The sequence below is a fragment of the Pantoea sp. MT58 genome (assembly GCF_014495885.1).
GTDB lineage: Bacteria > Pseudomonadota > Gammaproteobacteria > Enterobacterales > Enterobacteriaceae > Pantoea > Pantoea eucalypti.
The window spans coordinates 342,813-399,226 of record NZ_CP061084.1 but is presented as its reverse complement, the minus strand read 5'-3'; the positions used below and the strand labels follow the sequence as shown (position 1 = coordinate 399,226).

Genomic DNA, 56,414 nt, shown 5'->3' with positions numbered 1-56,414 from the left:
AGCTGTCGGGCTACCATAAAACGACGGTTTATCGCCTGATGAACTCACTTGAGCGCATGAACTATGTGATTCGCCGCGACAATGGCGTTTACACTCTGGGGCCCAGACTGCTTTATCTGGGCAAGCTCTATGAGCAGTCCTTCCATCTGGCGAGTATTGTTCAGCCTGAACTGCATGCACTGGCGACCGCGACGGGCGAAAGTGCCTCATGGTATGTGATGGAAAATGAGCAACGACTCTGCCTTTTCAGAGCCGAGCCGTCGGAAGGATTACGCGAAACGCGTCTGCCGGGCACCTTTCTGCCGCTGGATAATTCTGCTATCGGACAGGTGCTTCGCTACTGGGGTCTGAATGAACCTCTGTTTGACACTGCGCCTATGCTTCCCCTGTTCACGTCAGGTATACGCGATCCGCATATCGCGGCGTTCTCAGTACCGGTGTTTGGCGAAGGTGACAAACTGATTGCGGCGCTGGCACTGACCGGGCCCGCATCACGCCTGACGCAGACAACGTGTGACGGTGGGTTGGGTAAACTGATGAAAGAGGTGGCCAGCAGGCTTTCGATTAAATCAGGCGCGCACAAAGTGATGTGCGATAACTTTTATAAAATTTAGCGGTCAGCTTAACCCGCCTGCAGCGAGGCTTTTATGCACGGATTTAACCCGCCGGCGTTTAAAACCTCGCTCTTGTCATGAAAAAATCCCCACTTCCCGACCTCAACATGAATTTCCTTCATGTTCGTTGAAATTTAATCACTTTTTTTCAACCCGGCGTTGAGGCATAAAGTAAGAATTGTTAATAACTTTGAGTCATATGAATGCTTGTAAAGGGATAGTAACGCTGGAAAAACCCTTAAAACAACCATTCATCTCAGCGACCAGGATACCCGATAGCGATGAACAATTTAGCCTTTACCCTCAAGCGCATTCGTTTCGACGAAAACTATAATCCTTCGAAAAATACGCGGGCGACGACTAACTTCGCTAATTTAGCGCGCGGCGAAAAACGTCAGGAAAATCTGCATAACGCCCTGGCGATGATCGACAATCGTTTCAACGCGCTGGCGCACTGGGACAATCCTAAAAGCGATCGCTATTCTGTTGAACTTGAGATTATTTCTGCTGAGCTGAATCTTCGCCCGGAAAGTTCCGACGAGCTGTTCCCGGCGATTGAAATTCTTAAAACGCACATCATGGATCATCAAACCGGTCAGCGCATTGAAGGGATTGTCGGCAATAACTTCTCATCCTATGTGCGTGATTATGATTTCAGTGTCGTGCTTGCAGAGCACAATAAAGGCCAGTCAGAATTCAGTCTGCCGGATGATTTTGGTCAGCTGCACGGCAATATTTTTAAAAGCTTTGTAAATTCAGCGGCCTATAAAGAGAGCTTCAGTAAATCGCCGGTTATCTGCCTGAGCGTGTCGAGCAAAAACACCTACGTGCGCACCGGTAACCATCATCCGGTACTGGGCATCGAATATCAGCAGGATGCGCCTTCCCTGACTGACGTTTACTTCGGAAAAATGGGTCTGAAAGTGCGTTTCTTTATGCCGCAGGGCAGTGTTGCGCCGCTGGCCTTCTACTTCCATGGCGACCTGCTCAGCGATTACACCAATCTTGAGCTGATCAGCACCATCAGTACGATGGAAACGTTCCAGAAAATCTATCGCCCGGAAATTTATAACGCCAATTCTGCAGCCGGACAGTGCTATCAGCCCACGCTGCAGCATCAGGATTATTCATTAACCCGTATTGTTTACGATCGCGAAGAGCGCAGCCGACTGGCCGTCGAGCAGGGCAGGTTTACTGAGGCGCATTTCATCAAGCCTAATCAGACACTTCTTGCACAATGGTCTGCTGAATTCGTTCTTTGATTAATTAAAACCAGAAGGTCACCTGCTATGAAAACCTTATTACCGACATCCACCGCGGGCAGCCTGCCTAAACCTTCATGGATTGCGCAGCCAGAGGTGCTCTGGTCACCCTGGAAATTGCAGGATGATGAGTTAGTTGACGGCAAAAGAGATGCGCTGCGTCTGTGTCTGGACGATCAGGTTCGTGCCGGTATTGATATCGTCAGTGATGGCGAGCAAACCCGTCAGCACTTCGTGACGACGTTTATTGAGCACCTCAGCGGTGTGGATTTTGAAAAGCGCGAAGTGGTCCGCATCCGTAATCGTTACGACGCGAGCGTTCCGACCGTGGTGGGTGAAGTCTCACGTCAGAAGCCTGTGTTTGTTGAAGATGCGAAAATCCTGCGCAAACTGACCGATCGTCCTATTAAGTGGGCGTTGCCGGGGCCAATGACGATGATCGATACCCTGTATGACAATCACTACAAAAGTCGTGAAAAGCTGGCCTGGGAATTCGCAAAAATCCTGAATCAGGAAGCCAAAGAGTTAGAAGCAGCAGGCGTGGATATCATTCAGTTTGATGAGCCTGCGTTTAACGTCTTCTTCGATGAGGTGAATGACTGGGGTATTGCTGCGTTAGAGCGTGCCATCGAAGGTCTGAAGTGCGAAACCGCCGTTCATATCTGTTATGGCTACGGCATTAAGGCGAATACCGACTGGAAGAAAACGCTGGGTACAGAGTGGCGTCAGTATGAAGAGGTATTCCCAAAACTTCAGCGTTCGGCTATCGATATCGTTTCACTGGAGTGTCAGAACTCGCGCGTTCCGATGGACCTGATCGAGCTGATTCGCGGTAAAAAAGTCATGGTCGGTGCTATCGACGTGGCAACCCATGAAATTGAGACACCTGAAGCAGTGGCAAACACGCTGCGCAAGGCGCTGCAGTTTGTGGATGCTGAAAATCTCTATCCTTCTACCAACTGCGGCATGATCCCGCTGCCGCGTCAGGTGGCCAATGGCAAACTGCATGCGTTGAGTGCCGGCGCAGAGATTGTCCGCAGAGAGATTCTGGGAAAATAAACTTTTCCTGAGCAGGCTCAGTCCGGCTGGCGATTCGCTAGTGAGAAACCAAAAGCCGGACTGAGTAGTATTCCCTGTGCTGGGAGTGGGTTTGCACAGGGATACGTGTCAGCATTAAAATTACGCTACTACCTATCTTCTGCACCTTCTCTTTTCCCGCCAGCCTCATCGTTAAAATATCTTCTTACCTGATCCCTTACTCATATCGTCATGTTATATCTGTTGTTAAAGCTGATATTTTCAGTCAATCATCAGGTAAAAGGATCGAAGATGAATACAATATTTGAGTGGCGCCATAACCATTATCTGATCAGTACCGACAAGAAAAAATCAGACCAAAAGGCTAACCGGGAGAACTATATCTGGACGATGACGCGGCCTGATATCTATGCCGGGAATAATCGTTAAATAACCACGGCTAAACAGCGATAATCCGTTCAGATACAGCGCGGTGTAAATACATCATCAAGCATGGATGTCTGCCAATAAACGGATCAGACTGGCCGCAGGACGATCACAGCGTATCGACACGCCTTGCTGGTGTTATTTCTGAAGACACAATCAGCCGGATCGCCCAGTTCCAGACAATCGCCAGCCGCCATTTCATACGTGCTGGAGCCCGCTTCGAAGGTCAATGACCCTTCCAGTACCCATATAAGCTGACGTCTCGAAATATACGAGATAGCGGGCATCGGCACAGCGGTATTGGCGGGCAGTTCGACACTGACCAGATCGACCGGCATCTCACCCGGTGAAACGTGCCGACGCAAATAGCCGGTTTCAGGATCCTGCCATACCGGCTGATTTTCGTGCCTGACCAGCGTTCCTGTCTGAACTTCGGTCTGGGCCAGAAGCTGCGAGATGCTCATGTCAAAAGAGCCCGAAAGCCGCGCTAACAGCACTGCCGTCGGGCTGCTCTCTCCACGCTCAATTTTGTGGATCATCGCCCGCGATACACCGGAGTGACCTGCAAGGTCAGTCAGTGACCAGCCGCGTCTTTCTCTTTCATCTTTAACCTTTAATCCGATCCGGATATTCAGGCTATCTTCTTTACTGGACATTTCATCTAACATAATGGATAACTATCATTGTGTACAATTCATCTACTTTAGTGAATGGGCAAAGGGGTGTCTACCATGATTATTCGTGCGGCTATTGAAAGTGATGCTGATGTGATTGCTGAGATTTATAACGATGCGGTGCTTAACACCACGGCTATCTGGAATGAAAGCAGGGTAGATGTCGCGAACCGCATCGCATGGATACACAGTCGTCAGCAGGCGGGTTTTCCTGTGATAGTGGCAACGGACAACGATGAAAGCGTGCTGGGATATGCCTCATTCGGTGACTGGCGGCCCTGGGATGGATATCGCCACACCGTTGAACACTCTGTTTATGTTCATAATCACGCGCGGGGACAAGGCATAGGTGATGCCCTGATGCGGACGTTAATTCAGCTTGCCTGTAAGAGCAAAAAGCACGTGATGGTGGCGGGCATTGAATCGGAAAATGTAGCGTCAATCACACTGCATAAAAAGCTGGGCTTCACGGAGGCGGGCACCATGAAAGAAGTCGGCAATAAATTCGGGCGCTGGCTGGATCTGACATTTATGCAGTTGCGTCTGGATGACCGCAAACATCCATGACTATCACTGCCTGAAAGTTAACGCGCGCATGTGATGGCGGACATCCTTTGGAGGCTGAACGACATCGTGTGAATGAATTGTAAATTCATACACCAGCCGATATAACAGACGGATAACCACGCATCACCGAGGCAATGATGGCGCTTTCACACGAGTTAGTCCTGATCTTCACCACCTATCTTGTCGCCACGGCCAGTCCCGGGCCGAGCAATATGGCCATAATGGGCACGGCAATGAAAAAGGGCAGAGGTGCCGCACTGGCGCTGGCGGCGGGTGTCGTGAGTGGTTCAATGATCTGGGCGCTGCTTGCCGCCTGCGGTGTGCTGACCGTGCTGGCAACCTTCGCCCAGTTACTGATTGCGTTAAAAATCGGCGGTGGCTTGTATCTGCTCTGGCTGGCCTTTAAAGCGGGCAAATCAGCATTACGTCGCACGGAAGCCAGTGACTTTACCGCCAGCGATGATCGTGTAGCTTATGGCAGACTTTTCCGGCAGGGAATACTGATGCATATCGGCAATCCTAAAGCGATTCTCACCTGGGTAGCCATCATGTCATTTGCACTGAAGCCGGAGGGGATGGCGTCAACGCTACCGATTATTATCTGCGGCTGTGCGGCCATTTGCATGTTTGTCTTCGGCGGATATGCTCTGCTGTTCTCAACTGCCGTCATGAGCGCCTTTTACCGTCGGATTCGTCGAGGACTCGATGCGCTGTTAGCCTGCTGCTTTGGTCTGGCAGGGTTAAAACTGATATTCAGCCGCAACTCGTGACCTTTAATGATGAGTGATAGAATTTTGCTTCTGGCTTAAAACCTGAAATGATCGGGCAATTTCAGAATCCCCACTTACAAGGCAAAAAAATGCAAGGCGCATGTCTCTGCGGAACCGTGACTTTTGAACTATCTGTTACACCCAGCCACTTTTATCGGTGCCACTGTTCACTCTGCAGAAAGCAAAGCGGAACCGGATACAATCTTGCAACGCTGGTGAATGAGACAGACTTTAGCTGGCTATCCGGTGAAAGCCAGCTCGCTTCCTGGCGTAAACCGACCGGTTATCGCAACGATTTTTGTTCCAGCTGTGGTTCGACCGTACCTAACGCGCTGGGTGACAGGCCCTATATCTGGATCCCGGTGGGTTTACTCAATGAACCTGCCGATATGCAGTGCATCGGAGACTACTGTACCGATGACGCGATGCCCTGGGATTCTACCCGTTCAGAGACAAATCATGCCGGGCCTGTTGAGTCGCTGAATGCACTATTGGCGAGCTTAACGTTACTGGATTAATAACAGCAGCCATGGTCAGTTATTCGTAAACGTTAAGCCCCAGTATTTCAGACAGGCATTCACATCAGTTGAAGAATGCAGCAGAAGCTTAGGCAGTCTGACATGGTCATAAAGTTTCTTATGGCGCTTTCTGTTCTTTGGGGCAGTAAGGATAATATATTTCAGCATATCCAGGGTTACATGCTCTTTGCGTATTCCGAGACCGCCAACTCGCGGCGTGAATGAGTAGCATCTGCGAATATACCGAAACAGCGCCACTGGCACTTTTACATCCAGAAGAATGAATCCGGTGGCGCGCGCGAGACGTTCTTCAATACATTTTGTGTAATTCCCATCCATAACCCATTTTTCCTGACTCACCGCGGCAGCGTGCAAGCGGAGAAATTCAGCCGGTGCTCTTGGAATCCATTGGCTTCCCGGAAGATGGTGAAGTTGATCCAGATGAATGGCAGGTAATGCTGTTTTGTGGGAGATAGCGTCCGCTAAAGTCGATTTTCCGCTGTTCGACGGGCCCATAATACAAATGCGCGGTCCGAGCGCGTCTAAAGAAAGTAGTGTGGTCACAATATTTTCCGGGAATTATCCTGTCAGGAAAAAGATAAATGAGTACAGCTCTGAAAGCCATCCGCATACCGCAATGATGAGATTCAACGGGTAAAAAGCGTGTAATAACGCCACCAATGGTAAAGGTTCGGGAACAAAAAGCACAGATTACACATTTACAAATTTAAATGTGTAAATATAATGGCGCCTCTTCACACATCAGAGGACTTTTTGTTATGCCGTCACTTTTTACCCCCCTGAACCTGGGCGATCTCAAACTTCGAAACCGCATTGTCCTGCCGCCGCTGACGCGTTGCCGCAGTGAACAGCCGGGCAATATTCCCGGCGATATGATGGTGGAATACTACCGTCAGCGTGCCGGTGCGGGACTGATGGTCACTGAAGGCACCCAGATTGAGCCTCGCGGGCAGGGCTATGCATGGACGCCGGGGATCCATAGCGACGCGCAAATCGCGGGCTGGAAAAAGGTTACAGAGGCGGTACATCAGGAAGGTGCCACCATTTTCTGCCAGCTCTGGCATGTTGGCCGCGTGTCACACAATGAACTTCAGCCAGGTAAACAGCCACCGGTAGCGCCTTCAGCCATCGCAGCCGATAACGTCCGGGTATTTATTGAAACCGGGCCAGGCGCGGGGATACTGACCGCACCCAGCGAGCCACGGGCACTGACCACAGAGGAAGTTAAAGAGATCGTTGCGCTTTACCGACAGGCAGCGGAGAACGCCAAAGCAGCCGGTTTCGACGGCGTGGAACTGCATTCCGCTAACGGCTATCTGATTAACCAGTTTATTTCAGAGCATACTAATCTGCGTACGGATGAATATGGTGGCTCAGCGGAGAATCGTCTGCGCTTCCTGCGTGAAGTCGTTGAGGCCGTCAGCTCGGTCTTTGGCAGCCATCGCGTGGGCGTCCGGTTTGCCCCTCTGTTTTCGAGTACTGACGAAGAGCGCGTTTATCTCGGTCTGGTTGAAAGCGATCCCCATGCCACCTACATCCGTGCCGCTAAACTGTTGAATGAACTTGAAGTCGGTTATCTCTCCATTGCCGAAGCGGACTGGGATAATAGCCCGGACATGCCTGAAAGTTTCCGCGTTGCGCTGCGGGAAACATTCCGCTCTCCGATCATCTATTCCGGTCGTTACACGGCTGAAAAAGCGCAGCATGTACTGGAAAAAGGCTGGGGCGATCTGTTTGGTTTTGGTCGTTCATTTATCGCTAATCCTGATTTGCCTGCACGCATTAAATCAGGTCATCCGCTGAATGAGGTCGACCACGCCTCTCTGTATGGCGGCACGGAGAAGGGTTATACTGACTATCCTGTTTTTCAATCCTGATACTCTGTGAGGCGGCATGTCCCCCGAAAATGCCCTGAAGTTACTGTCCAATCCAACCCGAGTGGCAGTGCTGAAGTGGCTTAAACATCCTGAAGAAGCGTTTGCGGGCTATACCCAGCTCTATCCCTTCGATCAGTATGGCGTCTGTGCCAGCCTCATACAGGACAAGGCGGGCTTATCACAGCCCGCCACGTCGTTATGCCTGAAAGCACTTCACAGTGCCGGGCTGGTCGAAGCCAGCAAAGTGGGCAAATGGACCTATTATCGTCGTGCTGAACCGCGTATTCGTGAAATCACCGACGTGCTGACACAATCACTGCAGGCGCTGTAAGGCGACTGCAGTTTAAACACCCTCTCATTGCCTACTGCTAACGCATTGCATTTGACTCTGGCGCAAAACCTTGCCTGTCCCCTAAAATTCTTAGCAGCCATCCTGTGCGCGCTTGACGAAGCTGCCCGCTTCACTTACAACTAAACCCGTCAGGGGAGTCTCGCCAGAGAGACTGAGAGGCTAATAGCGCATCGCGCGGCTTAGCGACCCTTAGAACCTGACCCAGTTGATACTGGCGTAGGAAGACGGGTATCGCATCAGATACTTGCCGCAGGGGCGCATGCACGACGCCTCTGCCTTTTCCCTCCGTATCACGGGTCTTCGTTAACGTATAACGAGGCCAAAGTGAAATATCTCATCCAGAATCTCTCTCTTCCTCGCCGGTGGACATCATGAGCCGCTGGTCGGTGCTTGGCAGTGGCGTGGCCGGGCTGTGCGTCGCCACACTGCTGATGGAGCGGGGAGAAACCGTCGAAATCATTACGCAGCCTGACTGTCGTGCCGCCTCACACTGGGCGGGTGGCATGCTCGCGCCCTGGTGCGAAGCGGAAAGCGCGCCTCAGCAGGTGATCGATTGGGGCCAGCACGCTGCAGGCTGGTGGTCGCAACGTGTTGATGGCGTGGAACAGCAGGGTACGCTGGTGGTTGCGCCGCCGCGTGATAGCCGCGAACTGACGCGCTTCGCCAGCATGACGGAAAAACATGAGTGGGTCGTACCGGGTGATATCGAACCGGCGCTGGAAAATCGCTTTGCCCGTGGTCTGTATTTTGCGGCGGAGGCGCATCTCGATCCCCGCCTGGCGTTGCAGCAACTGCGTGACAAATTACAACAGGCTGGCGTGCCCTTACACAGTGGTGAACCCACCGGCACCATCATTGACTGCCGTGGCATTCACGCCGCGGATCAGCAGCCCGCGCTGCGCGCCGTACGGGGTGAAATGCTGATCCTCCAGACGCATGACGTTCAGCTCTCCCGTCCTGTCCGGCTGCTGCATCCTCGCTTTCCCTGCTATCTGGTGCCCCGAGCAGAAGGGCACTTCATGCTGGGTGCCACCATGGTCGAAAGTCACGACAGCAGTCCGATTAGCGCCAGAGCCATGATGGAGTTGCTAAGCGCCGCTTACAGTCTGCATCCGGCGCTGGCTGAAGCGCGGATTGTGGAGAGCGGCACCGGCCTGCGCCCTGCCTATCAACAGAACCTGCCGGAGGTTCGTTTTGAGAATGGCCGTTTTTCGCTCAATGGGCTGTATCGCCATGGCTTTTTGCTGGCTCCGATCATGGCTGAAAACCTCATGCTGCAACTGACTCAGGAGATGACTCATGCGAGTTCAACTTAATGGACGCACGATTGAAACCGATGCAGGCACGCTGGCGGAACTGCTGCAGGAGCAGCAGATCGACCCGCGCTCCGTCGCCGCCGCGCTGAACGGTGAGTTTGTGCCGCGAAGCCGGTATGCCAGCCAGCAACTTGAGGCGGGTAATCAGCTGGAAATCCTGTCACCGATGCAGGGAGGTTAATGATGTTCTATCAATTTGCGCCGCAATCCCGCTTTCTTCTGGGTACTGCTGGCTATCCGTCTCCCGACATTCTGCAGCAGGCGATCGACGCCTCAGGTGCAGAAATCATTACTGTCAGCCTTCGACGGGAGGGCAGCGAAGGGGGTGCCTTCCGCACGCTACTGCAACAGCTCAACAAGCGCATTCTGCCGAATACAGCCGGTTGCCACACGGTAAAAGAAGCCGTGACAACGGCGCAAATGGCGCGTGAACTGTTCGACACGCCATGGATCAAACTGGAAGTGATCGGCCATGCTGACACGCTGCAACCCGATCCTTTTGCACTGGTTGAAGCCGCGCGCATCCTCTGTGCTGACGGTTTCCAGGTTTTTCCCTATACCACCGAAGATCTGATTGTCGGTGAAAAATTGCTGGAAGCGGGTTGCGAAGTGCTGATGCCCTGGGGCGCGCCAATTGGCTCCGGTCAGGGGCTGCGCAATATCGAAGGGCTGCGCACGATGCGTGCGTGGTTTAAAGATGTGCCGCTGATTATCGACGCAGGTATCGGCTCACCCGGTCAGGCGGCGCAGGCTATGGAGATGGGTTTCGACGGTGTGCTGCTCAACACAGCGGTGGCAAAAGCAGGCGATCCGGTGCGGATGGCCGGTGCGTTTGCTGCTGCGATTTATGGCGGACATCAGGGATTCCAGGCGGGCCTGATGGAGCAGCGTGATATGGCCTCTGCCTCTACGCCCATTTTTGGTCTGGCAGAGTTCTGAGGAGAGACAATGGCGCGTTATCAGCGACAGACCATGTTGCCTGAAATTGGCGAAGCGGGGCAGCAGCGGCTGGCCAGGGCAAGCGTGCTGGTGGTGGGCGCGGGCGGCCTCAGCGCCACCCTGCTGCCGTTACTGGCAGGTGCGGGCGTGGGATTTATTCGTCTTTACGATGGCGATCGTGTTGAACTGCACAATCTTCACCGGCAGACGTTGTTTGGTGTCGGCGATGTGGGCGAGCCTAAAGCACGCTGTGCGCAGCGTGCGCTGGCGCAGCGAAATCCTGACTGCCTTGTCGAGGCGCATTCACACCTGCTGAGCGCCAGTCAGCTACCGCAGGCGCTGGAGGGAATCGATCTGGTGGTGGATGCGGCGGATAACTTCGCCATTACTTATCAGCTTTCTGACGTCTGCTATCCGCGCGACCTGCCGCTGATCTGCGCCTCGGTGCTGGGGCGTAAAGGGTATGTCGGCGGATTCTGCGGCGGTGCGCCCGGCTATCGCGCAGTGTTCCCGCAGTTGCCCGTGGCCTCGGGTAACTGCAATACCGCTGGCGTAATGGGACCTGCGGTGGCGACGCTGGGTGCAATGCAGGCACAGATGGCACTGAGTGTATTACTCAGGCTGATGCCATCGCCGCTTGGCTGCATGATCCAGTGTGACTTTGTGGACTGGCACATCAGGCAGTTTCGCTTCGATGATGCACCTGAGCCGGACACGCCTGGCACGCCTTTTATCGATCGTCTGATGCTCAGGGATGATGACTGCGTTGTGGAGTTGCGTAGTCTGGAGGAGGCGTCTGAAAGTGTGGCTGATAGGGTGTTACGGATTCTGCCGCAGCAGATAGCAGCCTGGCAGCCGCCATCCGATCAGCGCGTGGTGCTGGTGTGCGCCAGTGGCATGCGCGCCGCCCAGGCGGCGGATAACCTTGCCGCGCGGGGCGTTACGCGGCTGGCGCTGATGGCAGCGAATACGCTGTAGGAGGCGGGTTTAAATCACCTCGACCAGCTGGAACGTCTCGAAGATCAGCTCCATTTCGCTGTGGAAATAGCCTTCACGTTCGAAATAGCGCTGATGTTCCTGTCGCCAGTAGTCGAGGCTGAGATCGCCTTCACCCTCCAGCATCGCCATCTCTGGCGTCACGCGGTCAAAGCGCGTCAGGAATAGTCCGGTGGTGCGGATAACACACACCGGCTGCTTTTCGCCGTTCAGAACAATGCTGTAACCGCCCGGCTGAGGCAAGGCATCCTGCTCCTGCCAGCTCCGCAATGAACCGCAGGTAGCCACCTTCTTTCCGGCAATAATCAGCGTTGCAAGCTCGCTGGCTAATTCCGGAGAATCACCAAATGCATCTGTAAATGCACCCGGATATTTGTCCTGTATCTGTTCAAGCGTCATTGTCATCTGCAAATCCTTAGTGAAATAAGCGCCTGACCAGCATAACTGCAGGCCAGCGGCGCCGTTTAGAGGATGTAGCAACGGCTCAAACGCTGCTAATAGCCGTACAGCTTACCCGGCCTGCTTACGGGAAAACAGGCATAATTATCAGGACATTGAAAGAGATGGCGTACTGGCTCTCTTAGCGGTGGTTTAAAGCCTGGCGCGGCAACGGCGGCCGCGCACGTAAAACTAACGCATCAGAAAGCTCGACCAATGTTCGATGTCGTCACCACTGCTGATTTCAGGTTGTACCAGACCATTGACCATAAAGGTCGGGGAAACGTGGATACCATTCTGACGAGCATACTTGCAGTGCCATTTAATCGCGTTCTGCAGGTCAGGCTGATCAAACGCGGCGCTGGCATCTACGCCACTGTACGCTTTAAGACGGTCCAGAATCTGGTTTGGCGTGGTATCGCGATTCGGGCCGGTGCAGTGGTCGGTGAATTCGAACTCTTCACGATGATCGGCCACCGCCTGCATCACCTTCTTCGCTGCGTCTTTACTTTCGCAGGCGGCGGCAAGGATATAGCGGACAATCAGCCCGGAATAAAGATGCCATGGCTGAGATTGCAGCCGGATCTTCACGGTGATTTTATCTTCACCTGCGTGCGCCAGTAATGCGTCTAATTTATTGAATGCACGCACCGAAAAAGGACAGGTAGGTTCCAGGAAAACTTCAAACACTTCGGGGCCATGGCCCCACACCAGGACATCAGCATGCTGATACATCGGTAACTCCTAAAAGATAAACAGGAAGGTAAGACATTTACTCTGGCAAATCCTCTTTATTTCAGCCAGTTGAGAATCAGCCGCAATTGTTACAAAAATCAGCAATCAATCACTGACTGGCGCGTAACAGGAGACAGGCAGGTCCATTGATCGCTAGAATTAAAGGCAATAGCATTCTCATTATCTGACTCTTTATCGTCAGCTGAACTGAAGAGCGCTATAGTTACCCGCAGAGTTTGCTATCTGCATGATGAAGCCATCTCTGCGACTTTCCTGCTGATCGCCTGCCCCGAGCCGATAAGCGTTAAAAGAGGTTAATTTTGCATACCGATCTCACCTGGAAAACTCTGCATCGCGTCATTAACCAGACGATCTCAGACATGCTGGACGAGCAGCAGAGTATCAATGTGTTGTCACTCCGCGCCCGATTGCATGAACTGGCAGAAAAAGAGGAGGATGAGGTCATGGTCTTATGTTACTGGCAGGCGAGTAAAATTTTAATGCGATTGCCCGCCACGGTAACCGCCAGTCAGTTAATGGTTGCTGCACGTCACGCGTTTCGCACACCAATGGATCACGATTTAACCTGAAAGATATTTCACGCACGAAGGTGCCCGCCCCGTTCCCGTTATCCTCTGTTTATCTCCTGAACGCGGTTTTCCCCAACTTCTGTTAAAATTGAACCTCTGCGCCACTTTGCAGGATGCATGCTCGGGAGAAACTATGTTGTGGATTTGGAATGCCCTGATTGTTCTGGTCACCGTTATCGGTATGGAGATAACGGCTGCACTGGCGCACAAATATATTATGCACGGCTGGGGTTGGGGCTGGCATTTGTCTCATCATGAACCCCATAAAGGCTGGTTTGAGGTTAACGACCTTTATGCAGTGGTATTCGCCTGCCTGTCGATTTTGCTCATTTATCTGGGCAGCACAGGTGTCTGGCCGTTGCAGTGGATTGGCGCGGGGATGACGCTTTACGGTTTGCTCTATTTTATCGTGCATGATGGCCTGGTTCATCAACGCTGGCCGTTCCGCTATGTTCCGCGCCGGGGTTATCTGCGCAGACTTTATATGGCGCACCGCATGCATCATGCTGTACGTGGCAAAGAGGACTGCGTCTCGTTTGGTTTCCTTTATGCGCCGCCGTTGTCAAAACTGCAGGCGACGCTGCGGGAACGTCACGGTGTTAAACGGGGCGCTGCCAGAGGTAAGCGGGACGTGGAGCAGGATACGCCATCCGGGAAGTAACCGCCTGACCTGATGCCGCCACCAGCATAGCCAGTTTCTCGGGTGTGCTGGTGGACTGGCGTTGATCCCACGCCTGTGAACCCGCCTGAACAACTTTCATCCCGATTTTACGATACACCTGTTTAGCAGTAGCAATCGCCCACGCTGAGCGCAGCGGCAAACCGGGCAGTCCGGCTAACGACGACTGGTAATAGGGCTCGGCCGTCTCTACCAGCCGACGGGCAACGCGACTCAGTGCCTGGCGATTATGCGGGTCAGCCAGCGTCTCTCGTGTCAGACCCGCTTCAGTCAGCCACTCGGCGGGCAAATAGCAGCGTCCCGCTTCAGCATCTTCAACGATATCGCGCGCAATATTGGTCAGCTGAAATGCCAGCCCGAGATCACAGGCACGATCCAGCGTGGCATTGTCTCGCACGCCCATAATCTGCGCCATCATCAGACCCACCACGCCCGCCACGTGATAACAGTAGCGCAGCGTATCATCCAGCGTCTGATAGCGTGTCTCGCGAACATCCATCGCAAAACCTGCGAGATGATCAAAGGCATAGGCAGGCAGAATGTCATGCGCCATCGCCACCTCCTGAAAGGCCGCAAAGGCAGGTTCATGCATCTGTGATCCGGCATAGGCCTGACGCGTTTTCATCTCCAGCTGCGCCAGGCGCTGTTCCGCAGATTGCAGCGACGGCGTATTGTTACTGAAGCCCAGCACCTGATCGTCAATCACGTCGTCACAGTGCCGACACCAGGCATAGAGCATCAGCACACTGCGTCGTGTTTTGGCATCAAAAAGCTTCGATGCCGTGGCGAAGCTTTTTGAACCCACTTCCATGGTTTCTACGGCATGGTCGAGCAGTGACGGACTGTTCAAGCCAAATCCTCCAGCATTAATCCTGCAGTGGCTTTGGCCGATCCAATGACGCCCGGAATACCCGCGCCAGGGTGCGTACCCGCCCCAACCAGATAGAGATTTTTGATCGTCTTATCGCGGTTGTGCGGCCGGAACCAGGCGCTCTGCGTCAGGATCGGCTCCACCGAGAACGCCGAGCCCTGATAGGCATTCAACTCATCGCGAAAATCAAACGGCGTGAAGATGCGGTGCGTCACGAGCTGACTGCGCAGGCCCGGCATATAGTGCTGCTCCAGATAGTCGAAGATGCGGTCGCGCAGGCGCGGACCTTCAACACTCCAGTCGATATCGGCGGTGCCGAGATGCGGCACGGGCGCCAGCACGTAATAGCTGCCGCAGCCTTCAGGTGCCAGTGACGGATCGGTCACGCAGGGCGCATGCAGATAGAGTGAGAAGTCCTCTGCCAGCGCGTCTTTGTTGAAGATCTCATCAATTAATTCGCGGTAGCGCGGACCAAAGCAAACGGTATGGTGCGCCAGCTGATCATGATGATGATTCAGGCCAAAATAGATGACAAACAGCGAGTTACTCATGCGCTTATTCTGCAGGGTTTTCCCCTGCGCCACCGATGCCGGATGCTGGCTCAGTAATTCGCTATACGTGTGAACCACATCCGCGTTAGAGGCGACCGCACGGGTCGGGAATACCCGCCCGTCATCCAGATGCACGGCGGTAATTCTATTTTCCAGCGTCTCCAGACGGGCAACGCTGGCATTCAGCTCTACTTCCCCACCCAGATCCTCAAACAGCTTCACCATGCCCTGAACCAGGGCGCCAGTGCCGCCGCGTGGGAACCAGACGCCCCATTCACGTTCCAGTGCATGAATCAGGGTGTAAATTGACGACGTGGCAAAGGGATTTCCGCCCACCAGTAGCGAGTGAAAAGAGAATGCCTGACGAAGATGTTCATCTTCAATGTAGCTTGCCACTTTGCTGTAAACACTGCGCCACGCCTGTAACTTTGCCAGCTGAGGTGCAGCACGCAACATGTCGCGGAAAGAGAGAAACGGCACAGTGCCGAGTTTCAGATAGCCTTCCGCAAACACCGCACGGGAATAGTCTAGAAAGCGCCGATAGCCTTCAACGTCACGCGGGTTAAACGCAGCAATCTGTGCTTCCAGCGCTGGCTGATCGTTGTCATAACTGAATACCTTGCCAGACTCCCAGCAGAGGCGATAAAACGGCTTGACTGGCATCAGCTCGACATAGTCAGAGAGCCTTTTGCCCGCCAGCGTGAACAGCTCTTCAATGGCGCTCGGATCGGTGATTACCGTTGGACCGGCATCAAAGGTGTAGCCCTGATCCTCATAGACATAAGCCCGGCCGCCAGGCTTGTCACGCTGTTCCAGCAGTCGGGTGGGAATACCGGACGCCTGAAGGCGAATGGCCAGAGCCAGACCACCAAAGCCTGCGCCAATTACTGTCGTTCTATTCATTGCATCGCCTGTTGACGGTGAGGAGTCATAATAGCCTGTAATGCCGCCAGTACGGGAACCGGTGGCTTGCCGCTTAGGATACGCAGCCGATCAGACAAAGTGAGTTTTCCCGCATAAAAACGGGCGATCAGATCTTCGGGAAGTCCATAAAAACGTTGCATAACCTGCCAGCGCTGGTCAGCCGGACCCGCGAGAAACAGCATCCGGTTTAGCATGCGGAAGAAGCGCTGCTGCTGCCAGGCCTGACTGGCGAAATGCGCAATGGTGGCGTGCAGGGTTTCAGAGGTAAACGTCTGCATCTGAGCCAGCCGGTCAGCCAGTGAGACCGCCAGTGGCAGAGAGTAGCCAGTGGTAGGATGAAATAACCCGGCACGCAGACCACTGCAGGGTAAATCGCGTTTCTGCCAGAAGGCAGCCACGTCGCCGGTCAGTGTAATCGGTAACGCGCCTTGCTCTTCTCGCAGTAGCTGGTTCAGTTTCCAGCCCTGCTGCGCGGCATAGTCACGGATATTCTCACGGGCGCGATCGCCTTCCAGCGTGGCGTGATCAATATAATGGGTATCTTCAATCAGCACTGTATCGGCAGAAAACGGCAGGCTGTAGACAAAACGATAGCCTGCCTGCTGATCCACCGTCGCATCCATGATGATCGGTTCAGTCAGTCCGTGTGGTTCACTGAGCTGCCACTCCTGCCCGACGAACGACTGGAAGCCCATACGCAACGCGGTATCGGACTGATAGCCACGACCATCGATCACCGCGTCAGTGTCCAGTACGCGGCCATCCTCCAGCGTGACCGAGCGTGAAGCGATGTTCGCCACTCTGGTGTTCAGCAGCAGTTCCGACGCAAATCTGTCACGAATGACCTGCGCAAAACGCTCTGCGGTCACGCAAAAATAGCCACTGTTCAGGGAACGATGTCGTTGAGGAAAGCGCACTTCATAACCGGGCCAGTGATGAACGACCAGTGGCGCAATCCAGTGATGCTGTGTTTCAGTCAGATCTTCCGCATGAAATGACCAGGTGTGATGCGCGCCTGGCTCACTTTCGGCATCAATTAAGAGAATGCGCAGGGACGGCCGCTGCTGACGCAGGCGCAAAGCAATCAGGCCGTTTGCCAGTCCCGCACCCACCAGAATAAGATCATACCGCGGCATAATCTCTCCTCTTAAGCACCGGTTTACGGGTCAGCATCGCCTGTTCGACAATGTCCGCTGCCAGTGTTGTCCCGCCCGCCTGACGAAGGGCGGTGCGCAGCGTTTTCATCTGCTCAACGTAACTCTCATCTGCCAGCAAGGTCTGGAGCTGGCGGGCCATTGAGTGGCTGGTGGTAAAGCGTGATGCGCGACGTCCGATACCGTGCCAGACCACTCTGGCCGCAACGCCTGGCTGATCAAAGGCCAGCGGGATCGCCAGAAGCGGCGTCAGGTGGTTAACTGCATCCAGCACCGTGTTCATCCCGCCGTGGGTGATGGCCAGATCGGCCTGCGCCAGAGCCGCTGCCTGATCGGCAAAATCGACCACCTGAACATGGCTGGCCTGCGCGAGTTTCTCCGCCTGAAACGGTGACAGGCGACCGCAATGCGCCAGCAATAACTGCGCGTCAATCTCCTGACAGGCACGGACGATGGTTTTAAACAGGCCGTAGCGATGACCCTGCAGGGTGCCGAGTGAAGCAAAAACCTTCGGTTTGTCGTCCTGCGTGAAATAGCGTGTCTTCGACGCAGCCGATGACGATTCCGCAGCGCGCAGAGGTCCAACCGCGTGGAAATGGTCGGGCAGGGTCTGGCGGGGAAAATCGAGTGCCGGGATAAGCTGGCTGATCTGTGCCAGCGGTGAAAAACAGTGATGCAGTTTTTCGCGCGGTGCTAATCCCATTGCATGAGCATTGCGGGCGATCACCCGATCGTGACGCCGCATCAGCCAGTCGTAGATTTTTTCACTGGTGCGATAGCGTTCGCGCGCCTGATCTGTCCCTGCATAGTCAAATGGCATCACGGCCAGCGGAAAATCTGCCTCACGGTTTAGCGGCAGCGCACAGGCAACCGAAACGAAAGGCAGATTCAGAAACTCTGCTGCTAATGCACCGGCAGGTTCCATCTGATCGACGATGACGCCATCGATCGCCAGCGTGTTCAGCACCACCGGCAATTCGCGACAGAGCATATCGGTGCTGCGCGCCATCTCATTGATCAGTTTCAGCATCGACGGGCCAAGAGGATGCGCCGCCAGCTGCAGGGTATGCGCCAGACTGCCCGCGGGATGCGAGGCTAAGCCCAGCGGGAAAAAGCCAATTCGCCGGTCAGTGAGAAGCGCGCTGACGTCCGTCTGCTGGATAAAGGTAATCTGGTGTCCGCGCGCGATTAAGGCCTGGCTAAGATGCTGAAGCGCCTGCACATGGCTATAAAAGGGCGGTGCGATGACCGCGTAGTGGCTCATGCAGCATCCTTAACTGACGGCAGCGAGTTTTTTCTCAAACCAGGCCTGAACAAAATGATGTGTGGAATAACCGTCCTGACAGGCCGAGAGCAGGTGCTCGCTGGCGCAACGCAGATGGTCTCGCAGTCGCGTTTCAACTGCCTGAGGCCCAAGCAGATTCACCAGCGTCGATTTACCCTCATCCTGATGGGTATCCTTGCCGGTATCGGCCATGCCGTCGGTAAGATCGTCCAGCAACTGGAAAGCCTGACCGAGATTCAGTGAAAAACGGTGCAGCTGTTCGCGGGTCTCTGCTGACGCTTCTGCCACAATGGAGGCCATCTGCATTGAGGCGCAGAACAGCGTGCTGGTTTTATAGTGATTGGTCATCAGAATGGCATCAGCACTGCGTGGTTTGTCACCCTCTGAGAGATCTTTGAATTGACCCTGCACCAGTCCCTGCATACCTACCGCATGGGATAACTCCGCGACTGCGTCTGCTCGGGCGGCCGCTGTTAAGCCTTCTGCCATGGCGACCACGCCAAATGCCTTACTCAGCAGTGCAACCGCGGCCAGAATCGCCACATGTTCGCCATACTGACAGTGAATGGTCGGACGTCCACGACGCAACTGCGCATCATCCATGCAGGGCATGTCATCCAGAATCAGGGAGGCGGCATGGACCATCTCCACTGCACAGGCGAGATCAAGCAAACCGGTGGGCGTGACGTCGCAACCGAGATCGCGCGCGGCCAGCAGCAACAGTAGCGGACGAATACGCTTTCCCGGTGCCAGCGCACCGTCGCGCATTGCAGCGCCGACCAGGTCACGTTCACTTTCAACCGGTAAAAGCTGATCGAGCCGTTGCTCAATGTCGTTCAACAGGCTCGCAGCCTCACTGCGGTTGAAATTGACGTGTTGTTCTGCACAGACCGTCATCATGGCTGTCCTTATCTACAGAGGAAGTCACAGCAGGTCGAAATTCTTCGATGCCATCTTCAATAATCGTCCCCGACTGCCCTTGCATAGTGGGCAGGTTTTCAAAGAACGGCGGGTAATTCCATTACAACTAAGTGTAGTTCACAGAGATAAAAATGTCGGTAAATTCAGCAGCATTCCGTGTTTAACGTCGATAATTAACGGGGCATTCTGCCTGAATCAACCCAGTAATGCGCGCAGCGTTTTTATCACGCTGGCGACATCCTCGTCAGATAATGCGCCATCTTTGGCGAAACGCACAATTCCCTTCGGATCAATGACGACCACTGACGCGTTTTCCGGCAGAAGATGCCAGCTGTGAGCGGTAACGCCACTGCTGTCGATAATGAATTGCTGCCATGGGTCAGCCTTTTTACTGGACGCAATGCTACGCACTACAAAAATGGCACTGCCGGGCAGAGCATCGTCAGTATTGACGATGGTGGTGGTCTGGAAACGGTCTCGCGGCAGTCGGGCCTGCTGAATGGCATTGATTAAAGGCTCGCTCTGATCTTTCGCAGAGAGACGACCCGCCACATGAATCACCAGACGCACTTTTCCGGTCAGAGTCTGACTATTCCAGCGCTGATAATGAATGTCGCCCTGTTTCAGCACCATTTCGCCTTTGTCGGCGACATAGACGGTGGGGACAGGAAAACCCGTTTTCAGGGTGTGGGCAGTGGCGAAACCCGAAAAAAGAAGGGCTATCATCAATCCATAATGGCGCACAGGGTCCTCACTTCTTTTTGGTTTACGTAGGCCAGCTATCTCATCAGCAGGCAGAAGATTAGTATCACATCTATGTTTCAGATCAATAAAGGCATTTAATAACTGGAGTCAAAATAGCGGGGAAGATCTGATTACTGGAGGTGTGAAATGAGTACAACACTGATGACGCTACCTGAATTTGCCCGTTATATTGGCATCGCAACCCCAACGCTGGCGCGCGCCTTTTGCTGTCGGGGATCGCTGGGAGGTGTGCCGCTGCCACAGGCGCTGGATGATGCCCCGCTGACGCAGCGTCACTGGCTGCGCGACGATGTCTGTCAGTTTGATCATGCCTATAAACGGGTTCAGGCGAGGCAGCAACGTAAAACGCTTTAATCAGCGCGGGGATAGTCCCGCGCTTTCTTATGCAAAATTATCGGGCTTCACCAGGAAACAGACCAGATTAGCCTCACGGTCGCCCACGATTTCAATGGTGTCATCCAGCCCGCTGACTGCGTCTCCACGACCCAGACGGTGATCGCCCACGCGGATAATGCCTTCAAGCACGGTGAGATAAGCGACAAATCCCGGCATTGAAGGCACATTTAGCGTATGGTTGCGCGCCAGCAGCGTGTCGTAGATATAGACCTCCTGGCGCAGTTCCAGTGGCGCGTCAGACGTTTCTGGCCCGGCCAGTTCGGTCCAGCCGTTGGTCATAATGCCCTGGTCGCGTTCCAGCACCTGAGTCATCGCTTCCCCGCCCGGCTGTGAAGGCCGAATCACGGCCTGCAACAGCTCCGCTTCATACAGCGGCACCGACTCTTCGTACTGAACACCTTCACCCGCATTGACCACCATCACTTTCTTTGCAGAGAGCTGTGTGCGCTCGCCGTTGCTGTCCTGATGTTGCATCGAACCGCGCCAAAGGTAAGTGAACACTTCTTCATTCTGATGCTGCTGCATCGGAATCCGGGCATCCAGTTTTAACGACATCAGGTCAACACTGATCAGCGGGCTCAGGGCAGCGCCGGGCCGCTGGCGACGAACGGTGAAAGGACCGTACTCAAAAAGTTGCTCAGGATTTGCTCGCACAATGTTCATGATTAGCTCTTAAATAAAGTGACCAATAACAACGATCATAGACCTCAGACGTAAAATGAGAAGCCGGGGGACTTGCCCGGCTTCGTCAGTTATTTTGAATAATAGACAATTTGCCGTGCTGGCAGCCTACTTGCCCTGTTCGTCACTTTCACCCAGAAAGAAATACCAGAGTGGAATCGACAACAGCCCGGTAAAGACGGTGGAGTAGAGCAGGATCATCATCGCCTGAGTGATATACATAGTCAGTGACCAGTGGCTGAAAGGGATCTGATACTGATCAATCACGCCACCAATCATCGCATTTGCCATTACCGAGATGACAATCAGCGCCAGCACCGTGACGCTGCGCAGAAAATAACGCATCTCTTTACGTTTACCCGCGAAGCGCGACTGAACGATAGCCAGCGGCGACTGCTTATCCGGGGCGATTTCCACCTGAACGATAGCGGCTCGCTGCGCACTGCGCCAGCGCTGAATATCCAGCAGAATCAGCACTATCAGGCTGACACCCATAACGGGCAGGGCATAGCCCAGGGCCAACATGACAATCAGACTGGTACCCTGTGCGTAGCGCGGCAGTGACAGCCAGGCGGACAACAGCGTCTGCGATGGGCTGAGCTGAGGAACAGCCGGGCGACGTATCCACCACATGCGGTAGCCCAGCACAATCATTGTGCAGAGACCAAGGCCAAACAGCGCCAGAATCAGCTGGTTGGGCAGGCCAAACAGCACGCCCATATGGGCATCCACGCCCCAGCGGGTCAGTTTCGCCACCAGCGGGAAGCTGGCGAACTCAACGCGATCGGCCACGCTGAAATTAACCGGATTGATGGAAACTGCATCGACCTGGCTCGGCCAGCTGCGATCAATCTCTGACACTGTCCATGCCTGTTCAGCGTTCTTAGGCTGGCGCAGTTCCAGTTTCGTGGCGTGAAGTCCGGCCTGACGTGCAGCCGCCAGGGCCTGATCCCAACTGGCATTCGGCTGATTCAGGATCACCGGCGGCGCGGTTTTCGCTGGCATGGTCATCCCGGACATCGTCATTCCTTCCATCGCACCGCGATGGTCAGCATGGGGATCGGCGGCTTCGGCAGGAACGTTACCATTCAGCGCGGTGTTAACCTGCGGCGTTGTCCAGCCGAAGTCGCTGCGCATCTTATCAATGTTGTTGCCCGCCCACTGTGACCAGGTCAGCCCCGTGACTGAAAAGAACACCAGGCCGATGGCCAGAATCAGACCCAGCGTGACGTGCCAGTGACGCGTTGCTGCAAAGCCACTCAGCGCTTTTTTACGGTGTCGTGGTGGCCGCGTGCCGGCCCATAAAACGAGTCCACCCAGCGCGGCGACCCACAGCCACGAAGCCGCCAGTTCACTGTAATTGCGACCAAAATCTCCCAGCAACAGGCCGCGATGCAGCTGATCCAGCCACATTCGCAGCGGCAACACACCGCTGGTGCCATAGACCGTCATATCGCCTTTCACCTGCAGGGTGTAGGGATCGATAAACAGCGAGCGCGACTCAGATGGACCCAACTGAGGCTCAGCAAACTGCACCCGGGTTGTATCCAGCGGGCCTGGTGCGGGACGCACGGCGTAAATGCGCGCGGACTCACCGGCACGGGCACGGGCAGCGGCAATCTGAGCTGACAGCGGTTGTGCGACACCCTGCGCGTCAGTGGTCAGGGCATCGTGGTAAATCGCCTGTTCCAGCTGCGGCGTAAGAACGTAGAGCGTACCGGTGAGAGCGGCGACGAAAATAAACGGCGCAATAAACAGGCCAATATAAAAATGCAGGCGGCGAAACAGGTTAAAAACAGTGCCGCGTGGTGCAGGGGACATTTCCCGATTAGAGGACATAGCATTCCACACTTTTCAAAAGACAAAGGCGATCTGGTGACGTTGTCACGCAATCGAATCAGTTAGCAGTCGGTGTGACGCAAAACAGGGTGGCGCACGCGGTCGGTGAAGGCGCAGTAATCGTCGCCATTGCGGCGGATTAATGGCAGAAGGAGGCGGGGCGCGGCTTATCAGGCACATCCACCAGATGAACGGGATAAAGACCCATAGCATCAGCGGCACATGAACCAGCAAATCGCAGTAACCACAGGCAAAGCCCGAACCCATCATCATCCCGTGATCCGCCATCGCCATCTCGCTGTGATGATCCATCATGGGCATCTCTGCGCTCATGGCAGAGGCATCCTGCATCATGGCGCGATGTTCAGCCAGATTTTTAGAGATCATCGGGGCAACAAACAACAGCAGCACGGCCAGTATCGCAATACCGGCTGTGAGTCGCTGTCGGATGTCAGATCTCTGCATGATTTTAACAGGCATTTGGGGTCAGAATTCAGGGCGGCAGTGTAACGCGAAGGGGATAAAAGGGTTAAATAAAGTGGCTTCTGTAGCGAGAAAATTCGCACTCTTTGAACATATTCACTTTAATTTCAGCATCATTTAACGTAGTTGTTACCACCAGAACACATACAAATAACATTAATGTTTCGACAGAAGTTAAACCGAACCCATAAAGGACTAAGAATGAAAATTGTCATGCTGGATGGCGACACGCTGCCTGTTTCACTGCCGACCGAAAAGCAGAATGCTGACTGGGAAATTCGTGCACAGACTTCGGTCAGTGAAATCGTGTCGGCGCTTACGGGCGCCACGGTCGCGATCACCAATAAAGTGCCGTTGCGTGCCGACACCTTAAAACTCTTACCCGATCTGCGCTTTATTTGTGTCGCGGCGACCGGATATGACTGTATTGATCTCGATGCCTGTCGTACACGCGGCATTGTGGTCAGTAATGTTCCTGGTTACTCCACCCAGAGCGTTTCAGAGGCGGTTATCGCCGCGATTTTTGCCCTGCGCCGTCAGATGATGGCTTACGCCAGCAATACCCGCATCGACTGGCCGCAGGCTCAGCACTTCTGTCTGCATCGTCAGCCGATAGGGGATATTGGCGGCGCGATGCTGGGTATCGTGGGCAAGGGCGACATTGGCCAGGCGGTCGGCAGGCTGGCTAAGGCGCTGGGTATGCAGGTGCAGTACGCCGAGCGTAAAGGCAGTGACAGGGTGCGTGAGGGCTATGTCAGCTTTGAGCAGATGCTGGCGACCAGCGATATTATTTCGCTTCACTGCCCGTTGAGTGACAGCACACGTCAGATGATCGATCGTCAGGCGCTGGAGAAAATGAAACCGCATACGCTGCTAATCAATACCGCGCGCGGCGGACTGATTAACGAGGCCGACCTCGCTGACGCGTTAAAACAGGGTGTCATTTGGGGCGCGGCGCTGGATGTGCTGAGCAGCGAGCCACCCGCGCCCGACAATCCGCTGCTGGCGGATCTGCCAACTCTGCTGCTGACGCCGCACATTGCCTGGGCGAGTCGCAGCGGTGTGGAGAATCTGGTGACTGGCGTGATGGCCAATATCGCGGCCTTTATGCAGGGCGAGCCGGTTAATGTGGTGAGTCGGGCCTTGCGGAAATAGTTTTAATGTCTGACATGCGTTGATATTCAGAGCAACCTCGTAGAATTCAGGTGACACGTTTTACAGTGGTTATTAATCAGGCTATTAGTTTCGTTATCTCCATCAGTGACTAAACGTTCGTGCGCGACAGGAATTAGCGCCTTTTACTGGCTGACTCAGCCGTTGTAAGCGCTTCAGGAACAGAAAGGATTCTGGCCAGTGAAAAAGAAGAACAGCACGCCCACACCTCATGATGCGACATTCCGGCAATTTCTGACTCAGCCGGATATTGCCCGGGATTTTATGGCGCTGCACCTGCCGCCGGAGCTGCGCGTACGCTGTGATCTCAGCACCCTGAAGCTGGAGTCGGGGTCGTTTGTGGAGGATGACCTTCGGCAGTACTTCAGCGACGTGCTTTACAGTCTTAAAACAACCGCTGGCGATGGATATATCCATGTACTTATTGAGCATCAGTCAGCACCTGACAAACACATGGCATTTCGGCTGATGCGCTATGCAGTGGCAGCTATGCAGCGCCATCTGGAAGCCGGGCATAAGACATTGCCGCTGGTGATACCCATCCTGTTTTACACCGGCAGACGCACGCCCTATCCCTATTCGACCCGGTGGCTGGATGAGTTTGATGACCCGGTGCTGGCGGACAGGCTTTACAGCCACAGTTTTCCGCTGATCGATGTCACGGTGATTCCTGACGATGAGATCATGCAACACCGCAACATGGCGGCTCTGACCCTGTTGCAAAAGCACATCCGGCAGCGAGATCTGACAGAGCTGATGGACAGGCTGGTATCCATTTTGATGGCAGGCGATCACTCTTCATCACAGGTGATATCGCTGGTACACTACATGGTACAGGCGGGCGAAACATCAGACGCCAAAGCCTTTGTACGGGAGCTGGCACGGCGTGTGCCCCAACACGAGAACGCACTTATGACTATTGCACAACAGCTTGAGCAGATAGGTCTTGAGAAAGGCATCGAACAGGGCATCGAACAGGGACGAAAAGAAGGTGTTCGTGGCGCGAGCCTGAGAATTGCGCGTAACCTGCTGATGAATGGTATGGATCGCAACACGGTTATGCAGATGACCGGTCTGAATGAAGACGATCTGACACAAATTTCACACTAAGATATTTTTTGCACTCTGATAATTACTGGTGCCTCACATCGCCAGTGCGCGGCACCCTTCAAATCAGACGGCTTTCCCAACATCCTGAAATTACGCCGTGTTTTATGACGGCGAGCTAAATATTCTCGCTCAGCATCAAAATATCGAGCGCCCCAGCTTATCAGTCAGCAATTCCAGCACAGCGGTTCCCGCCAGTGAATTACCCGCGCTGTCCAGCCCAGGTGACCAGACGGCGATGCTCATCTCGCCGGGAATGATAGCAATAATTCCACCCCCCACACCTGACTTAGCTGGCATTCCGACGCGCCATGCGAACTCGCCTGCGCCATCGTACATCCCGCTGGTGATCATCAGTGCGTTTATCTGTCGGGCCTGACGTGGCGTGATCATCTGACTGCCATCCAGCGTTTTTCCCTGATTCGCCAGGTAGATAAAGGTGCGGGCCAGCTCAATGCAGTTCATTGAAAGTGAGCAATAGTGGAAATAGGTCTGCATCACGCTGGTGACATCATTATCAAAATTACCAAACGACTTCATTAACCAGGCGATGGCTGCATTACGGGCCGAGTGTTCAAATTCAGAACGGGCAACATGGCGATCATAATTAATATCGGGCTGCTGACTGAGCTGACGCACAATTTCCAGCATTCGCTGCCGTGGTGCGGTCAGACGGGTTTCCAGCAGATCGCAAATCACCAGTGCACCGGCATTGATGAAAGGGTTACGCGGCTTACCCTGTTCCAGCTCAAGCTGCACCAGCGAATTAAAAGGCTGACCTGAGGGCTCTTTGCCGACCCGCTGCCAGATTTCGCTGTCGTCATAGCGCGTCAGTGCCACAGTGAGTGAGAGCGCCTTTGAGATCGACTGAATCGAAAAGCGCGTCTCAGCATCACCTGCCTGAAAGAGGGTGCCGTCTCGCAGGCAAACCGCAATCGCCAGATTGTCGGCCGCCACATCCGCCAGCGCAGGAATATAGTCAGCCACCTTTCCCTGATGGACCAGCGGACGTACCTGGTCCAGGATCGCCTGCAGCAGAGCATTATTCAGTTCAGACACTTACCTTCTCCCGTCGATTCTTGCTGTCCGCATCCGCGACCAGCGAATCATTAATTGATAGCGGCTGGGCCGCAGGTTCAGCTGATAGGTTTTGACTGCGCTGCCAGCGGAGCCAGCAGCATCTGTAGCAGGCTCAGCAGGGCCAGTACACCGAAAGGCAGCGTCCAGTTACCGCTCTGCTCATGGAGCACGCCGAAAAACAAAGGGCCAAATGCCGCCAGTGCATAACCCACACACTGCGCCATGCCCGACAGTTGCGAGGCCTGGCGGTGATGAGTGGCTCGCAGATTAAGCAGCGAGAGGCAAAGCACCAGCGATGCGCCCGCGCCCAGTCCAGCCAGTGTCAGCCAGATGGCGGCCCAATGCGGATTAAGCAGCAAACCCAGCATGCCAAGGAAAATACCCGATGAGGCAATAAATGCAGTGAGCCGGGCGTCTTTAACCCGCTTCAGAACCACCATACAGCCCAGATTGGCAATGATCGCAATCGCCTGATACCAGAATAGCAGCCAGCCCGCACGGGTCTGACTGAAGCTATTGTCCTGAGCAAAGACAGCAAACCAGTCGATCAGGGTATAAAATGCCAGCGACTGCAGCGCCATAAACAGCGCGATCTGCCAGCCCCCGGCTGATTTCCAGGGATGACGATACGCGACGGGCGCATCGGTTGCCGCGAGTGTTGACTGCCGCTGACGCAACAGCGGCAGCCAGACAACCAGCGCCACCAGCCCGGGCAGTGCCCAGACGACCAATGAGAGTCGCCAGCCGGCCGATGAAAGCTGGCTCAGCGGCACGGCAATGCCTGAAGCCAGGCTGGCAGTGATCGACATCGTTGCAGCATAGAGACCAATATATTTAGCGGTGTGGGCGGTGAAATCGCGTTTAATCAGTGGCGGCAACAACACGTTGGCGGCGGCAATGCCTGCGCTAAGCAGCAGCGTTCCCCCCCACAGTGCTGCTTCGGCGGGGTGCCAGCGCAACAGTGAACCGGCCGTGATCAGACACAGCGCACCCCACAAACTCCGCTCCAGCCCAAGCTGATTTCCCAGCCAGGCGGCGGGTGGGGCGAGCAGGGCAAAGAGGATAAGTGGAATAAAATTAAACAGGCCCGCTTCACCGGCAGTGAGTCCAAACGTCTGACGAATATCCTGCAATACCGGGCCAGCGACAGTAATAGGTGCGCGAAGGTTCGCGGCAGTAAGCAGCAGGACGAACAAAAAAAACGTAGCGCTTGAAAACGCAGTAGGAGATTTAGCGGCGTGTTGTACAGGCATCATGGCAGGGATCATCACAGGCAGCAGTGCTGCGGGGGCGTTGCTTGACGTTAACGCTTACGCATCAGAATTGATGTCTGGGCGCTACTCTACTGACCGGTTAGGGGAGTGTAAAGCCTTGTAATGCTATGAGATAGCGCAAATGCGATCTCGCAGCACTGTTGGCCGTTTTACCGATCAGTGAAATTCAGGTTCAGGGAAGTGACCGCAGTCATTCTGGCTGGGATTGGTGCCGGGCTGGCAGGTCTGCTGACGGGTTTCGGCTGCGGGAACCTGTTTTTCAGCGTGCCACGGGGCGCTGGCGCTACATGCACTAAGAAGTGAAACCAGAATCATCACACTGACAACGCGCATAGCCGCTCCTTATTAACCGTCACGAACAAAGTTACGTCGGTGATCGCAGGTTTGCAGGTCAGGGACGTCTTACCTTAGTGTGGTCGCTAAGGAGATTCTGTCAATTAAAACAGCGCAAACATCAGGGCGACAGGAAAACTCATCGGCCAGGTCGCACCGACTAAAAAGGCGCTCAGCAGTTTGATACTCAGCTTATCTTTTGCGATGAAGAACGTGATCAGCGTAGCGACCAGTGCAACAACAGCATAGAAAATGAGCATTCCCTGGTACAGTGTCATCGTAATCTCCGCAGCGTCATTAAGGTTTTCGCTGCGCATGATGCGGATTTTTGTGATCCAGATCAAGAGGTGCGCGGTTTAGGATCTAAAGAAATCATGGATTAAGCGCGCAATTCGGACTCTGAACTGCACTATCACATCAGGCGATTTCAGGCTGAAACCCGGCCGAAAAATGCCGCTAAAACCTTTGCTGCCGCCGCAAATGCATTCCTACAACCGCTGGCGAATACTTCTCTGTTATTCGTTTGCAGGATGTAAAAAGCCCGCCAGCGAGTGCGGGCAATATATTACAGCGCCAAGGGGTGTGACTTAACTCTGGTGATATAACGCCATCACTTCCTCCAGGTCCGGAGTCCGTGGGTTGCCGCCAGTGCAGACATCATCCAGCGCCGCCTGTGCCAGTGCTGGGATATCCACTTCTTTTAAGCCCACTTCACGCAGCGAGCGGGGAATACCCACATCGCGACAGAGCTGACGAACCGCGGCGACCGCCGCTTCCCGCGCCTGATCCAGCGATAATGACTCGACCTGTTTTACACCCATTGCGCGGGCAACATCGCGATATTTTTCGCCTGTGCAGGAGGCATTCCACGCCATCACCTGCGGCAGCAGAATAGCGTTCGCTACACCGTGCGGGACGTTATAAAACGCGCCAAGCGGGTGTGCCATGCCATGCACCAGACCAAGGCCGACATTGGAGAAACCCATACCGGCCACATATTGTCCCAGCGCCATCTGCTCAACCGCCTCAATATTTCCTGCCACCGATTTGCGCAGTGACTGGCTGATAATCTCAATGGCTTTGAGGTGCAGCATATCGGTCAGGGGCCAGGCGCCGCGTGTGATGTAGCCTTCAATGGCATGGGTTAAGGCATCAATACCCGTCGCAGCCTTCAGCGAAGCTGGCATGCTCGCCATCATCTCCGCATCAATGATCGCCACTTTCGGAATGTCATGAGGATCGACACAGACAAACTTACGGCGCTTCTCTTCATCAGTAATGACGTAATTAATCGTCACTTCTGCGGCTGTGCCTGCCGTGGTCGGGATGGCGATGATTGGCACACACGGATGGCGGGTGGGGCTGGCGCCTTCCAGACTGCGGACATCTTCAAACTCAGGGTTATTAATAATAATGCCGATCGCCTTGCTGGTATCCTGTGGTGAGCCGCCACCGATGGCTATCAGGTAGTCGGCACCTGACTCTCTGAACACCGCAACACCCTTCTGCACAACCCGAATGGTAGGATTCGGCACCACCTCATCATACACCGCCCAGTCAAGCTGATGGTGCGCCAGCAGATCAGTCACTCGTTTCAGCGCACCCGCCGCGACCAGCGCTTTGTCAGTAACGATCAGTGCTTTTCGCATCCCGCGACGTTGTACCTCTTCCGGCAAATGGCGCAAAGCACCAGCACCAAACCAGGCGGTTTCATTGAGAATCATACGTTGGGTCATTAAAACATCCTCTGTTAACAAATGAATTTTTAACATCCGTGATCTCCGGTGGATGTTCTGCGCAGACCCTCTCACTTTCAGGTAAAGACATTTGATAAAAATCAATCAATTAGTAAAAATCGCTGCGCCTGTGCCCGCTGGTTTTCGTGCGGTATGTCTGAAATCAGGCTATAGACCTGTTGATGGATTTCTCACAGTCGTCAGTGGTATGTAACACTGCTTCATCAGCAAACCCGCATGCCTATGAGGAAAGAATACATGACCCGATTCGTAATGAATAAAAAGGATGATCTCGTCGACAGCGCGTTAGATGGCATGATTTACGCCAGCCCGTGGCGCAATCTGGTCCGGTTGCAGGTCGATCCGCGCATTCGCATCGTGATGCGTAATGACTGGCAAAAACAGCAGGTCGCGCTGATTTCCGGTGGCGGTTCAGGCCATGAACCGGCGCATGTCGGTTTTATCGGCAAAGGGATGCTGACGGCGGCCGTCTGTGGCGATGTGTTTGCTTCTCCCAGCGTGGACGCGGTTTACAACGCCATCATCAATATTACCGGTGAGGCAGGATGTCTGCTGATTGTGAAAAACTACACCGGGGATCGACTCAACTTCGGTCTGGCAGCAGAAAAAGCGCGTAAAGCGGGATTCAGCGTCACTATGGTGATTGTCGGTGATGATGTTGCGTTGCCCGATAACCCTCAGCCACGCGGCGTAGCGGGCACGTTGCTGGTGCATAAAGTGGCGGGCTTCGTCGCAGAAAGGGGGGATGACCTGGCGGCGGTGACCGAGGCAGCAGAGGCAGCCAGTCGTGCTATCGCCACTATGGGCGTTGCGCTCTCAAGCTGCCATCTGCCGGATGAGCAGACCGGCCAGCGGGTGACAGACGGCAGCGTTGAAATGGGGCTGGGGATTCACGGCGAACCGGGTGTTGACGTAATGCAGACGCAAAACAGTCAGCAGATTGTGCAGCATCTGCTGGAGAAAGTGGTGCCGGACAACGATCAGCCACGCGCGCTGTTAGTCAATAATCTTGGTGGCATGTCCGCGCTGGAGATGAGTCTGGTAACGCGGGACCTGATTGAGTCGCCGCTCAGCCGGGGCAGTGATTATCTGATTGGCCCGGCTCCGCTGATGACCGCGCTGGACATGAAAGGCTTTTCCGTCACCTCCATGACGTTGACACCGCTGTTCGAGGAGGCAATCTGCGCGCCGGTAGAGGTCAGCGGCTGGGTTCCGGCTGTTAAAATTGCGCCTCTGCAGCCTGTTATTGCCCCCAGAGAGGCAACAGCGCATCCGGCCCAACCCTCTGATAACCCGACGGTGGCGGCTTTCGTTGACAGCATCTGTTCAACCCTGATCGCCAGCGAAAGCGAGCTGAATAAACTGGATGCCCAGGTGGGCGATGGCGATACCGGCTCGACCTTTGCTGCAGGTGCGCGTCAGATCCAGCGTGAATGTGCGGATAACAAGCTGCCGTTAAATGTCTTACCGGATCTGCTCGCGGTGACGGGTGAACGACTGGCGACGGTGATGGGCGGCTCCAGCGGCGTGCTGATGGCGATCTTTTTCACCGCTGCCGCGCAGCAGCTGGCGGAAGGTGGTGCACTGCCCGCAGCCTTGCTGCAGGGTCTGGACAAGATGAAACAGTATGGCGGGGCACAACCCGGGGATCGCACGCTGATTGATGCGCTGCAACCGGCTATCGAGGCACTGGTGGCGGGTAAATCGCTGGCAGAGGCGGCTGATGCGGCACAGCAGGGCAGTGATGCAACCGCCAGCATGGGGAAAGCAAAAGCGGGCCGATCATCTTATCTTAACAGTGCTAACCTCAACGGCGTGTCTGATCCGGGTGCCGTCGCGGTGGCCAGAGTGTTTGCAGCGTTAAAACAGCTTTAAACTTTCCGGCACACCTATGGCGCCAAACGCGCCTGTAAAAACGCCAGTAACTGGCGGTTTACTTCGCTGCGCTGACGGTGCTGCGGGTAAACCGCATTCAGGGAGAGCGGGGACGGCAGATAGTCGTCCAGCACGGTCACCAGTTCACCGCGTTGCAGGGCAGTCTCAACGATAAAGGCGGGTAACAATACCAGTCCTAAGCCTGCCAGTGCGGCATCACGCAGGACCTCACCATTGTTACTCACCATCGGCCCCTGCACCGCCAGCCACTTCGGTTTACCATTCACCTGCAATTCCCAGCCATTCTGACCTTCACGTCCGTAGCGCAGACAGGCGTGTTGCAGCAGGGCTTCTGGCTGCTGCGGTGTGCCTGCACGTTCCAGATAGCGGGGGCTGCAGCAGATAACCCGCTTCAGCTCGCCGAGCGGACGGGCAATCAGCGTTGAGTCCGCCAGGGTGCCGATGCGTATCGCCATGTCCACGCCTTCGCCAATGACATCCGCATAGCGATCCGCCAGCTCAATCTGAAACTGCAATGCCGGGTGGTGGCTGAGGAACTCGGCGATCAGCGGCGACAGGTGGCTCATACCAAAGGACATCGGCATATTAATGCGGAAGGTGCCACGCAGCGCCTGCTGCTGCTCAGACACTGCCAGTTCTGCTTCCTGAATCTCATCCAGGATACGCTGAGCATGCTGCGCAAACAGCAGCCCCGCATCCGTTACTGACAGTTTGCGCGTATTGCGGATCAGCAGGCGAACCCCTAATGACGCCTCCAGCGCAGCCATACGGCGGCTGACATACTGTTTCGATAACATCAATTGCTCAGCCGCTGCAGTAAAGTTGCCAGCATGCATCACGGCGACATAAATCCGGAGGTCTTCAATCTGCATAGTGTCCACTTATTGGTGACAGTCATAGGGATTCAGGCGATATTTCAGCCGCAGACGTTAACTTATATCGGGTAATGGGTGACAGGGCAACGCGTCAGCTGCCGGCGTCTGCGCGACGGAGATCATAGATTTGCCGTTCCGCTGCCACGAAACAGGCAGGCTGCCGGGTCAATTGTGCAAAAGCCGTTATAGTAAGCAGGCAGTGATGTAATGCGTCTGGAAAATTTTCGGGTTAATTCGATAAGGAGTAGCTGGTGAAAAAATTACTCTGCGCAACGGTGCTTGCCGTGTTGCCCATGACCACGCTGGCGGCGTCGGTGTTTACGCTGCAATCTGAGGACTTCAGCGATAATGCGCTACTGGATAAAAAGTTTGCCGGTGCCAATAAAAGTAACCCTTCCTGTACCGGTGAGAATATTTCTCCTCAACTCAACTGGTCTGCTGCGCCTGCGGGAACCCGCAGTTTTGCGCTGCTGATGACCGATCCGGTCGGGGCCAAAGGGCTGGGGGTCACGCACATGGTGGCCTATAACATTCCTGCCAGCCGCACGTCTTTTGCGCAGGGGGCGCTGACAAAGGGCAAGGATTATACCGGTGGAGAAAATACGCCAGGCACGCTGCATTATTACGGGCCTTGCCCGCCAGCAGGCAGTGGTCTGCATCACTATAACTTTGTGCTGATCGCCACCGATTTACCGGTGGGGCAGCTGAAAGCGGGGTTAACCCAGGCAGAACTGGTCACGCAACTGAAAGGCCATGCGCTGGGGGCGGCCAGCACAGTGGGCCGCTTCAGTAATGAATAATCTGCACCCGGAATAAAGAAACGTTTGTGGCACGCGTGAGGGCGGTTAAAAATAAGGTGGGCGGAGCGTCCGGTCGCAGATAAAAAAACACCCTGCAGAGCAGGGTGTCAGAACACTTATTTACCCGCTGTCGCGGCGGGTTTATTTCGTTTGCGCAGCTTGTCGATTAATCGATGTGCTTCTGCCTTAGTCGCCACCGCAGGGGAAGAACCGGTCAGCGGCTGACGGGCCGTCTCGCGAACGGTCAGAATAGTCAGCAGGCCAATGATACCCGCGCCCATCATGTAGTAGGCCGGCATCATCGTGTTTTTAGTGGTATCCACCAGCCATGCGGTAATCAGCGGTGTGGTACCACCAAACAGCGAAACCGACAGGTTAAAGCCAATGGCCAGCGCACTGTAACGGATATCGGTGGTGAACAGGGCTGGCAGCGTCGAAGGCATGGTGCCGCTGAAGCAGGTATGCAACACACCCAGAATCATGAGTCCGCCAAATACCGCCCACATATTCCCGGACCCGATCAGCATAAAGCTCGGGATTGCGAGGATAATCAGGCCCACCGCACCAAAGGCAATTACCGGACGACGACCAATACGGTCAGTCCAGCGACCCCAAAGCAGCGTCAGCGGCATCATCACAAACATCGCCACCATCACCAGAAGCAGGCCACTTAACTCTGGCAGACCCAGTATCCCGGTCAGGTAGCTCGGCATGTACGACGTCAGCATATAGTTAGAAACGTTAAACAGCAGCACCAGACCAATACACTTCATCATCGGCGCACGGTATTTGCTCAGCATCTGCATCAGTGTCAGACGCGGTTTGCTCTGCTCCAGCGCTTCCTGTTTTTCCATATGCTGCTGGAATGCTGGCGTCTCTTCCAGCTTCAGTCGCACATAGAGACCAAACAGGCCCAGCGGCGCGGCGATAAAGAACGGCACGCGCCAGCCCCAGGACATCATGGCCTCATTGGACATCACGGTCGTCATGACCGTCACCAGGCTGGCACCCATCAGATAGCCGCCAATGGTCCCGAATTCCAGGAAGCTGCCCATAAAGCCACGGCGTTTATCGGTGGAGTACTCGGCGATAAAGGTCGCGGCACCGCCATATTCACCCCCGGTCGAGAAGCCCTGAATCAGGCGCGCCACCAGAAGCAGAATGGGTGCCATGATGCCGATTGAAGAATATGCCGGGATCAGACCGATACAGAATGTCCCGATCGACATCATGATCATTGTCATCGCCAGCACTTTCTGTCGGCCGATACGGTCACCCAGCGGCCCGAATACCAGGCCACCAATTGGACGCACCAGGAAGGCCGCTGCGAACGTACCAAAGGTGGCAATCAACTGAACCGCGTTGTTGGCATCAGGGAAAAAGACTTTGCCGATGATCACGGCGAGATAGCTGTATACCCCGAAGTCGAACCATTCCATCGCATTACCTAATGCCGCTGCGCCAACCGCACGCTTCAGCATGTCGTTATCGATCACGGTAATGTCGTCGACAGTCAGCTCTTTAGGCTTCCTGTTCCAGAAATGTTTCTTTGGGTGTTCAGACGATGAGTTTCTGGTGTCCATATTCTCCTCAGGTGCATCAATGAAGGAGTCTTATAGCTTTCGCAGCCGCAAACAATGTTCAGAAGAAACCGTGGAAATGAAAGCTATAAGAAGCCGAAAAATTTTAAGTGAAGCGGCAAAAGCCGCAGCCGGTTAACCATAGACCACGATTGTAAGGTTTTGCAAGTTTTCAGCCGAAAAAGCTAACTTTGATGGAAAATTCAGCACGGCGCTCTGACTCCTGAGTGCTTACGGCCATAAACATTTTTAAATATTGCCTGGTAATAGCTCTTTTCATGTGTGGATCTGTTTATGGCTGTTTTCGCCACAATGACTGCCGAAAAAGAGGCTCACGCATGCAGAGTAATCTGCGGCAGGGATGGCTAAGGGGTGGTGGTATATTTCCATCCACCGCATATCCATAGCAGGATTAGTTGGTAGTTAACGCATAAAGGGAATGGCAGTGTAAGGCTATTCCATGCCAACAGAGTCTCTCTCATGAGCGCGTTAACAACAGCAGAATTGCCGGTTATCGATTTCGCATTATTGTCAGGTAATCAACAGCAGCAGCAACAGGTGCTGGAAAAGTTAAGCCAGGCCGCGCGTGATGTCGGTTTCTTCTATTTAATCAATCACGGCATCGACCGTGAATTATCAGATGAGGTTCAGGACGTCGCGCGGAAATTTTTTGCCCTGCCACAGGCGGAAAAATCCGCGGTAGCGATGGCTAACTCGCCTCATTTTCGTGGTTATAACCTGGCGGGCGTGGAAATAACCCGCAGCCAGCCCGACTATCGTGAGCAGTTCGATATTGGTGCGGAACGGGAAGCGCTGCCCGTTACTGCCGATTCCCCCACCTGGCAACGGATGCAGGGGCCGAATCAGTGGCCTGAAGCCTTACCAGAATTGCAGACCGTGGTCACCCGCTGGCAGCAGCAGATGACAGAGGTAGCGCTGGCGTTACTGCGCGCCTTTGCCCAGGCACTTAATCTGCCGCGCAACGCTTTCGACAACCTCTACGGCGACTATCCCAACGAACATATCAAACTGATTCGCTATCCGGGACGCACCGAGGGTGAATCACGCCAGGGTGTTGGCGCGCATAAAGATTCCGGCTTCCTGACCATGCTGTTGCAGGATGACCAGCCGGGCCTGCAGGTTGAAGTGACACCGGACAACTGGATCGATGCGTCGCCGCTGCCGGGTGCCTTTGTGGTGAACATTGGCGAACTGCTGGAGCTGGCGACCAACGGCTACCTGCGCGCGACGGTGCATCGCGTGGTCTCACCACCTCAAAGCAGCGAGCGCTTATCCATTGCCTTCTTCCTGGGTGCCCAGCTGGATGCGGTGGTGCCAGTCTATCAACTGCCTCCCCAGCTGGCTCGGCTGGCACAGGGACCGGGCAGCGATCCGCTCAACCCACTGCTGCGCGAAGTGGGCTGGAACTACCTCAAGGGCCGGCTGCGTTCGCATCCGGACGTCGCCCGGCGTTTCTATCCCGAACATAACACTCACTGATAACGATAAGAGATAAATGATGATTAAAAAGCGCTTTCTGGTCCTGGCCGGTCTTTCACTGCTGATTGCTCAAAGCTTACAGGCTGCACCGCTGCGCGTGGCGGCTGATCCCCTGCCGCACGCGGAAATCCTGGAGTATGTCAAAACTCTGGATCCTAAACTGGATATCAAAATTGTCGAGCTGAGCGGCGGCGTGAATGCCAATGAACTGCTGGCCGCCGGAGATGTGGATGCCAACTACTTCCAGCATCTGCCTTATCTGAAAGATCAGGAGAAAGCGCTGGGTAAAACCTTTGCCGTCGTTGCCAGCGTGCATATTGAGCCGCTGGGAATTTACTCGCGCAAGGTGAAATCACTGGCGGCGCTGCCAGAGGGTGCCAGCATTGCTGTGCCGAATAACACCACCAACCTGAGCCGTGCACTGTGGCTGTTGCAGGACAAAGGCGTGATCAAGCTAAGCGCGAAGGGCGAGGCGGGTTCGACGCTGGTGACGCCGAAAGATATCAGTGAAAACCCGAAGAATATTAAAATCGTTGAGATTGAGTCGCCACAGCTGCCGCGCTCGCTGGATGATGTGGATGCCGCCGTGATTAATGGCAACTACGCGCTGGAAGCCGGGCTGACGCCCGCGAAAGATGCGCTGGGTCTGGAGTCCGCGACCCATAACCCTTACGCCAACCTGCTGGTGACCACGCCTGAACGGGCTAAAGATCCGCGCGTGTTACAGCTGGCAAAAGATCTGCGCTCGCCGCAGGTGGCGGAATTTATCCGTAAAAATTATCAGGGCTCTGTGATTCCGGTTGCGGACGAGCAGCATGATTAAAATCAGCCATCTCAGTAAACATTACGCTGGCGCACCTGCGCCAGCTCTGGACGACTTCTCACTCACCATCGAAGAGGGCACCATCTTTGGCATCCTCGGACGAAGCGGGGCGGGTAAAAGCACGCTGCTACGCTGCCTGAACCGGCTGGAAAGCCCTTCCAGCGGGCAGATTGAGATTGACGGACAGGATCTCGCCGCGATGAGCCTGGCGCAACTGCGTCAGCAGCGTCAGCAGATGGGGATGATCTTCCAGCACTTCAATCTGCTGCATTCGCGCAATGTACAGGACAACGTCGATCTGGCGCTGGAGATTGCCGGGTTGCGAGCGGCGGAGCGGCGCCAGCGTGTGGCCTCGTTGCTGAAGCTGGTGGGGCTGGAATCGTCTGGCAAAGCCTGGCCGTCACAACTCTCAGGTGGGCAGAAACAGCGTGTCGGCATCGCCCGTGCGCTGGCCGCCCGACCCCGTTATCTGCTGTGTGATGAGGCCACCAGCGCGCTGGATCCCGAAACTACCACCTCGATTCTCGATTTGCTTGCCGACATTCAGCAGCAGCTCAACATCACCATTGTGTTGATCACCCATGAAATGGCGGTGGTGAAGCGGATTTGTGACGGCGCGGCACTGCTGGAGAATGGCCAGCTGGTTGAAAGCGGCAGCCTGAGCCAGATCATGGGACGTGAAGAGGGACGCCTGCGCAAAATGCTGCTGAGGGATGGCGAAGCAGACCGGGCGTTTATCAAAAAATATCAGCATGAGGCATTAACCCGATGCGTAGCATGAGTAGTGAGCGGTTTCAGGAACTGCTGCTGAATGCCACTGGCGAAACACTGTACATGGTGCTGCTGGCGGCACTTTTCACGGTCGCGATAGGGCTGCCGGTGGGTGTGATGCTGTTTCTGACCCGGCCAAAAGGCATTCTGCCCAATCGTGGGATTTCACTGCTGCTGAATACGCTGGTCAATACCGGACGCGCGTTGCCGTTTGTGGTGCTGCTGATTGCGCTGATCCCCTTTACCCGTCTGCTGGTCGGCACCACGCTGGGCAGCACTGCCGCCATTGTGCCGATTACGCTGGGCGCGTTTCCTTTCTTTGCCCGTATTGTGGAGAACGCGCTGGATGAGGTTGATCGCGGTCGCATTGAAGCGGTGGTATCAATGGGCGGCACGCTGTGGCATATCGTCAGCCGTGTGCTGCTGCCGGAAGCGCTACCCGCACTGGTGGCGGGCGTTACCCTGACGATTGTGATGCTCATTGGCTTCTCGGCGATGGCGGGCGTGGTCGGTGGCGGCGGACTGGGTGATCTGGCAATTCGTTACGGTTATCAGCGCTTCGACAACCAGATCATGGCGGCCACCATTGTGGTGCTGCTGGCGCTGGTAATGCTGATTCAGAAACTCGGCGACAGGCTGGTGCGCTCACTGGCTTATCGTCGGTAGGTTTTATATCTGACGCTGGCACAGAGCTCTGCAGATTGTTTTTAACGGTGAACAGGAAGGAAGCATTTTTATTCCGCCTGTGTTCAGACCATGATGTGCGGACCCTTCCGGCATCAGGTGCGTTTAACCTGAGATGCGGTCTGCAAAAAGAGTTAACAGCGACGCTTGATAACCTACCAATAGTAACTTACCTTTAGTAGCTTAATGGCTGAACAGGTAAGGTGACGACGATGCATGCATTAATAGTGACTTCTCATCCCAATCAGGATGCGCATACCCACCGCGTGGCGGACCAGCTGGCGCAGGGCATTATCTCGACCGGCCAGCACACGGCTGAAAAAGCCGATCTGGCAGCTGAAAGATTTGATCCGCGTTTCACGCTCACCGACCACCGGCATTTCAACGGCCAGGCGGAGGCATCGCCGGATGTGCTGGCTGAACAGCAGCGGTTAAATCGCGCTGATGCGCTGGTGCTGGTCTATCCAGTTTACTGGTGGTCATTTCCTGCCCAGCTCAAAGGCTGGATAGATCGGGTTTTCATTGCCGGATGGGCCTTTGATGAACAGGAGGGTCGGATAGTGAAGCGCCTCAATCATCTTCCTGTGCATCTGATTGCAATCGGGGGCGCGGATACGCGAACTTTTCTGCGGCGCGGCTATTTCGGCAGCATGCGAAATCAGATTGATCACGGCATTTTTGACTACTGTGGCGCGCCGGTGGTGACCAGTGAACTGTTGCTAAGCGGCGATGAGGGTTATCCTGAGTCACACTATCAGCTGGCGCAGGCGTTGGGCCAGCGTCTGTTCCCCCACCAGGAAAAACATGACCGTTGAGAAAGTACCGCGGAAAAGACTGTCACGTGAGGCCCGACGCAGGCAGTTGTCGGATGTCGCGTGGCAGATTTTGCAGACCGAAGGCAGCGAAGCGCTGACGCTGGCACGGGTCGGCGAAGCGGCGGGCGTCAGTAAACCGGTGGTTTACGATCATTTCACCACCCGTCATGGATTGCTGGCAGCGTTGTATGACGATTTTGATCGTCGCCAGACCGAGCGAATGGACGCGGCGATGAATGCTGCGCCGATGGTGATGCAGCAAAAAGCGGAAGTGCTGGCCGCCTGTTATGTGGATTGTGTGATGACAGAAGGACGTGAGATTCCAGAGTTGCTGTCAGCACTCAGCACCTCACCGGAACTGGCCGCCGTCAAACGTCATTATCAGCTCGACTTTATCGCCCGTTGTCAGCACTGGTTTGATCCTTTTACTGGCAGCAAAGGTATTGCGGAAGCAGGCATGTGGGGCTTGCTGGGGGGCGCGGATGCTATCGCCGCCGCCGTGACACGTGGCGATGTCGCTAAGCCGGAAGGCGAGCAGGCAATAACGGCCATGGTCGTCGCGCTGGTGACTGGCAGTAGTGCATCGGAGTCAGCGTAGGATAAAAAAGGCGGCCCGCAGGCCGCCGAATCATTCAACCACAACAGGCGTTGTGTAAGCAGTGGCAACGTACAATGATGATTGTTTAGCCTTTCACCCCGCCTGCGGTTAAACCGCTTACCAGCCAGCGCTGTGCCAGCAGGAACACCAGGGTGATCGGAATCGCGGAGAGCACCGCCGCGGCGGCAAAGTCTCCCCACAAATAGTTCTGCGGATTGAGATACTGTTGCATCCCGACCGCAAGGGTGTAGCTGTTGACGTCGCGCAGCAGCAGCGAAGCAACCGGCACTTCAGTGACCGCTGCGATAAACGCCAGAATAAACACCACCGCCAGAATCGGCACTGACAGCGGCAGCAGCACCAGCCGGAACGCCTGCCATGGCGTTGCGCCATCCAGCGCGGCGGCCTCTTCCAGTGATCCGTCGATGGTTTCGAAATACCCTTTAATCGTCCAGACATGCAGCGCGATGCCGCCCATATAGGCGAAGATCACCCCACCGTGAGTATTCAGCCCGATAAACGGCAGATACTGACCGAGCCGATCAAAAAGCGCATAGAGCGCCACCAGTGACAGAACCGCCGGGAACATCTGGAATATCAGCATCCCTTTCAGCAGGCTGGCACGACCGGCAAAGCGCATACGGGCAAACGCATAGGCGCAGGTGGTCGAAAGTGCCACAATCCCCAGCGCACTGATTGCAGCAATCTTGATCGAGTTCCATAACCATAACAGCACCGGAAAGGGCGGCGGTGTCACGCTTCCATCCGCATGTTCAACGCTGAAACCCAGCGCCAGCCGCCAGTGCTCCCAGGAGATCTGTTCCGGGATCAGACTGCCGGTGGCGAAGTTACCGGATCGCAGTGAAATTGCGATCACCATCAGCAGCGGGAAGAGTATCGCCGCAATAAATACCAGCAGCAGCAGATGCGTGGTGAACAGACGCAGCCGTTGTGATTTGGGTTGTACCATAGCCATAACAACTCCTTAGTCGAACTTCATCCGCGAGGCTTTCAGGTTAATCACTGCCAGCGCACCCACCAGCAGGAAGATTAGCGTGGCGATGGCAGCCGCCAGACCAAAGTCCTGCCCGCCGCCGCCCTCAAAGGCGATGCGCCAGGTGTAGTTCACCAGCAAATCGGTATAACCGGCTGGCGTGGTCGTGCCAAGACGATCCGGTCCGCCGTTGGTCAGTAACTGCACCAGCACAAAGTTATTAAAATTGAAGGCAAAGCTGGCAATCATCAGCGGCATCAACGGCTTCAGCAACAGCGGCAGCGTAATCAGGAAGAAGTTCTGCAGCGGTCCTGCTCCGTCCATCGCCGAGGCTTCATAGAGATCATCGGGAATCGCTTTCAGCAGTCCCATGCAGAGGATCATCATGTAGGGATAGCCCAGCCAGGTGTTGACGATAATCAGCATGGTGCGTGCCAGCGTGGGATCGCTGAACCACGCAGGCTTCACGCCAAATAGCGCGCTGAGCATCACGTTGATCTCCCCAAAGCTCTGGTTAAACAGTCCTTTGAAAATCAAAATCGAGATAAACGCCGGTACCGCATAGGGCAGGATCAGCATCACCCGATAGATCGCTTTGCCGCGTAACGCTTCCCACTGCACCAGACAGGCCAGCACCATCCCGACGGCTACGGTCAGCACCACCGTGATGAGCGAGAAAAGCAGCGTCCAGCCAAATATCGCCAGGAACGGCTTCTGAATCCCTTCATCAGTAAACACCCGCACGAAGTTCTTCCAGCCGGTATTCACGGTAAAGCCGGGGCTTAAGGTTTCGTTGCCCCACTTATTGTCCGCGTTCACGGCCTGATAGAAGCCGGTCTGCGGATTGGCGCGGTAATGCGTGCCGCTCTGCTGGTTGATCAGTTCATCTTTTGCGCCAACCCGATAGAGCGGCTGGGTGCCGGAGAACTGGCGGAGCGAACTCATGCGCAACTGACGCCCATCCGGCAACTCAGCGCGGATCTGACTCAGTGCCTGGCGGTTAGTCGTGATAACCCGGAACGTTGCCCGTTCGCCAGCGGGTGGCGTGGCAGGCATCATTTTCAGAGTCTGTTCTGCGCCAAACTGAAAAGGTGGAGAGACGAAGTCTGCTTTGCCATCTTTCAGTACCAGTTGCCAGCGATCGCCTGCCGGGAACAGAGAAAAACTGACTGCCTCGCCCGACTGGAAAGTACGGCCAAGGAGTACCTGTTGCGCCCGCTCAAAGGTGAGCTGGTTAGTGCTACTGTAGTTGGTAAAAGCGATAGCGATGGTGCAGGCGAGGGGGAACAACACAAACAGCGACATTCCTGCCACGCCGGGATAGACATAACGCCACGCATAGGCGCGACGATTAGCAAAAATCCACAGCCCGGTTGCACTGAGGATCAGCGTCAGCAACGCAAACAGATATTCACCCTGCGCGTACATCAGTATCAGCAGATAGCCGACCAGCAGACAGCCGATTCCGATGAGAACGCCTTTCAGCAACAGACTGTGCGTTTTCGGTTTTCCTGACATGATGCGGTTTTCCTTAACGGTCACTCATGCCGGGGATAACCCCGGCATGGGATTATTACTTCTTCAGGCGGGCCTGGGCATCTTTAAGCGCGGCGTCAACACTTTGACGACCGCCCAGCGCATTCAGCGTGGCGGTGCGCATCGCGTACCAGAAGGCCGCCATCTGCGGGATGTTTGGCATGATGTTGCCCTGTTTAGCGTTGCTCATGGTGGCGGCGATACGCGGATCTTTTTCCAGCGTCTGCTGGTAGGATTTCAGCGCCACGGCACCCAGCGGCTTGTCTTTATTAACCGTTTCCAGTCCGGAATCGGTCAGCAGATAGTTCTCCAGGAACTCTTTCGCCAGCTCTTTGTTTGGACTGGCGGCGTTGATCCCGGCACTCAGCACACCGACAAAGGCTTTCGACGGTTTGCCCTTCAGCGTGGGCAGTTCAATAACGCCATAGTCGATGCCGCTCTTGTCCAGGTTGCCCCACGCCCACGGACCATTAATGGTCATGGCGGTTTCGCCTTTGTTAAAGGCGGCCTCAGCGATGGAGTAGTCAGTATCCGCATTCAGCGTTTTGGCTTTGACCTGATCGACCAGGAACTGCATGCCCGCTTTCGCGCCGGCGTTATCGACGCCGACATCCTTCACGTCATAGTGTCCGTCGGTGAGTTTAAAGGCGTAGGCACCGCCCGCGGCCAGCAGTGGCCAGGTGAAGTAGGGTTCCTGCAGGTTGAACATAATCGCGCTCTTGCCTTTGGCGCGCAGTTGCTTATCAAGACCGGCAATCTCTTCCCAGGTTTTCGGCGGGTTCGGCAGCAGCTTTTTGTTGTAGATCAGTGACAGCGACTCAACCGAAATCGGATAGCCAATCAGCTTACCGTCGAAGCGTACCGCGTCCCAGGTGAACGGGAAGATTTTCTCGCGGAAGCTGGCGTCCGGCGTCACCTCCGCCAGCAGGCCCGACTGTGCGTAGCCGCCAAAGCGGTCATGTGCCCAGAAGATAATGTCCGGGCCATCGCCGGTCGCCGCGACCTGCGGATACTTCTCTTCCATTTTGTCAGGATGTTCGACCGTGACTTTAATGCCGGTCTCCTTCTCAAATTTCTTACCCACGTCGGCAAGGCCGTTGTAGCCCTTGTCACCGTTGATCCAGATGACCAGTTTGCCTTCCTCAATTTTTGCCATCGCGCTGGCTGAAAAAAGCACAGCAGAGAGGGCAGAAAGGGCCAGAATGCGTGTTCCGGTTTTCATCGTCATAAATCCATCCTGTTAGCGGAAGTGGTGAATGCTCTGTCGGCATCATTGTGCGTATCCACACCGGCATCTCATCCTCCTCCGCTCTACGCCCCTCAGCCTGCCTCTGTGATCTCACTGGCAAAAAGCGCCTTAAGCGGGTGCTTAAGCGGCAAAACAATCTTCGGGTCTGCGTTAGCGATCACAAAAAAGCGTGGCAAGGCGCGGGCTGACGCGTCAGCCCGTGTTTCTCCTCCTCCCGACTCCTCCCCCAGCAGTTTGCGTTACGGCGGAGGATGTTACCGATTGTTTCCTCTCGCATAGTGAGCCCCGGAACCCGTCTGCCGCTGAGCAGACACGATTATGCAGCTAAGAGGGAAGGGATCATGGCGAGCGTTGTGTTACGCAATGTCACGAAAGCCTGGGGCGAAACTGTGGTGTCGAAAGATATCGATCTCACTATTCGTGAAGGGGAATTTGTTGTATTCGTCGGCCCATCAGGCTGTGGAAAATCGACACTGCTGCGCATGATTGCCGGTCTGGAAACCATCACCAGCGGCGAGCTGTTAATCGGCGACCAGCGAATGAATGAAGTGCCACCTGCTGAGCGCGGCATTGGCATGGTGTTTCAATCCTATGCGCTCTATCCACACCTCTCCGTGGCGGAAAATATGTCTTTTGGCCTGAAGCTGGCCGGAGTGAAAAAAGCGGAGATCCATCAGCGCGTCAATCAGGTGGCAGAGATCCTTCAGCTGGCGCATCTGCTCGATCGCCGCCCTAAGGCCCTTTCCGGTGGGCAGCGTCAGCGCGTGGCAATTGGCCGTACGCTGGTGGCCGAACCCCGCGTCTTCCTGCTGGATGAACCGCTGTCAAACCTGGACGCCGCGCTGCGCGTCCAGATGCGCATTGAGATCTCCCGTCTGCATAAGCGCCTGAAACGCACCATGATTTATGTGACCCACGATCAGATCGAAGCGATGACGCTGGCTGACAAGATCGTGGTGCTCGATGCCGGGCGCATTGCGCAGGTCGGCAAACCGCTTGAGCTTTACCACTATCCCGCTAACCGCTTTGTCGCCGGATTTATCGGCTCACCCAAAATGAACTTCCTGCCGGTCAAAGTGACCGCCACCGCCATCGATCAGGTTCAGGTACGACTGCCGAATCAGCAACTGGTCTGGCTGCCGGTTGACAGCGCCGGCGTGCAGGTTGGCAGCAATATGTCACTGGGTATTCGCCCGGAACATCTGCTCTCCAGCGATATCGCCGACGTTACCCTGGAAGGGGAAGTGCAGGTGGTGGAACAGCTGGGGCATGAAACACAGATCCACATCGAGATTCCCGCTATCCGTCAAAACCTGGTCTACCGCCAGGAGGACGTCGTGCTGGTGAAAGAGGGCGCCATCCTCGGTATTGGCCTGCCGCCCGAGCGTTGTCACCTGTTCCGTGAGGACGGGAGCGCGTGCCGCAGGCTTTATCAGGAGCCGGGTGTTTAGCCCTGCCAAAAACAATAAAAGCAATGACCTCAGGAGATAGAAAATGTTAACTCTGCGCAAACTTCCCATTGCCGTTGCCGTCGCGGTGGGCACCCTCTCCGCCCCAACGATGGCGGTTGATTTTACCGGTTACGCCCGTTCCGGCATTGGCTGGACGGGTAGCGGTGGCGAACAGCAATGTTTCCAGGCCACTGGCGCCCAAAGTAAGTACCGTCTGGGCAATGAATGTGAAACCTACGCTGAACTGAAATTAGGCCAGGAAGTGTGGAAAGAGGGCGACAAGAGCTTCTATTTCGACACCAACGTGGCTTACTCCGTGGCACAGCAAAATGACTGGGAAGCGACCTCACCCGCTTTCCGTGAGGCTAACGTCAAAGGTAAAAACCTGATTGATTCGCTGCCAGGGTCGACCATCTGGGCCGGTAAGCGTTTCTATCAGCGTCATGACGTCCACATGATCGACTTCTACTACTGGGATATCTCGGGTCCGGGCGCCGGTCTGGAAGATGTGGATCTCGGCTTCGGTAAACTCTCATTCGCCGCAACCCGTTCGTCTGAAGCGGGCGGCTCGTACACCTTCTCCAGCGACCGTATCCGTGACTTCGCGACCAGCACCGCCAACGACGTGTTTGATGTGCGTCTGGCCGGACTGGAAACCAACCCGAACGGCGTGCTGGAACTGGGTGTCGATTATGGTCGTGCCAATGCCCGTGACGGCTATCGCATTGAAGATGGCGCATCGAAAGATGGCTGGATGTTCACGGCTGAACATACCCAGAGCATGCTGAAAGGCTACAACAAGTTTGTGCTGCAATACGCAACAGATGCGATGACTTCGCAGGGCAAAGGCGTGCCGCAGGGTACCAATCTCAATAACAACGGCAAGATGTACCGCGTGCTTGACCACGGTGCCATTTCGCTGGCGGAACGCTGGGACCTGATGTATGTCGCCATGTACCAGAACATCGATCTGGACAACAACCGGGGTACCGACTGGTACACCGTGGGTGTGCGCCCGATGTACAAATGGACGCCGATCATGAGCACATTGCTGGAACTGGGCTACGACAACGTAAAATCGCAGCAGGCAAATGAGCGCAACGGTCAGTACAAAGTAACACTGGCACAGCAGTGGCAGGCCGGTGACAGCATCTGGTCACGTCCGGCGCTGCGTCTGTTCGCAACCTACGCCAAATGGGATGAGAAGTGGGGCTACAACAAAGATGCCTCGGGCGATCTCACCTCTTTCGCCTCTACGGACTCTACCGGCAACGGCATCCTGACCAACAGCCGTGGTAAAGATGACGAAGTGACCTTCGGCGCGCAGATGGAAATCTGGTGGTAAGCCAACCCCTGTTCTGACGGGCGCACCCTGCGCCTGATGGATCACTTTGGTCGCGGTGTGCCATTGCCTGGTTCACGCCGCGACCTGCAATAAGGTACGCATAATGAAAATGAAAAAGCTGGCTGCACTCTGCCTGGGTGCGGCGTTACTGACAGGACATGTGCTTCCCGCCCTGGCGGAGGTCAATCTGGTGCCGCAGGATCTCTCTTCTGCACCGGTCGTCGCACCTGAATCCCTCCAACGCCTGAGCTGGCAGCCGCTGGCGGCCTCTCAGACGCAGACTACAAAACTCGCCAACAGTGGACAGACGCTGAATGCACCTCACATTGCCGGGCCGGTCGCGGCTTACAGTCTGCCGGCAAATATCGGCGAACTGACGCTGACGCTGAGCAGTGAAGTGGCAAACGGTAAGGTTTTCGCACCGAACGTGCTGGTGCTGGATGAAAACCTGCGTCCTGCGGCCTGGTTCCCCAGCCGCTATTTCACTTATCAGAAGCCGGGCGTAATGGCGGCAGATCGGCTGGAAGGGGTGATGAAATTGACCCCGGCGCTGGGCCAGCAAAAAATCTACCTGCTGGTATTCACCACCGACAGCGATCTGACCCAGACCACCACACTGCTTGATCCTGCCAAGGCTTACGCCCAGGGCACCGGCCATGCGGTACCGGATATTCCCGATCCGATCGCCAGCCATAGCCGCGAAGGCACGATCAAGCTGAAGATGCAGACCAGTTCCGGCTCCTCGATTCTTGTCGGGCCGCTGTTTGGTTCATCCGGCGCGAGTGCCGTCACCGTCGGCAATACTGCACCTGCGTCAGCGTACAGCGCAGCACCGGCGCCTGCACCCGCTGCAGCGCCCGCGCCAAAAGACCGTGCGGAACCGATCATGAGCGACACCGAGAGTTACTTTAACCAGAAGATCACCCAGGCGGTGAACAGCGGCAATATCGACAAGGCGCTGAAACTGCTGGATGAAGCCGAGCGCCTGGGTTCCACCTCTGCACGGCAGACCTTTATCAGTAGTGTTAAAGGCAAGGGGTGAAGCTGCCCCAACGCTATTGATGTTGTCCCATCTGGTGCGCTGCGGCGCACCTTTTTTTGTTGTGGAGATCCTGATTGCAGTTTTTTTTGTGTGGCTTTACGCATTGCGTAAGTCAGGCTGTGGGCAATAGCGTTCGATGAATATAGGCTACCTGAGCTGTTTCAGGGATGAATTTTCTGGCGATTTCAGGCGAAGTTACATGGCAACTCAGGCCCGAAATATCTTTCTGAAATCATGGGTATCGTGATGGCGGGTGAACCTGGGGTTATCACCCGTCGGAGTATTTCTGCTGCTGTGCATATCAGCCGCGAAGAGTGTGATATCTGACAGGAAGTAAAACAGGGTGTCACTTTTCAGGCGATACGGAAAAGAGTAATCAGAAACTTTTAGTGGTGACTGAGTAACAAAACAGTCGTGGTTGTCGCGATCAATGCATTTGCATTGCCAATGCACTTGCATTACTGTTGCGTTATCTTATTTTTCCTGATGAGAATCTGAAATGGGAACGCTGACCCATACCAACATCTCTCTGCGCGCTACATCAAAACTGACAGCCCGCAGCCAGACCACGATCCCTGCCGCAGTTCGTGATGCGATGAATCTGCAACCTGGTGAGAATATCGAATACGCTGTTCTGCCTGGCGGCAAAGTCCTTATTACCCGTCAGGAAACGGTGACTGATGATGATCCGGTGATGGCGAGCTTTCTGAGTTTTCTTGCTGCTGATATGTGCAACACGCCTTCAAATATCAAAACGCTTGATCGAGGATTATTAACTCGCATTACTTCGTTGACCGAAGGTATGGACGTTGATTTGGATGCTCCACTCATGGACGATGAGTAATCAGGTATGGAAGATGGCACGGTTATGAATGGATGGCACGTTTATGTTCATCCCTGTTTTGAATCACAGCTGATTGCGCTGACCAATGAAGTGGAGTCACTCAGGGCTAAATATCCTGAAAGTTACCAGCGAATAGCGACGACTAAGCTTTTAGCCGCGGTGTTTAAAGTTATCAATAGTGAGATTTGCGCCGATTCACATCATGCAAAGTTTCGCCAGGGCGATACGCTGGGAGAACAAAATAAGCATTGGTTCCGTGCGAAGTTTTTAATGCAGTATCGTTTGTTCTTTAGATTCAGCGAACAACATAAAACCATTATCCTTGCATGGATGAATGACGCCGAGACCAAACGTGCCTATGGCAGTAAACGTGACGCTTATAAAGTATTTTCAGGAATGTTGCATAACGGCTACCCACCAGACGACTGGGCATTGCTGTTAAAGCAATCTCAGGATTGGGATAATACAAACTCGTAAGTGTCATAAATCCTGACCACGATCCTGTTTGTGTTTTCAGACGCCTTGCTCAGGGGTAATTCATCTCTGATGAAAGGCGCTGAGTAAAATAGCAGCGTGCGAGCCGTTGGCGGTCCGCACGCTGTAATAACTGAAAATTATGTAAATCAGGCGGCGTCAGACACGCGTCTGAGTCACGCGTTAATCTTCAACCACGCACTGACCGCTTCCGTCGCGCCGTCAAATCGCGCAACAACCTTTCGGTCTCCGAATTACTGAACAGCGCCTCCAGCGGCACGCTCAGCTTGCGTCGCCAGTTTGGGTATTCGTCGCTGGTACCAGGGATGTTCACCGGCGCGGCCATATCCAGCCAGTCCTCCGGTTGCAGTCCCAGCAGGGCGCTGTGACTGTCGGCCAGATAGCGCTGCATCGCCCGGTTTAATGCCTTGCTCATACCGGTACGGCGTGCATCACGTCCGGCACGTTTCGGCAGCGCGCCCACGCGATGCAGACTGTTCAGCAGCGCCTGCTTTGCCCTCGTTCGTTCCTGATACAGTCCGGCCAGCACCACTTTGTCCGGATAAAGACCGAGTTGTGCGCCAGTTGTCAGATCGTCACTTTGCCACCAGCCGCGCAGTGTCGGGAGATCGTGTGTGGTGGCAACGGCTATTGCCTGCCGTGGCCAGCTGGCGGGCGGGCGAAAACCGGCTTCGGAGGTCTGTTCGAACCAGAGCACTTTGTAGGAGTAAACCCCGCCATCCCGCAGCTTATCGACAATCGCTTCCGGCACGGTGCCCAGGTCTTCGCCAATCACCATGCATTGATGACGCTGGCTTTCCAGCGCCAGAATCGCCAGCAGATCGTCAATCGGGTAGTGCACATACGCCCCGTGCCTCGCGCCTTCGCCAGCGGGAATCCACCACAGCCGCATTAGCGCCATCACATGATCAATACGCAGTGCGCCGCAGTGGCGCATATTGGCGCGCAGCAGGGCAATCCACGGCTCCCAGGCACGCTGACGCATCACCTGCGGATCCATGGGCGGCAACCCCCAATCCTGACCGCGTGGGCCGAGAATATCAGGCGGTGCACCGATGCTGGCCTTCATGCAGTAAAGATCCCGCTCACTCCAGGTCTCTGCGCCACCCTGCGCGACGCCCACCGCCAGATCGCGGTACAGTCCGATGGGCATCTGCTGCTGCTGGCAGCTGTTCCAGCAGTTTTCAAACTGCTGCGCGGCCAGCCACTGCAGCCAGAGCCAGAAGCGCACCTGATCCTGATGCTGTTTTAAAAAGGTCTGCACCGCAGGGCTGCCAGGATGCTGTAGCGCCTCCGGCCAGACCGGCCAGCCCCAGCGCCCGCTATCCTGCGCCATCTGGTCGGCATGCAGCGCATCAAACAGCGCCTGATGCTGCAGGCTTTCGCCACCTTCCTGGATAAACGCATTAAACGCCTGCACCTCAGGATCAGCGGCATCACGCTGGATAAACTGCGGCCACGCCAGGCTCAGCGCCTGAATTTTCAGCCGGGTTACCGCGGCATAATCGACCCATTCAGTTGCGCGAGCCTGCGCCAGCGTCTGCTGCGTTTCGGGCAGTTGCCACCAGGTTTGCGCGACCGCGCTCAACTGAAAGTCAGTGACCGCGGCCACATCAATGTAAAGCACATTGAGCCAGCGCCGGGACGAGGGGCTGTAAGGGCTGGCGTTTTCCGGGCTGGAGGGAAACAGCGCATGGATAGGGTTAAGGCCGATAAACGCGCCGCCGCGTGCCGCAACGTCTGGCAGCATCCGGCGCAGGTCGCCAAAGTCGCCAATGCCCCAGTTCTGCGCAGAACGCAGGGTGTAGAGCTGCACGCAGGCGCCCCACAATGATTCACCCTTCAACAGTGCCGGCGGTTCATAGCAGCGGGCCGGGGCGATAATCACCCGGCACGACCACTGCTGCGTGCCCTGTTGCAGCGTCAGCTGATGATAGCCTTCGGGCAGCGGCGGCAGATGCAGTGGCTGGGCAGGCTGGCAGCGACCTGAGCTCATCTCACCCGACTCGTGGGTGAGATGCCAGTGTGCATCGTCACTCAGCTGAGGCGACAGGCTCAGCAGATCGCCGCTGCGGAAAATCACCGCCGGTGGCAGCGGCGTGCTCAGCGGATGGGGAGTCTGCATCACCGCCAGCAAACGCTGGCGGGTCAGGGTCGGGATCGCCTGTGGCTTGCCGTGCGCATTGATATACTCAGCAGCGATGCCTGCCAGAGAAAAATCATCCATAACCGTTTCTGTTTTCATGGCTTTCCTTAGCGTTTCGCTTGCCAGATGCGCTTCTGGTAATCGCGGATCGCCCGATCAGAGCTGAACATGCCACAGCGTGCGGTATTGAGGATAGTGGCACGCGTCCAGGCCTCCTGATCGCTCCACAGCCGTTCAACCTGCGCCTGCGCATCCAGGTAGGGCTGGAAGTCAGCCAGCACCAGATACGGATCGCCGCCTTCCGGGCCGAGACTGTGCAGCATCGCGTCAAAAGCGTGGAGGTCGCCCTGACTGAAGGTGCCATCTTCAAGCGCTTGTAACACCTGATTGAGCTGTGGATCTTTTTTGCGCCACTGATCCGGGGCATAGCCGCCCGTTTTTAACGCCACCACCTGTTCCACGGTATGCCCAAAGATAAAGATATTTTCGCTGCCGACCTGTTCGGCGATCTCGACGTTTGCCCCATCCAGTGTGCCGATGGTCAGCGCACCGTTAAGCGCCAGCTTCATGTTGCCGGTGCCGGAGGCCTCTTTACCGGCAGTAGAAATTTGTTCAGAAAGGTCGGCGGCCGGAATCAGGCGCTCGGCGACGGAGACGTTGTAATCGGGAATAAACACCACCTTCAGGCGGTCGCCGATCCGCGGATCCTGATTGATCACTTCGGCCACTTTGTTGATGGCGTAGATGATGTTTTTCGCCAGCGCATAGCCCGGCGCGGCTTTGGCACCAAACAGCACCACGCGCGGTGCACGGTTCGCCTGCGGATCGGTGACCAGCGTCTGCCACAGTGCAATGATGTGCAGCAGGCTCAGATGCTGACGTTTGTACTCATGCAGGCGCTTAATCTGTACATCAAACAGCGCGGTGGGGTTGATCTCAATACCCGTCCGGTTTTTGATCCACCCGACCAGTGCCTGCTTATTCTGCTGTTTGATGGCGCGATATTCCGCGCGGAACGTGGCGTCATCCGCAAAAGCTTCCAGTCCCTGCAGGGCATCAAGATCGTTCAACCAGGGCTTTTGCAGCGTTCGGCTAATCAACGCACTCAGCGCCGGGTTGCACTGATTAATCCAGCGGCGCGGTGTAATGCCATTGGTCACGTTATGGAATTTTTCCGGCCACATCTGGTGATATTCCGGGAAGAGATCCTGCACTACCAGTTTTGAGTGCAGTGCCGCCACACCATTGACCGCGAAGCCGCTGGTGACGCAAAGGTTGGCCATGCGGAGCTGGTTATTGTGCACCAGTGCCAGTTTTGCCCATTTTGCGTCATCATCCGGCCAGCGTGCGGTGACTGCCGTTTTCAGCTGCGCGTTCAGGGTATTAATGATCATCATATGGCGCGGTAGCAGGCTGCGCACCAGTCGCACATCCCAGCATTCCAGCGCTTCCGGCATCAGCGTATGGTTGGTGTAGGCAAAGGTGTGTTGGGTGATCTGCCAGGCGCGATCCCAGCTAAGCTGATGCTCATCCAGCAGCAGACGCATCAGCTCCGGGATCGCCAGCGTCGGATGGGTGTCGTTAAGCTGGATCACTTCATGGTCAGCCAGGGTTTCGATGTTGCGTCCGGCCAGATGGTGACGACGCAGAATGTCAGCCAGCGCACAGGCGCACTGGAAATATTGCTGCATCAGACGCAGTTTTTTACCGTTCTGATGATTGTCATTGGGGTAGAGCACTTTGGTGAGTTTTTCTGCATCAATGCCCTGTTGCTCCGCACGCAAAAAATCGCCGTCGTTAAAGCGGCTGAGGTTGAACGGCTGCGCATGTTTCGCCTGCCATAAACGCAATGGCTGGCTGATGCCATTCTCATAACCTACTACCGGTAGATCCCAGGCTTCACCGACCAGTTCAAATGCCGGTTGCCACTGCGGCTCACCTTCGACACTGATCACTTTACCGCCCAGACCGACGCGCACGTTAAGCGCGGCGTTATGGTTAAACCACGGATAGCGATCGCGCTGCCAGTCATCCGGCCCTTCAATCTGCGCGCCCTGTTCGAAACGCTGGCGGAAAAGACCATATTGGTAGTTCAGACCATAGCCCGTGGCAGGCTGACCCACATTTGCCATGGAATCCAGAAAACAGGCCGCCAGGCGACCCAGACCGCCATTGCCCAGCGCCGGATCGGTTTCGTTTTCCAGCACGTCGGTGAGTGAGACATTCCAGGCGGCCAGCGCATTATTCACCGCGTCATACCAGCCCAGATTCAGCAGATTGTTGCCGGTCAGGCGACCCATCAAAAACTCCATCGACAGATAGTTAACATGGCGCAGTTCAGTTGTAGCCGGGCGAGCTGGCTGCGCCGCCAGCATATCGGCCAGTGCACCGCTGAGGGCCTGCCACCACTGCGACGGGTTCATCTCCTGCGCGTCGTGCAGGCCAAAACGCTGCCACTGACGGGTCAGGGCAGCAGTAAACTGAGTCGGGTTAAAATCGGGCTGTGTCATGATTGATGTCCTGAAAAAAAGAAAGTGGGTCATTGTGGTCACAGTGTGCCCGGGCGGAAATCATCACTCATCCTCCCGAAAAGGATTAGGGCAGGAGGATAGGGAGGGTGGAGAGAATGAGGCTATTCCTAAATCGACGCAGGAGTGTGATTGCGCACGCTTTTGTAAAGTTTAGTTAATGGGTTTGCTTGCATTCATCAGACGAAATGCTGAACCTGTGTAAGGAATAATTACGAAGCGTAAAATAATGATGCGCTCGACGAATGGAGAAACGCGCGCCCATGTTAATACCCGCCAAACTCAGCCGCCCGGTCCGTCTTGAAGGCACCGTCATCCGTGAAAGATTGCTGCAAAAGCTCACCGCTGCCGGTAACTATCGGCTGGTACTGGTCACCAGTCCGGCAGGTTACGGCAAAACCACACTGGTATCTCAGTGGGCGGCGGGAAAGCGCGATCTGGGCTGGGTATCTCTGGACGAGGGCGACAATCAGGCGGAACGCTTTGTCGATTACCTGATAGCTGCACTGCAACAGGCCACACATGGCGGCTGTCCCCGCACTGAGCTGCTGGCGCAGAAGCGGCAATATGTGAATCTCAATGCACTGTTTTCTCAGCTTTTTATCGAACTGGTGGAGTGGCAGCAGCCGTTGTGGCTGATTGTTGATGACTACCATCTCATCACCAATCCGGTCATTCATGACGCGATGCGCTTTTTCCTGCGTCATCAGCCGGAGAATCTGACGCTTATTCTGATGTCGCGTAACCTGCCGCAGCTGGGTATCGCTAACCTGCGGGTGCGTGAGCAACTGATTGAACTGGGCAGCCAGCAGCTCGCATTTACACATCAGGAAGCGCGCCAGTTCTTTGACTGCCGTCTGGCGGCGCCGCTGGAAAGCGAAGAGAGCAGCCGCCTTTGTGATGATGTCGCAGGCTGGGCGACGGCACTGCAACTGATCGTGCTGTCGGCACGACAGGGTGCCAGCTCTGCGCAGCATTCAGCCCGGCGGCTTTCAGGTATTAATGCCAGCCACCTCTCTGACTACCTGGTGGAAGAGGTACTGGATAACGTCGATCTCTCCACCCGCCATTTCTTACTCAAAACTGCGCTGCTGCGTTCAATGAACGATGAGCTGATAGCCTGCGTAACTCACGAAGATAACGGCCAGATGCGGCTGGAGGAGATTGAACGTCAGGGGTTATTTCTGCAGCGCATGGACGATTCCGGCTGCTGGTTCAGCTACCATCCGCTGTTTGGGAACTTTCTGCGTCAGCGCTGTCAGTGGGAGCTGGCCGCAGAGCTGCCTGCGCTGCATCGGGCTGCGGCTGAAAGCTGGATGGCGCAGGGGTTTCCTGGCGAGGCGATTCACCACTCGCTCGCCTCCGGTGACGCGAGCATGCTGCGGGATGTGCTGCTGAAGCACGCCTGGACGCTGTTTAATCAGAGCGAACTGCCGTTACTGGAGAACTCCCTGAAAGCGCTGCCGTGGGAGATGATGCTGGAGAATCCTATGCTGGTGCTGCTGCAGGCGTGGCTGATGCAGACCCAGCATCGCTTTTCTGAAGTCGATAGTCTGCTGGCACGTTTTGAACAGGCCAGCCGCTGCGAGATTGATGCCGCTCTGCGCGGTGAATTTAATGCGTTGCGCGCCCAGGTGGCGATCAACGATGGCAATACCGACGAAGCGGAGCGGCTGGCGAAAGTGGCGCTCGACACCCTGCCAGCCAGCCGTCACTACAGCCGTATTGTAGCGACCTCAGTACATGGCGAAGTGATGCACTGCAAAGGTGAGTTAGATGATTCACTCAAGCTGATGCGTCAGACCGAACAGATGGCGCGTCGCGATGAGGTTTGGCACTACGCGCTCTGGAGCATGATTCAGCAGAGCGAGATTCTGTTTGCTCAGGGCTTTTTGCAGGCCGCCTATGAGATCCAGAGCCGCGCCTTTGTGCTGGTGGAAGAGCAGCATCTGGCGCAGTTCCCGCTGCATGAGTTTCTGCTGCGCATTCGCGCTCAGCTGTTATGGGCCTGGGGCCGACTGGAAGAGGCAGAGCAG

General features: G+C 55.3%; 57 protein-coding genes and 1 riboswitch (2 of these 58 cut by a window edge). Of the genes, 32 read left to right on the top strand and 25 right to left on the bottom strand.

The window, feature by feature from the left end:
• From IAI47_RS20765 to IAI47_RS20750, 4 genes are all read left to right on the top strand, one after another.
• A protein-coding gene (locus tag IAI47_RS20765) for an IclR family transcriptional regulator (protein WP_008924761.1) crosses the window boundary here: on the top strand, positions 1-614 show its 3' portion. The gene continues 97 nt to the left of window position 1, outside the view; only the last 614 of its 711 coding nucleotides appear in the window; the start codon falls outside the window, past its left edge; its stop codon occupies positions 612-614.
• Between the two features lie 281 nt (positions 615-895).
• Positions 896-1,876: a DUF1852 domain-containing protein gene (locus tag IAI47_RS20760; protein WP_008924760.1), complete on the top strand. Its 981-nt coding sequence runs from the start codon at positions 896-898 to the stop codon at positions 1,874-1,876.
• 27 nt (positions 1,877-1,903) lie between these two features.
• On the top strand, positions 1,904-2,935 hold the full coding sequence (locus IAI47_RS20755) for a methionine synthase (protein WP_003851594.1): 1,032 nt from the start codon (positions 1,904-1,906) through the stop codon (positions 2,933-2,935).
• 270 nt (positions 2,936-3,205) lie between these two features.
• Complete coding sequence (locus tag IAI47_RS20750; protein WP_003851592.1) at positions 3,206-3,343, top strand: hypothetical protein; 138 nt, start codon at positions 3,206-3,208, stop codon at positions 3,341-3,343.
• Between the two features lie 86 nt (positions 3,344-3,429).
• Here IAI47_RS20750 and IAI47_RS20745 read toward each other — a convergent pair whose 3' ends face one another.
• Positions 3,430-4,008 (bottom strand): XRE family transcriptional regulator, encoded by a 579-nt coding sequence (locus tag IAI47_RS20745; RefSeq protein WP_008924759.1) that lies wholly within the window; start codon positions 4,006-4,008, stop codon positions 3,430-3,432.
• 63 nt (positions 4,009-4,071) lie between these two features.
• On the opposite strand from IAI47_RS20745, the gene IAI47_RS20740 reads away from it, so the two are divergent.
• The 3 genes from IAI47_RS20740 (at position 4,072) to IAI47_RS20730 (ending at position 5,869) form a co-directional block, all read left to right on the top strand.
• Positions 4,072-4,581, top strand: a complete 510-nt coding sequence (locus tag IAI47_RS20740; RefSeq protein ID WP_008924758.1) for a GNAT family N-acetyltransferase — start codon at positions 4,072-4,074, stop codon at positions 4,579-4,581.
• Between the two features lie 137 nt (positions 4,582-4,718).
• The gene (locus tag IAI47_RS20735; protein WP_008924757.1) at positions 4,719-5,351 is read left to right on the top strand and encodes a LysE family translocator; all 633 of its coding nucleotides are present in this window, start codon (positions 4,719-4,721) and stop codon (positions 5,349-5,351) included.
• An 89-nt stretch (positions 5,352-5,440) separates the two neighbouring features.
• Positions 5,441-5,869 carry a GFA family protein gene (locus tag IAI47_RS20730; RefSeq protein WP_008924756.1) on the top strand — a complete coding sequence of 143 codons (429 nt, stop codon included), beginning with the start codon at positions 5,441-5,443 and terminating at the stop codon, positions 5,867-5,869.
• 15 nt (positions 5,870-5,884) lie between these two features.
• Here IAI47_RS20730 and IAI47_RS20725 read toward each other — a convergent pair whose 3' ends face one another.
• Positions 5,885-6,433, bottom strand: coding sequence for an AAA family ATPase (locus IAI47_RS20725; RefSeq protein WP_085980545.1), 549 nt, complete (start codon positions 6,431-6,433; stop codon positions 5,885-5,887).
• Between the two features lie 215 nt (positions 6,434-6,648).
• On the opposite strand from IAI47_RS20725, the gene IAI47_RS20720 reads away from it, so the two are divergent.
• The 6 genes from IAI47_RS20720 to IAI47_RS20695 all read left to right on the top strand — a co-directional run bounded on the left by IAI47_RS20720 (position 6,649) and on the right by IAI47_RS20695 (position 11,352).
• Positions 6,649-7,767, top strand: coding sequence for an alkene reductase (locus tag IAI47_RS20720; protein WP_003851584.1), 1,119 nt, complete (start codon positions 6,649-6,651; stop codon positions 7,765-7,767).
• Between the two features lie 16 nt (positions 7,768-7,783).
• A complete protein-coding gene (locus IAI47_RS20715) occupies positions 7,784-8,098 on the top strand; it encodes a helix-turn-helix transcriptional regulator (RefSeq protein ID WP_008924754.1) in 315 nt (104 codons plus the stop codon).
• Positions 8,099-8,239: 141 nt separating this feature from the next.
• Positions 8,240-8,359: riboswitch (TPP riboswitch) on the top strand.
• Between the two features lie 131 nt (positions 8,360-8,490).
• Positions 8,491-9,435 carry an FAD-dependent oxidoreductase gene (locus tag IAI47_RS20710; RefSeq protein WP_008924753.1) on the top strand — a complete coding sequence of 315 codons (945 nt, stop codon included), beginning with the start codon at positions 8,491-8,493 and terminating at the stop codon, positions 9,433-9,435.
• Positions 9,419-9,616, top strand: a complete 198-nt coding sequence (gene thiS, locus IAI47_RS20705) for a sulfur carrier protein ThiS (protein ID WP_003851578.1) — start codon at positions 9,419-9,421, stop codon at positions 9,614-9,616. Before IAI47_RS20710 ends, thiS begins: the two co-directional genes overlap by 17 nt.
• A 2-nt stretch (positions 9,617-9,618) precedes the next feature.
• Positions 9,619-10,374: a thiazole synthase gene (locus tag IAI47_RS20700; RefSeq protein ID WP_003851577.1), complete on the top strand. Its 756-nt coding sequence runs from the start codon at positions 9,619-9,621 to the stop codon at positions 10,372-10,374.
• 9 nt (positions 10,375-10,383) lie between these two features.
• Positions 10,384-11,352, top strand: coding sequence for a HesA/MoeB/ThiF family protein (locus IAI47_RS20695; RefSeq protein ID WP_008924752.1), 969 nt, complete (start codon positions 10,384-10,386; stop codon positions 11,350-11,352).
• 9 nt (positions 11,353-11,361) lie between these two features.
• Here IAI47_RS20695 and IAI47_RS20690 read toward each other — a convergent pair whose 3' ends face one another.
• Positions 11,362-11,775 carry an ASCH domain-containing protein gene (locus IAI47_RS20690; RefSeq protein WP_003851573.1) on the bottom strand — a complete coding sequence of 138 codons (414 nt, stop codon included), beginning with the start codon at positions 11,773-11,775 and terminating at the stop codon, positions 11,362-11,364.
• Between the two features lie 225 nt (positions 11,776-12,000).
• The gene (locus tag IAI47_RS20685) at positions 12,001-12,543 is read right to left on the bottom strand and encodes a thioredoxin domain-containing protein (RefSeq protein WP_008924751.1); all 543 of its coding nucleotides are present in this window, start codon (positions 12,541-12,543) and stop codon (positions 12,001-12,003) included.
• A gap of 320 nt (positions 12,544-12,863) precedes the next feature.
• On the opposite strand from IAI47_RS20685, the gene IAI47_RS20680 reads away from it, so the two are divergent.
• Together IAI47_RS20680 and IAI47_RS20675 are read left to right on the top strand one after the other, a co-directional pair.
• Positions 12,864-13,133: a hypothetical protein gene (locus IAI47_RS20680; RefSeq protein ID WP_003851569.1), complete on the top strand. Its 270-nt coding sequence runs from the start codon at positions 12,864-12,866 to the stop codon at positions 13,131-13,133.
• Positions 13,134-13,266: 133 nt separating this feature from the next.
• Positions 13,267-13,794: a sterol desaturase family protein gene (locus tag IAI47_RS20675; protein WP_008924750.1), complete on the top strand. Its 528-nt coding sequence runs from the start codon at positions 13,267-13,269 to the stop codon at positions 13,792-13,794.
• Here IAI47_RS20675 and crtB read toward each other — a convergent pair.
• The 6 genes from crtB to IAI47_RS20645 all read right to left on the bottom strand — a co-directional run bounded on the left by crtB (position 13,733) and on the right by IAI47_RS20645 (position 20,244).
• Entirely contained in the window at positions 13,733-14,662 is a 930-nt protein-coding gene (gene crtB / locus IAI47_RS20670) for a 15-cis-phytoene synthase CrtB (protein WP_008924749.1), read from the bottom strand. The genes IAI47_RS20675 and crtB overlap by 62 nt on opposite strands.
• A complete protein-coding gene (locus IAI47_RS20665; protein ID WP_008924748.1) occupies positions 14,659-16,137 on the bottom strand; it encodes a phytoene desaturase in 1,479 nt (492 codons plus the stop codon). The genes crtB and IAI47_RS20665 overlap by 4 nt, the downstream gene beginning before the upstream one ends.
• Positions 16,134-17,294 (bottom strand): lycopene beta-cyclase CrtY, encoded by a 1,161-nt coding sequence (crtY, locus tag IAI47_RS20660; protein ID WP_008924747.1) that lies wholly within the window; start codon positions 17,292-17,294, stop codon positions 16,134-16,136. The genes IAI47_RS20665 and crtY overlap by 4 nt, the downstream gene beginning before the upstream one ends.
• Positions 17,281-18,576: a glycosyltransferase gene (locus IAI47_RS20655; protein ID WP_003851562.1), complete on the bottom strand. Its 1,296-nt coding sequence runs from the start codon at positions 18,574-18,576 to the stop codon at positions 17,281-17,283. The genes crtY and IAI47_RS20655 overlap by 14 nt, the downstream gene beginning before the upstream one ends.
• Positions 18,577-18,585: 9 nt before the next feature.
• Positions 18,586-19,494 (bottom strand): polyprenyl synthetase family protein, encoded by a 909-nt coding sequence (locus IAI47_RS20650; protein WP_033742919.1) that lies wholly within the window; start codon positions 19,492-19,494, stop codon positions 18,586-18,588.
• Between the two features lie 219 nt (positions 19,495-19,713).
• Positions 19,714-20,244, bottom strand: a complete 531-nt coding sequence (locus IAI47_RS20645) for a YtfJ family protein (RefSeq protein ID WP_033742868.1) — start codon at positions 20,242-20,244, stop codon at positions 19,714-19,716.
• 165 nt (positions 20,245-20,409) lie between these two features.
• Between IAI47_RS20645 and IAI47_RS20640 the strand changes: the two genes are divergently transcribed.
• On the top strand, positions 20,410-20,637 hold the full coding sequence (locus IAI47_RS20640; RefSeq protein WP_003851555.1) for a hypothetical protein: 228 nt from the start codon (positions 20,410-20,412) through the stop codon (positions 20,635-20,637).
• Positions 20,638-20,664: 27 nt separating this feature from the next.
• On the opposite strand, the gene IAI47_RS20635 is transcribed toward IAI47_RS20640, so the two are convergent.
• From IAI47_RS20635 to IAI47_RS20625, 3 genes are all read right to left on the bottom strand, one after another.
• A complete protein-coding gene (locus tag IAI47_RS20635; protein ID WP_008924744.1) occupies positions 20,665-21,342 on the bottom strand; it encodes a pirin family protein in 678 nt (225 codons plus the stop codon).
• A 126-nt stretch (positions 21,343-21,468) separates the two neighbouring features.
• A complete protein-coding gene (locus IAI47_RS20630; RefSeq protein ID WP_008924743.1) occupies positions 21,469-23,199 on the bottom strand; it encodes a DUF2534 family protein in 1,731 nt (576 codons plus the stop codon).
• A gap of 45 nt (positions 23,200-23,244) precedes the next feature.
• On the bottom strand, positions 23,245-23,664 hold the full coding sequence (locus IAI47_RS20625) for a DUF2946 domain-containing protein (protein WP_008924742.1): 420 nt from the start codon (positions 23,662-23,664) through the stop codon (positions 23,245-23,247).
• 219 nt (positions 23,665-23,883) lie between these two features.
• Here IAI47_RS20625 and IAI47_RS20620 point away from each other — a divergent pair, with 219 nt between their 5' ends.
• The gene (locus tag IAI47_RS20620) at positions 23,884-24,837 is read left to right on the top strand and encodes a D-2-hydroxyacid dehydrogenase (RefSeq protein WP_008924741.1); all 954 of its coding nucleotides are present in this window, start codon (positions 23,884-23,886) and stop codon (positions 24,835-24,837) included.
• Between the two features lie 198 nt (positions 24,838-25,035).
• A complete protein-coding gene (locus IAI47_RS20615; protein ID WP_003851547.1) occupies positions 25,036-25,965 on the top strand; it encodes an Rpn family recombination-promoting nuclease/putative transposase in 930 nt (309 codons plus the stop codon).
• A gap of 135 nt (positions 25,966-26,100) precedes the next feature.
• Here IAI47_RS20615 and glsB read toward each other — a convergent pair whose 3' ends face one another.
• From glsB to fucO, 5 genes are all read right to left on the bottom strand, one after another.
• Entirely contained in the window at positions 26,101-27,021 is a 921-nt protein-coding gene (gene glsB, locus IAI47_RS20610) for a glutaminase B (protein WP_008924740.1), read from the bottom strand.
• A 77-nt stretch (positions 27,022-27,098) separates the two neighbouring features.
• Positions 27,099-28,298, bottom strand: coding sequence for an MFS transporter (locus IAI47_RS20605; RefSeq protein WP_033742917.1), 1,200 nt, complete (start codon positions 28,296-28,298; stop codon positions 27,099-27,101).
• Between the two features lie 174 nt (positions 28,299-28,472).
• Positions 28,473-28,649 (bottom strand): hypothetical protein, encoded by a 177-nt coding sequence (locus tag IAI47_RS20600; protein WP_008924738.1) that lies wholly within the window; start codon positions 28,647-28,649, stop codon positions 28,473-28,475.
• A 104-nt stretch (positions 28,650-28,753) separates the two neighbouring features.
• Entirely contained in the window at positions 28,754-28,927 is a 174-nt protein-coding gene (locus tag IAI47_RS20595; RefSeq protein ID WP_008924737.1) for a GhoT/OrtT family toxin, read from the bottom strand.
• Positions 28,928-29,236: 309 nt separating this feature from the next.
• Positions 29,237-30,385, bottom strand: coding sequence for a lactaldehyde reductase (gene fucO / locus IAI47_RS20590; RefSeq protein ID WP_008924736.1), 1,149 nt, complete (start codon positions 30,383-30,385; stop codon positions 29,237-29,239).
• Positions 30,386-30,643: 258 nt separating this feature from the next.
• Here fucO and IAI47_RS20585 point away from each other — a divergent pair, with 258 nt between their 5' ends.
• On the top strand, positions 30,644-32,281 hold the full coding sequence (locus IAI47_RS20585; protein WP_008924735.1) for a dihydroxyacetone kinase subunit DhaK: 1,638 nt from the start codon (positions 30,644-30,646) through the stop codon (positions 32,279-32,281).
• 14 nt (positions 32,282-32,295) lie between these two features.
• Here the strand turns inward: IAI47_RS20585 and IAI47_RS20580 are convergent, their stop codons facing one another.
• Complete coding sequence (locus tag IAI47_RS20580) at positions 32,296-33,174, bottom strand: LysR family transcriptional regulator (protein ID WP_008924734.1); 879 nt, start codon at positions 33,172-33,174, stop codon at positions 32,296-32,298.
• 254 nt (positions 33,175-33,428) lie between these two features.
• Here IAI47_RS20580 and IAI47_RS20575 point away from each other — a divergent pair, with 254 nt between their 5' ends.
• Positions 33,429-33,977, top strand: coding sequence for a YbhB/YbcL family Raf kinase inhibitor-like protein (locus IAI47_RS20575; RefSeq protein WP_008924733.1), 549 nt, complete (start codon positions 33,429-33,431; stop codon positions 33,975-33,977).
• A 116-nt stretch (positions 33,978-34,093) separates the two neighbouring features.
• Here IAI47_RS20575 and proP read toward each other — a convergent pair whose 3' ends face one another.
• Entirely contained in the window at positions 34,094-35,560 is a 1,467-nt protein-coding gene (gene proP / locus IAI47_RS20570; protein WP_008924732.1) for a glycine betaine/L-proline transporter ProP, read from the bottom strand.
• A 477-nt stretch (positions 35,561-36,037) separates the two neighbouring features.
• Between proP and IAI47_RS20565 the strand changes: the two genes are divergently transcribed.
• From IAI47_RS20565 to IAI47_RS20540, 6 genes are all read left to right on the top strand, one after another.
• Complete coding sequence (locus tag IAI47_RS20565) at positions 36,038-37,057, top strand: isopenicillin N synthase family oxygenase (RefSeq protein ID WP_008924731.1); 1,020 nt, start codon at positions 36,038-36,040, stop codon at positions 37,055-37,057.
• Positions 37,058-37,076: 19 nt separating this feature from the next.
• Entirely contained in the window at positions 37,077-37,880 is an 804-nt protein-coding gene (locus tag IAI47_RS20560; RefSeq protein WP_008924730.1) for a MetQ/NlpA family ABC transporter substrate-binding protein, read from the top strand.
• Positions 37,873-38,661 carry a methionine ABC transporter ATP-binding protein gene (locus tag IAI47_RS20555; protein WP_008924729.1) on the top strand — a complete coding sequence of 263 codons (789 nt, stop codon included), beginning with the start codon at positions 37,873-37,875 and terminating at the stop codon, positions 38,659-38,661. The genes IAI47_RS20560 and IAI47_RS20555 overlap by 8 nt, the downstream gene beginning before the upstream one ends.
• Positions 38,649-39,317, top strand: coding sequence for a methionine ABC transporter permease (locus tag IAI47_RS20550; protein WP_008924728.1), 669 nt, complete (start codon positions 38,649-38,651; stop codon positions 39,315-39,317). Before IAI47_RS20555 ends, IAI47_RS20550 begins: the two co-directional genes overlap by 13 nt.
• A 230-nt stretch (positions 39,318-39,547) precedes the next feature.
• A complete protein-coding gene (locus IAI47_RS20545; protein ID WP_003851520.1) occupies positions 39,548-40,150 on the top strand; it encodes an NAD(P)H-dependent oxidoreductase in 603 nt (200 codons plus the stop codon).
• Positions 40,140-40,748 (top strand): TetR/AcrR family transcriptional regulator, encoded by a 609-nt coding sequence (locus IAI47_RS20540; protein ID WP_008924727.1) that lies wholly within the window; start codon positions 40,140-40,142, stop codon positions 40,746-40,748. The genes IAI47_RS20545 and IAI47_RS20540 overlap by 11 nt, the downstream gene beginning before the upstream one ends.
• Positions 40,749-40,833: 85 nt before the next feature.
• On the opposite strand, the gene malG is transcribed toward IAI47_RS20540, so the two are convergent.
• The 3 genes from malG to malE are packed head-to-tail and all read right to left on the bottom strand — an operon-like array spanning position 40,834 to position 44,506.
• The gene (malG, locus tag IAI47_RS20535) at positions 40,834-41,724 is read right to left on the bottom strand and encodes a maltose ABC transporter permease MalG (protein WP_003851518.1); all 891 of its coding nucleotides are present in this window, start codon (positions 41,722-41,724) and stop codon (positions 40,834-40,836) included.
• A 9-nt stretch (positions 41,725-41,733) separates the two neighbouring features.
• Positions 41,734-43,260 carry a maltose ABC transporter permease MalF gene (malF, locus tag IAI47_RS20530; protein WP_008924726.1) on the bottom strand — a complete coding sequence of 509 codons (1,527 nt, stop codon included), beginning with the start codon at positions 43,258-43,260 and terminating at the stop codon, positions 41,734-41,736.
• A 55-nt stretch (positions 43,261-43,315) separates the two neighbouring features.
• Positions 43,316-44,506: a maltose/maltodextrin ABC transporter substrate-binding protein MalE gene (malE, locus tag IAI47_RS20525; RefSeq protein ID WP_008924725.1), complete on the bottom strand. Its 1,191-nt coding sequence runs from the start codon at positions 44,504-44,506 to the stop codon at positions 43,316-43,318.
• Between the two features lie 362 nt (positions 44,507-44,868).
• Here malE and malK point away from each other — a divergent pair, with 362 nt between their 5' ends.
• The 5 genes from malK to IAI47_RS20500 all read left to right on the top strand — a co-directional run bounded on the left by malK (position 44,869) and on the right by IAI47_RS20500 (position 49,686).
• Positions 44,869-45,978, top strand: a complete 1,110-nt coding sequence (gene malK, locus IAI47_RS20520; RefSeq protein ID WP_003851511.1) for a maltose/maltodextrin ABC transporter ATP-binding protein MalK — start codon at positions 44,869-44,871, stop codon at positions 45,976-45,978.
• 43 nt (positions 45,979-46,021) lie between these two features.
• Positions 46,022-47,323 (top strand): maltoporin, encoded by a 1,302-nt coding sequence (locus IAI47_RS20515; RefSeq protein WP_008924724.1) that lies wholly within the window; start codon positions 46,022-46,024, stop codon positions 47,321-47,323.
• A gap of 103 nt (positions 47,324-47,426) precedes the next feature.
• On the top strand, positions 47,427-48,365 hold the full coding sequence (gene malM, locus IAI47_RS20510; protein ID WP_008924723.1) for a maltose operon protein MalM: 939 nt from the start codon (positions 47,427-47,429) through the stop codon (positions 48,363-48,365).
• A 499-nt stretch (positions 48,366-48,864) separates the two neighbouring features.
• Positions 48,865-49,209 carry a type II toxin-antitoxin system PrlF family antitoxin gene (locus tag IAI47_RS20505; protein WP_003851503.1) on the top strand — a complete coding sequence of 115 codons (345 nt, stop codon included), beginning with the start codon at positions 48,865-48,867 and terminating at the stop codon, positions 49,207-49,209.
• Positions 49,210-49,215: 6 nt separating this feature from the next.
• On the top strand, positions 49,216-49,686 hold the full coding sequence (locus tag IAI47_RS20500) for a type II toxin-antitoxin system YhaV family toxin (RefSeq protein WP_008924722.1): 471 nt from the start codon (positions 49,216-49,218) through the stop codon (positions 49,684-49,686).
• Between the two features lie 187 nt (positions 49,687-49,873).
• Here the strand turns inward: IAI47_RS20500 and malQ are convergent, their stop codons facing one another.
• Together malQ and malP are read right to left on the bottom strand one after the other, a co-directional pair.
• On the bottom strand, positions 49,874-51,949 hold the full coding sequence (gene malQ, locus IAI47_RS20495) for a 4-alpha-glucanotransferase (protein WP_008924721.1): 2,076 nt from the start codon (positions 51,947-51,949) through the stop codon (positions 49,874-49,876).
• Between the two features lie 8 nt (positions 51,950-51,957).
• The gene (malP, locus tag IAI47_RS20490; RefSeq protein WP_187961286.1) at positions 51,958-54,360 is read right to left on the bottom strand and encodes a maltodextrin phosphorylase; all 2,403 of its coding nucleotides are present in this window, start codon (positions 54,358-54,360) and stop codon (positions 51,958-51,960) included.
• A 281-nt stretch (positions 54,361-54,641) separates the two neighbouring features.
• Here malP and malT point away from each other — a divergent pair, with 281 nt between their 5' ends.
• On the top strand, positions 54,642-56,414 hold the 5' portion of the coding sequence (gene malT, locus IAI47_RS20485) for an HTH-type transcriptional regulator MalT (protein WP_008924719.1). Its footprint extends 930 nt past the window's final position; only the first 1,773 of its 2,703 coding nucleotides appear in the window; the start codon lies at positions 54,642-54,644; the stop codon falls past the right edge of the window.

Excerpts from the sequence above, each read along its gene's own strand:
- IAI47_RS20585 (WP_008924735.1), top strand. The coding sequence starts at position 30,644 with ATGACCCGATTCGTAATGAATAAAAAGGATGATCTCGTCGACAGCGCG.
- IAI47_RS20595 (WP_008924737.1), bottom strand. The coding sequence starts at position 28,927 with ATGACACTGTACCAGGGAATGCTCATTTTCTATGCTGTTGTTGCACTG.
- IAI47_RS20625 (WP_008924742.1), bottom strand. The coding sequence starts at position 23,664 with ATGCAGAGATCTGACATCCGACAGCGACTCACAGCCGGTATTGCGATA.
- IAI47_RS20690 (WP_003851573.1), bottom strand. The coding sequence starts at position 11,775 with ATGACAATGACGCTTGAACAGATACAGGACAAATATCCGGGTGCATTT.
- malE (WP_008924725.1), bottom strand. The coding sequence starts at position 44,506 with ATGACGATGAAAACCGGAACACGCATTCTGGCCCTTTCTGCCCTCTCT.
- IAI47_RS20515 (WP_008924724.1), top strand. The coding sequence starts at position 46,022 with ATGTTAACTCTGCGCAAACTTCCCATTGCCGTTGCCGTCGCGGTGGGC.
- IAI47_RS20740 (WP_008924758.1), top strand. The coding sequence starts at position 4,072 with ATGATTATTCGTGCGGCTATTGAAAGTGATGCTGATGTGATTGCTGAG.
- malP (WP_187961286.1), bottom strand. The coding sequence starts at position 54,360 with ATGACACAGCCCGATTTTAACCCGACTCAGTTTACTGCTGCCCTGACC.
- malK (WP_003851511.1), top strand. The coding sequence starts at position 44,869 with ATGGCGAGCGTTGTGTTACGCAATGTCACGAAAGCCTGGGGCGAAACT.
- IAI47_RS20655 (WP_003851562.1), bottom strand. The coding sequence starts at position 18,576 with ATGAGCCACTACGCGGTCATCGCACCGCCCTTTTATAGCCATGTGCAG.
- malM (WP_008924723.1), top strand. The coding sequence starts at position 47,427 with ATGAAAATGAAAAAGCTGGCTGCACTCTGCCTGGGTGCGGCGTTACTG.
- IAI47_RS20685 (WP_008924751.1), bottom strand. The coding sequence starts at position 12,543 with ATGTATCAGCATGCTGATGTCCTGGTGTGGGGCCATGGCCCCGAAGTG.
- IAI47_RS20580 (WP_008924734.1), bottom strand. The coding sequence starts at position 33,174 with ATGCAGATTGAAGACCTCCGGATTTATGTCGCCGTGATGCATGCTGGC.
- IAI47_RS20555 (WP_008924729.1), top strand. The coding sequence starts at position 37,873 with ATGATTAAAATCAGCCATCTCAGTAAACATTACGCTGGCGCACCTGCG.
- IAI47_RS20635 (WP_008924744.1), bottom strand. The coding sequence starts at position 21,342 with ATGAACATTGTGCGAGCAAATCCTGAGCAACTTTTTGAGTACGGTCCT.
- IAI47_RS20735 (WP_008924757.1), top strand. The coding sequence starts at position 4,719 with ATGGCGCTTTCACACGAGTTAGTCCTGATCTTCACCACCTATCTTGTC.
- IAI47_RS20645 (WP_033742868.1), bottom strand. The coding sequence starts at position 20,244 with ATGATAGCCCTTCTTTTTTCGGGTTTCGCCACTGCCCACACCCTGAAA.
- IAI47_RS20500 (WP_008924722.1), top strand. The coding sequence starts at position 49,216 with ATGGAAGATGGCACGGTTATGAATGGATGGCACGTTTATGTTCATCCC.
- IAI47_RS20540 (WP_008924727.1), top strand. The coding sequence starts at position 40,140 with ATGACCGTTGAGAAAGTACCGCGGAAAAGACTGTCACGTGAGGCCCGA.
- IAI47_RS20675 (WP_008924750.1), top strand. The coding sequence starts at position 13,267 with ATGTTGTGGATTTGGAATGCCCTGATTGTTCTGGTCACCGTTATCGGT.
- IAI47_RS20565 (WP_008924731.1), top strand. The coding sequence starts at position 36,038 with ATGAGCGCGTTAACAACAGCAGAATTGCCGGTTATCGATTTCGCATTA.
- IAI47_RS20620 (WP_008924741.1), top strand. The coding sequence starts at position 23,884 with ATGAAAATTGTCATGCTGGATGGCGACACGCTGCCTGTTTCACTGCCG.
- IAI47_RS20745 (WP_008924759.1), bottom strand. The coding sequence starts at position 4,008 with ATGTTAGATGAAATGTCCAGTAAAGAAGATAGCCTGAATATCCGGATC.
- IAI47_RS20710 (WP_008924753.1), top strand. The coding sequence starts at position 8,491 with ATGAGCCGCTGGTCGGTGCTTGGCAGTGGCGTGGCCGGGCTGTGCGTC.
- IAI47_RS20600 (WP_008924738.1), bottom strand. The coding sequence starts at position 28,649 with ATGCGCGTTGTCAGTGTGATGATTCTGGTTTCACTTCTTAGTGCATGT.
- IAI47_RS20545 (WP_003851520.1), top strand. The coding sequence starts at position 39,548 with ATGCATGCATTAATAGTGACTTCTCATCCCAATCAGGATGCGCATACC.
- IAI47_RS20505 (WP_003851503.1), top strand. The coding sequence starts at position 48,865 with ATGGGAACGCTGACCCATACCAACATCTCTCTGCGCGCTACATCAAAA.
- IAI47_RS20665 (WP_008924748.1), bottom strand. The coding sequence starts at position 16,137 with ATGAATAGAACGACAGTAATTGGCGCAGGCTTTGGTGGTCTGGCTCTG.
- malG (WP_003851518.1), bottom strand. The coding sequence starts at position 41,724 with ATGGCTATGGTACAACCCAAATCACAACGGCTGCGTCTGTTCACCACG.
- IAI47_RS20605 (WP_033742917.1), bottom strand. The coding sequence starts at position 28,298 with ATGATGCCTGTACAACACGCCGCTAAATCTCCTACTGCGTTTTCAAGC.
- IAI47_RS20560 (WP_008924730.1), top strand. The coding sequence starts at position 37,077 with ATGATTAAAAAGCGCTTTCTGGTCCTGGCCGGTCTTTCACTGCTGATT.
- IAI47_RS20650 (WP_033742919.1), bottom strand. The coding sequence starts at position 19,494 with ATGACGGTCTGTGCAGAACAACACGTCAATTTCAACCGCAGTGAGGCT.
- crtY (WP_008924747.1), bottom strand. The coding sequence starts at position 17,294 with ATGCCGCGGTATGATCTTATTCTGGTGGGTGCGGGACTGGCAAACGGC.
- thiS (WP_003851578.1), top strand. The coding sequence starts at position 9,419 with ATGCGAGTTCAACTTAATGGACGCACGATTGAAACCGATGCAGGCACG.
- malF (WP_008924726.1), bottom strand. The coding sequence starts at position 43,260 with ATGTCAGGAAAACCGAAAACGCACAGTCTGTTGCTGAAAGGCGTTCTC.
- proP (WP_008924732.1), bottom strand. The coding sequence starts at position 35,560 with ATGGACACCAGAAACTCATCGTCTGAACACCCAAAGAAACATTTCTGG.
- IAI47_RS20695 (WP_008924752.1), top strand. The coding sequence starts at position 10,384 with ATGGCGCGTTATCAGCGACAGACCATGTTGCCTGAAATTGGCGAAGCG.
- malQ (WP_008924721.1), bottom strand. The coding sequence starts at position 51,949 with ATGAAAACAGAAACGGTTATGGATGATTTTTCTCTGGCAGGCATCGCT.
- IAI47_RS20755 (WP_003851594.1), top strand. The coding sequence starts at position 1,904 with ATGAAAACCTTATTACCGACATCCACCGCGGGCAGCCTGCCTAAACCT.
- IAI47_RS20630 (WP_008924743.1), bottom strand. The coding sequence starts at position 23,199 with ATGTCCTCTAATCGGGAAATGTCCCCTGCACCACGCGGCACTGTTTTT.
- fucO (WP_008924736.1), bottom strand. The coding sequence starts at position 30,385 with ATGACCCAACGTATGATTCTCAATGAAACCGCCTGGTTTGGTGCTGGT.
- IAI47_RS20760 (WP_008924760.1), top strand. The coding sequence starts at position 896 with ATGAACAATTTAGCCTTTACCCTCAAGCGCATTCGTTTCGACGAAAAC.
- IAI47_RS20730 (WP_008924756.1), top strand. The coding sequence starts at position 5,441 with ATGCAAGGCGCATGTCTCTGCGGAACCGTGACTTTTGAACTATCTGTT.
- IAI47_RS20720 (WP_003851584.1), top strand. The coding sequence starts at position 6,649 with ATGCCGTCACTTTTTACCCCCCTGAACCTGGGCGATCTCAAACTTCGA.
- IAI47_RS20550 (WP_008924728.1), top strand. The coding sequence starts at position 38,649 with ATGCGTAGCATGAGTAGTGAGCGGTTTCAGGAACTGCTGCTGAATGCC.
- IAI47_RS20700 (WP_003851577.1), top strand. The coding sequence starts at position 9,619 with ATGTTCTATCAATTTGCGCCGCAATCCCGCTTTCTTCTGGGTACTGCT.
- IAI47_RS20715 (WP_008924754.1), top strand. The coding sequence starts at position 7,784 with ATGTCCCCCGAAAATGCCCTGAAGTTACTGTCCAATCCAACCCGAGTG.
- IAI47_RS20640 (WP_003851555.1), top strand. The coding sequence starts at position 20,410 with ATGAGTACAACACTGATGACGCTACCTGAATTTGCCCGTTATATTGGC.
- IAI47_RS20750 (WP_003851592.1), top strand. The coding sequence starts at position 3,206 with ATGAATACAATATTTGAGTGGCGCCATAACCATTATCTGATCAGTACC.